Origin of the sequence: Prevotella sp. FD3004, assembly GCF_000746155.1 — a bacterium.
In the GTDB taxonomy this organism is placed as follows: Bacteria; Bacteroidota; Bacteroidia; order Bacteroidales; family Bacteroidaceae; genus Prevotella.
The window spans coordinates 230687-288357 of record NZ_JQKR01000008.1 but is presented as its reverse complement, the minus strand read 5'-3'; the positions used below and the strand labels follow the sequence as shown (position 1 = coordinate 288357).

Below are 57671 nucleotides of genomic sequence, written 5' to 3'. Positions count from 1 at the left end.
AAGGCCTCTCTCAGGTTGGCCGTCATAGAGATGCCGCCCCTCACGATGTAGGGCTCGAAGATGATGGGACGCTCCGTGTTGGCAGCGTCGTGCATCGTAAAGGAAAGTGAACTCTTTCCCAGGCGTATGGTCATCTTCCTGTTCTCCATTATTTTGCATTAATTACGCTGGCCACGCAAAGCACCAACAGTGCTATGGCGACTATGGCGAGGATGATATTCGTCAGTTTATTGTTCAATTGCATAATCGGTTGCAAAGATACGAAAAAAGACACAGATATCACAGATTCTCGCAGTTTTTTTTTATCTTTGTGCCCGTTATGATTCAAGACGAGCTGAAATACCGCATCCTGCAGACGTTCGGATTCGCGCCTACGGCAGAACAAGCCGAGGCCGTCGACGTGTTTACCCGGTTCATGACTGATCGCGACGAGCATGTGGTCATGATTCTGCGTGGCTCTGCCGGAACGGGTAAGACCACGCTGGCTGGTGCCATGGTCAGGGCCATGAAGAGTCTGAAGCAGAAGCTTATCCTGCTGGCACCTACGGGGCGTGCCGCCAAGGTATTCTCCCTGAATGCAGGTTCTGCGGCCTATACCATCCATCGTCGTATCTATCGGCAGAAGTCGGCGGGCGACCTCTCGGCTTTCAATCTCAACGACAACCTGAACCGCGACACCTTATTTATAATAGATGAGGCTTCGATGATTTCTAACCTTGGCTTGGGCGAGTCGGCCTTCGGCAGCGGCTGTCTGCTCGACGACCTGATGCGGTTTGTGTATAATCATCAGAACTGCCGTATGCTGCTCATAGGCGACAAGGCACAGCTGCCCCCTGTGGGCGAGGAGGAGAGTCCGGCCTTGATGGCGGGTATGCTGCGTGCTTATGGCATGAAGGTGTATGAGTGCGACCTCAATCAGGTGTTGCGCCAGAGTGAGGACTCGGGCATACTCTCCAATGCCACGATGATACGTCAGATGGTGACATACGACGAGATGACCCGGTTGCCGAGGATACGCTTCAAGGGTTTTGCCGATATCCAGGTTGTGCCAGGCGACGAACTGATAGAACAGCTGGCCAGCAGCTATAGTCGTGTAGGGCTCGACGATACTATCGTCATCACACGGAGCAATAAACGGGCTAACATCTATAACCAGGGCATCCGTAATACTGTGCTCGATCGTGAAGACGAACTCTGTCGGGGCGACCAGCTCATGATTGTGAAGAACAACTATTTCTGGACAGAAGGGTCCAAGGAGATTCCTTTCGTTGCCAATGGCGACCTGGTTGTGGTACAGCGGGTGAGGAACGTGCATGAGCTCTATGGCTTCCGTTTTGCCGAGGTCACCATGCAGTTTCCCGACTACGACGACTACGAACTCACGGCCACCGTCATCATGGACTCGTTGACTACAGAGGCGCCGGCCTTGACCCGTGACCAGCAGGAACAACTGTATAATGCCGTGATGGACGACTATGCCGACGTTTCCCTTAAGGCCGAGCGCATTAAGAAACTGAAGGGCGACCGTTATTACAATGCCCTTCAGATCAAATACGCCTATGCCGTCACCTGCCACAAGGCGCAGGGTGGCCAGTGGGCACATGTGTATATCGACCAGGGTTATATGACCGACGATATGCTGACCCCTGACTATATCCACTGGCTCTATACGGCCTTCACCCGAGCCACGGAAAAACTCTTCCTCGTAAACTGGCCTAAAACCCAGATGGAAGAGCCTCTGATGCCTTGAATCAGATATATTGTACACCGGAATTGCTAAAGATTGTACACCTAAGTGCCTGATATTACACCTTGTATTATATATAATTATTAACTTTGCGTCACAAATTCAACCATTATAAATAAATCAAAAAAACAACAATGAAAAGAAATCTATTCAGTATTATGTTAGGAGGGGTGCTTGTGCTTACCGCTCCCGCGTTGACAAGCTGTGATGACATCCTTGGTCTCTCAGACAATCCCGTAGAGTCGTCGGCCCTTGCCGAAGCTATCAAGGATGGTGCCGAAGTAACCATTGACATGAGTATGACCGGCAATGTGGAAGGGGAAAATTTCTCCTTAGACGCGCAGGTGACGTATGAGAAGAAGAACGGTCAGTATGTCTTTAAGACAGCTACTGCGGATGCGGGCCCAGACGTAGAGGTCGATGTGGACGAAGAAACTCTGGAATTGCTTGCTCAGCACTTCAGACTGAAGTATGAGAAGAGTAGCAATCAGATAAAATTCATAGGCAAGCTATTTATTGAGGGTGAAGAAATTGAAAGCTCTATGAGCATGCTCTCTTCTATCATTGTCTTCGATGTTGACAATGACACGTATCAGCAGTTTGGCTATCCCTGCCCTATGACCTTTACGTTTAAAGGCATCTCTGTAAATGGCGTTGACAAGACCAAACTGATTAAGAATTCGTATAAGGAGACGGTCAAGGCTGTTCGGTCTATGGTTATGTCAAGAGCTGTAGCCGGCACCAGATATGTCGATCCGGAGACTCAGTGGCTTTCTGTATATTATAACGACGGCGAGACCTGGGCCGACGTGAACGATAGGTATACCAAGATAGCAGGTGAGGCCTTGTTCAATGGCGGTGTTGACCCTGATCTTGATGAAGCTGTAGAAGGCTCTGTCGTGGTGAATGGTGAGCCTGCAATGAAGTTTAACTTGCGTTATAAAGATGATAACACTAATGTGAAATACGGTGATAAGGTAGGTTATAAAGACAAAGCCGAGCATCCCGTATATGAATTTAGGATTTTTAATCAAGGTACATGATAATATCCCAAGTCCCCTGACATAAGAGGGGGTGGAAAAGACAGAAGGCTCTCCTGCAATTAGGAGAGCCTTCTGTTATGTTGTTAGTGGCTTTGACTTGTCTGATACTCTGTCGGCGACAGACCTGTGCTTTTCTTGAATACGGTCTGGAAATAGTTGCGTGTGTTGAAACCGCACTGCTGGGCTATCGTCTCGTTGCTCCAGTCGGGGTGGCTTTTCAGCAGCTGTTTGGCCGCCTCAATGCGATGGAAGGTAATCCACCTGCTGAACTGCTCGTGGCTGGTGGTCTTCAGCCAGTTCGTCAGCTGGTAACGAGGTACGCCGATCTCCTGGGCCACCGTCTTGATGGTGATACCGCTGCGCAGATGGCCGCCTTGGGCGAGCCAGTGGTCGGCCGCTTTGGCGATGCGGTGTGTCGTGTCTTTGCTTGTCGCCTTTTTGTTTTCACGGGCGTCGTCCTCCACTTCCTGTTGCACTTCCTCTTCGTTCTCCTCGGCCTCACGCATCTGCATGGCGGCATTGGTGCGTATGTAGCCCACGAACTGCAGCCACATGTAGAAGATGCTTCCCACGAAGAGTAGTCCGTATGCAGACAGTATCAGTCCTGTATGATATATCAGTACGGGCACCAGCAGGGCCAGAACGGTGAGCACCATGATACTGTATTGCATCCATCTGAGCATGTTGCTCCGCTCGCGGTCGAAGTAGTTGGCTAGTGCTGCCCTCATGCGGTGGAGCTCTGTGAGCAGCAGGTAGGTATAACATACCTGCATTGTGATGTAGCATACGCTTGCCATCAGTGCCGCCTGACGCATCTCGGGCGTGTCCGACAGCAGGGGCTGGCCGTTCATCCCTGCCGCCGTCAGCATGATGGCGGCTGCGGCAGCCAGGGCTACGGGGCCAACAAACCATTCCCGCCAGCGTATTCGCCCCTGCCGTTGCAGGTTGAGCATGCTCAGCGAGATGAGCGTTGAGCAGGGAATAAAGAAAAGCAGGTTGATGATTACCGCCTGAGTGACGCCCATCGCCCGGAATCCATAATGGTATTGTAGCGAGAACTGCATGCCCAACAGTGCCAGTCCGCCAGCCATCAGCCAGCGTGAACGGTTCACCACACGGTCGTCGTTCAGCCACTTGGGCATCCAGAATGCCAATGCCATCGTCATCAGTGCCATCAGCATCACCCCTGTATATTGCATATCCTCAACCATAACCTGATTTCTTGAAGAAACGTCTACAAAGATACGAAAATTCTTTCAATATAATGCGTTTTGGTGTACAATTTCTTTGTTTTTATGGTAAATTATACACCAAACAGTTAAAGATTGCACACCAAATGACTTGTTTCTGTAACTTGTGTCGTGTATATTTCGTAACTTTGTGGCACAAATTCAACCATTACAAATAAATCAATAAACAAAAATGAAAAAGAATCTTTTTAACATCCTGTTGGGAGGGGTACTTGTGCTTACCACTCCCGTGCTGACGAGTTGTGATGACATCCTTGGTCTTTCAGACAATCCTGTAGAATCAAATTCCGTACTTGCAGAAGCTCTTGATGAGGGTGCAGTGGTAACCATCGACATGGCTTTTACTAGTTTTGCGTTGAAAGGTGACGCTGAAGATTTGCAGGTGAAGTTTAAGAGACAGAACGGAAAGTTTGTTCTTAAGTCTGTAGAATTAAGTGAGGGCTCAGATAAAGAGGAAGACATTGAAGAGGCCCTGGGTAAGACCAAACTGACGTATGATGCAAAAGACGATCAGATCAGACTTGTTGTTGACACAAAGATGGAATTCGGAGAAGATGGGTATCAGGAGCTGACCTCTTCGATCATTGTCTTCAACCTTGCCAACAACACGTATGAACAGTTCGGTTATCCCCATATGCTCATCCTCGATTTCAAAGGCATCGCCGTTAACGGTGTTGACAAAACCGACCAGATTGAAAACTTAAATAAAAAATCGGTTGAAGTTGTCTATCCTATTATGGTGAAGGATCTGGTAATTGATGTTGTTCCGGTAGGATCAAGAGGTGTGGATGCAGAGATATCTTCAGTTCGTAAAATTCCGATGATGCTGGCTCCTGTCCTTTGTGTGCAATATAACGCAGGTGAGACATGGGCTAAGGTGAACGAGAGATACATCAAGCATGCTGGCAAGGCCCTGTTCGAGAATGATCTTGACGATGATGCCGATGAGCCTGTAATTGGAACTTTGGCTGGAGTGACGTCGTTTGTCATGGTTTACTATAATAACAATGAAACGGTGAAGTATGGTGATAAGGTTATCAACGAGAGCAGTGACGGTTCACCCGTCTATGTGCTTGGCAAAAATAAAGCTAGCTTAAAAGATTAGCAAACTCCCCGGCTTAAGAGGCATTTACAGCGACAGAAGGCTCTTCCGCAATTGGAAGAGCCTTCTCTTTTGGCTGCCAGAGCATATCCGCAAAGGTGACAAAGACTATCTGCATGATTGCAATTTAGACTAAATTGCTCACCAATTTAATCTATTTTGCTCTGCAATTTAGTCTAAATTGTTTTGCAAAATAATCTAAATTACATCTATTGGGCATATATTTGTCATGTTTAGGGCTTGTATATGTCAGGAGAAATGATTATCTTTGCCAGCGAATCAGATACTAAATACAAACTGTTATGGCATTACATTTCACATTAAGACAAAGCAACATCAAAGGTAGTAGTGTATACAAGAAGTGGTTTGCCCACACCCTGAAGCAGGGAGAGCTGACGATGGACGAGATTGAACGACGTATCCAGAACCGCTGCTCAGTAACACGTGCCGACGTTCGAGCCGTCATCACGGCCCTTCAGGAGGAAGTGGAGAACGGGTTGAAAGACGGCATGGTGGTGAACCTCAACGAGCTGGGGAAGTTCTACCTCAGCATTCGCAGTGAGTGTGTAGACAGTCCTGAGGAGTTCAGTGTGCAGAAACACGTGAAGGACATCGTATGTAAGTACACACCTCAGGGCCACCGCATCAATGCCGGCGACCAGCGAATCGTGAGAGCCTTTACCAACGACTGCACGCTGGAGCAGGTTTCCGCATACGATGAAGACGGGCACGTAGCTAAGCGCGTGCGCCGAGGCGGACATATCCGCAAAATCTAAAAGGGGGAATCGGGTATCAGAGTTCCTTCAGATACCGTTCGAGCTTCGTGAGGTCGACAGTGGAGAAAACCACCTTGCCGTCGGGGGCGATGACCACCATCGAAGGGATCCATTTCACACCGTAGGCCTTGGCAATATCGGTCTCCTTGAACTTCTTGAGTTCGCTGACCTGCGGGTATTCGATGCCGAACTTCCCGATGGCGTTCTTCCAGGCCTCTACGTCGGTATCCATCGAGATGCCGAGGAAGGCTACGCCCTTCTGATGATAGGTCTGATAGAGGCGCACCACCTCGGGGGCGTCCTTACGGCAGTCGGGGCACCACGATGCCCAGAAGTCGAGCACCACGGTCTTGCCCTTGGCAAAAGCCGAGAACTGGAACTTCTCGCCGCTCGGGGTCACCATGTTGAAGTCGGGAGCCACGGTTCCCGGCTTGATCAGTTCGGTTGCATACTTACTGTCGAGGTCGTCGCCGGCCTCAGTCTGAGCGCTTACTCCTATCGCTGCTCCCATCAGGAGACAGAGGGCTATGGTTCTAAAAAACTTCATATTTCAACAAATTTTTGGCAAAGGTACGAATAATCTGAGAATAATTTATTATCTTTGCCAAAAATTTTAAAGCTATAAATCTTATGTACGACAAGGAAAGAGGGCTCTATATAGCCCACTGCGCCAACGGCGCGCTCAGCATTACAGGTAAGATGGCAAACCGTCATGGACTCATTGCGGGAGCCACAGGTACAGGAAAGACCGTTACCCTGCAGGTGATGGCAGAAACCTTCTGTCAGGCAGGCGTACCCTGTTTCATGGCCGACATGAAGGGCGACCTGAGCGGTATCTCACAGGTGGGCAAGTTGAGCGGATTCATAGAGAAACGCCTGCCCGAGTTCCAGATTGAGAATCCTGAGTTCCAGAGTTGTCCCGTAAGATTCTTTGATGTATTCGGTGAGCAGGGACATCCCATGCGTGCCACCATCTCGCAGATGGGGCCTCAGCTGCTGTCGAGACTGATGCAGCTGAACGAGACGCAGGACGGAGTGCTGAACATCGTGTTCCGCATAGCCGACGAGCGCGGTCTGCTGCTCATTGACCTGAAGGACCTTCGCTCGATGCTCGACTGGGTATCGCAGCATGCCAAGGAGTACACTACGAAGTATGGCAATATTTCGACTGCCACGGTAGGCGCTATCCAGCGCGCTCTGTTGCAGTTGGAGAGTCAGGGGGCCGATAAGTTCTTCGGCGAGCCCTCGTTCGACATCTACGATCTGATGCAGACCGAAGGGGGTAAGGGCGTGATGAGCGTGCTGGCTGCCGACAAGCTGATGATGCAGCCCAAGCTCTACTCAACGTTCCTGCTGTGGCTGCTCTCCGAGCTCTATTCAACGCTGCCCGAGGTGGGCGATATGGAGCTGCCCAAGCTGGTGTTCTTCTTCGACGAGGCGCACATGCTGTTCGATGGCACCTCGAAGGCGTTGCTTGACAAGATAGAGCAGGTGATACGACTGATTCGTTCGAAGGGTGTGGGCATCTATTTCATCACCCAGAGTCCGACGGACATTCCTGAGAATATACTCGGACAGTTGGGCAACCGTGTGCAGCATGCCCTGCGTGCCTATACGCCGAAAGACCAGAAGGCCGTGAAGACCGCCGCCGACACCTTCCGTGCCAATCCGGAGTTCAAGACCGACGAGGCTATTATGAACCTCGAGACGGGTGAGGCGCTGGTGAGCTTCCTCGACGAGAAGGGTGCCCCCAGCATCGTTGAGCGTGCTAAGATCCTGTTCCCGCTGTCGCAGATCGGTGCCGTGACCGAGGGACAGCGCCTTGACATCATCAAGCAGAGCCGCATCTATGGTAAATACGATACACCGGTGGATCGTGAGAGTGCCTTTGAGGTGCTCGTGGCCGAGGCCGACCGCCAGTTGGCAGAAGCCGAGCAGCAGGCGGCTGAGATAGACATCCCGAAGCCTGCAGAAGCAAAGGCCGAGAAAAAGAAGGCGGGCATGATGAGTAAGGTGTGGAAGGCTGTGCTGACAGCTATCACCTCGACGCTGGCCACTATACTTGGCACGTATGTGAGCGACAAGGTGACAGGTAAGAAGACGAAGTCGAGGACATCGGCCAAGGGCCGTGTGGTGAAGAATGCCACGAGTGCTGCCACACGTACCATCACCAAGGAGCTGACCCGTGATATCCTCGGGAATCTGGTGAAGTGATTATAAGAACTCGGATATAGTATAGATATACCGCTGTCGGTTGATGGTGGTATATTTATATTTAGTGGGGTCGATGACGGTCTTGAGGTCACTGCTGATGCCTGTGCCCAGAAGCTTTAGCGTGGCTTCCTTCATGGTCCAGAGGCTGATGAAGGAGGCATCGGGCTGCGCCGACTGTGTAATCTGTTCGGTCTCGTCATCGTTCATCGTATAGCGCATCAGCGACTCCTTGAACTCGCGGATGCTCTCCACGTCGATGCCGACGGGCTGATCACTGATAGCACAGACTGCCGCCTCTTTGCAGTGGCTCAGGTTGAAGAATATCTCAGGATGACCCACGATGGATGGCTTGCCATGTTCATTATATTCGAAGATGGGATTCTCCGTGATGCCGTATTCCTCTTTCAGTGCCTGTTTCAGCAGCTGGTAGGCGAGCACGCAGAGCCTCTGCCCTTGTTCGTATTTGAACTTCAGGGCCTGTTCCCGTCGCTGCTCAGAGATTTCCCTCAAAGCCGCCTCGAGATTAAAACTCCAAATATCTTCGCTGACTAAGATCTTCACTTTATATCTCTACTCTAGTCCGATTTCGGGCATGGGAATCTTGCGGTTGGCATTCTCCTTGGCACCGAGGTCAACAAGCTCGCGGCCTTTCTGAGCCACACTCTGGCGACCCGTGATGAGCTTGTTGTTTGCACTGTCGTAAGCCTCCTGCACCTTGTGGATTTTCTCGCCCAGCTCATTGTAGCGATGTACGAAGTCGCCCAGACGGTCGAGCAGTTGCTCGGCCAGTCCGAACACCTTCTGCTGGTTCTCGGCCTGCTGGTTCTGCACCCAGGCAATGTGTATCATGTGGAGGATGCCCAGCAGATTCTGCTCTCCTGTGACAAAGACCTTTTTCTCGAAAGCCTCGCGCCAGAGGGTAGGGTCATTGGCGAGGGCCAACTGTAACGACGACTCGAAGGGCACGAACATAATCACGAAGTCTACTGCGTCGCGCCCGTTCTTGATATACTTGGAATAGTCTTTACGCGCCAACTCGTTGACATGGCTGCGCACACTCTTGATATGATCCTGCAGGTAGCGCTCCTTCTCCTCTGGCGTCTCGGCATTGACATACTTCTCATAGGCAACGAGCGACACCTTTGAGTCGACAATGGCATCCTGGCCCTGAGGGTAATGCAGTATCACGTCGGGCTGCATCTCCTTGCCCGTCTCGTCGTGCTTCAAGGGACGGCCCATCTCGTCGCGCAAACGGGTCTGCACCTCATAGTGAATGCCCTCGGTAAGACCCTGACTCGACAGCAGGTCGCCAAGAATAATCTCGCCCATGTTGCCACTCACCTTATTGTCGCGGCGGAGCACGTTGGTGAGGCTCTCGGCACGCTCGCCAAGCTGCTGGGTCTGTTCCATCATCAGGCGTATCTGCTCGCGGAACGAAGCTGCCTGTGCCACGGTGCCCTTGCTGTTCTCGTCGATGGCTTTCTGCATGTTGGCAATGGCGTCTTTCAGCGGCTGGGTGATGCCTGTCATCGTCTCGGTATTCGACTCTTTCAGCTTCGAGGCACTGCGCTCCAGCACCTGCTGCGCCATGTTCATAAACTGGGCGTCGCGCTTCTCACTCTCCTCCTTGCGCTCTCCACGTTCTGCTTCAATCTGCTGGCGCACCAGCTGCAGCTCACGCCCCTGGGCCTCAGCCCTGGCGTGAAGATCCTTGTTCTCGGCTTCCAGATGGTGCAGACGACTGGTGGCCTCTTGCAACTGCTCACCCTTCATGGAGAGCTCTATGTCTTTCTTGCCGCCCTCAATGCGGAGCGCGTCCATCTTACGGTCCATGAGCAGGTAGAGCAACACGGCGCCTACCGCCACACCTATTATAATATATAAGGCTGTCATCATACTGTTAATTTTGTTGCAAAATTAAAAAAAAACTTCGTAATTCCGATTAATCTGTGAGTTTTTTTGTATATTTGCCCCGTACAAAAACCATTTATCATTAACTTAAAACTTTAAAGATTATGGATTACAAGATTATCGACATTGAAGGTGTAGGCGACGTTTACGCTGAGAAACTCGTAGCAGCTGGTATCAACAAGGTGAGCGAACTGCTTGAGAAATGCGCTGCTCCCAAGGGACGCAAGGAGCTGGCAGAGGCAACCGGCATCAGCGAGAAACTGATTCTGAAGTGGACAAACCATGCTGACCTGTTCCGTATCAATGGCGTAGGACCGCAGTTTGCCGAACTGCTCGAAGCCGCTGGCGTTGACACCGTGAAGGAGTTCCGTCATCGTCTGGCAGAGAACCTGCAGCCGAAGCTTGTTGAGGTGAACGATGCCAAGAACATCTGCAATCGTGTGCCTGCCGTCAGCGAAGTACAGAAAATGATTGACCAAGCCAAAGAGCTTGAGCCTAAAATGACATATTAATAAGAAAAATCCCCGATTAGTCGTCGGGGATTTTTTAACTTCAGTATCTTTGATGTCTTTCTGAATTTTAGACAGGTTTTTCTTTTTAATCGATAAGCCCCCACTGACCGCTTATACAGATGAACTGCGTTAATTGCATGTCTACTACCCGCATGGAGGGCTTTACATACTGGGTCTCAATTCTGGCTCGACGAGAGCTGTGTCCTGATATCTTTTCCATCGTCTGATTTTAATGAAGATTAAAGTAATATTGCGATTCATCAGAATCACGCTACAAAGATACGAAGATTCACGTAATCTGCCAAACTTTTAGACGGAAAAAATAAACACATATCCAAACAGTGATGTCTTTTCTGTTTAGTTTAATAAGAGAGTGCGGATGCGATGACGAAGAGGTTCTTGCTCCTTGCCGCCATATTCCCAGTACATACATCCTTTAAGGTTGTGGTCTATAACGTACTGACATTTGATGCTGACGGATCGCTCGTTCTCATATCCATAGACAAGTTGCCCGTCCTTGTCAGCCCAATAGGGAACCTCTGATTTCGAATGCCAGCATTCCGTCATGCTTCCGTCGTTCTCTGTTACGCCTCGTCCATATAAAGGAATACCCATGACTAACTTCTCCCGGGGAACTCCTGATGAGAGATGGGCTTCAACGGCTTGTGAGGTCGACATCCAGTCTGTAATCTCTGATGGGTATAGGGCAGAGTGATGATAAGGAGGGTCGCCCATGTCATATGACATCACATTGACCATGTCCAGGTATTGAATACATTCCTTAAAGTCGATATATTCCGCGCTGGCAATAGTAGCACACGAAAGAATGTGCTGTTCCCCCAAAGCAGAGCGAAGATCGTGCATGAGAAGCGTGAAATTCTTTGTGTCATCTGGCGATGATGATATCTGGGCTGTAGATTGAGTGGGATATTCCCAATCAATGTCTATACCGTCAAGACCAAGTTCCTTTACTATCTGACAGCAGGAGTCGGCAAAACGTTTACGGGTGACTGACGAAGAAGCCATCTCGCTGAAACGGCCACTCCTCCATCCCCCTACGGAAAGCACGACTTTCAACTTCGGGTTCTGCTTCTTAAGGGCAACGATCTGCTTGAGACGATTGACATTGTCTATAACGACACCATCAAAAGATGGGCTTACATGACCAAAGGCATAATTGATGTGAGTCATTTCCATAGGGTCTGGAATCGTTTCGGACCAGGAGGTCACATAAGCGGTAACGACCTTTTCACCAGAGAAATTGAGACTGTCGGCTGTGCTCTGCTCAATCTTTGGTACGTTCTGCCCATCTGTCTGAATGGTGGTTATGAGTAATGCTGCCAATAAGAATATCTTATTCATGCTTCGTGATTAGGTATTCTTTGACATCTGACCAGTGATAATAGGGGGCACAGTTTGTCTTAAGGGCAGGAACAGAAGTCTCGTTCTCGTTGAGTAGGAACTTGACAAGAATGTCATCGGAGCCCTTTTTACGGTAGAAGATCAACTGAATATTGGCTGCCATTGGGATAATTTTATCAATAGAGATATGCTTGTACAGATTCTCTATATCAGACGTACCTCCCATAGCCTCCTTTAAACCAAGCAAGAAGCTTAATGGCAGAACAGAACTGTCGTGACTGAACCGGAGTGTTATGCAAGGCTTGCCGGCTTGGATCACATGGTCGGCCGTGCTGACGATGCTGTCGAGCACTTCTTTTTGTTGCAGATAGTTGGGAGTAGAGCCGGGAATGAGACCTGCTGATAATAGCCAGCCGGCATTATAGCCAGTCCACATATTAAACAGCTCGTCCTTGGTGAAGATATCTATCAGCGAGATGTTCAGCTCGGGCACGTTCTGCAGATCTTCTGCCACATTGTAAAGAGCTTCCATCAGCATCCTGCCGTCGACGAACAGGCTTGCACGAGGTACGTCGGTGAACAACGATGCCATCAGACGGTCGGAGTTGTGGGCTCGTTCGAAAATGGCAGAACGCCGCTGCTCGTAGGTCTCACTCTGCGCTGTCGCTTTAGGTTTGATGCTGAGATCCTCAACGACGTACTTCATGTCGCGTTTACTGGCGTCCATAGCAATCTCCAAGTTGGGGTTCATGATCTGTAATTCCTGACAGAAGTTGAACATACTCAGCATACAACGACGTGATGTTGATGATTTCGCATCGATTTGCAGAGGCTGAGACAGCAACTCGTGGAAACGCTCATACATGCGATGAGCTATCTCGCGGTGCTGCCGTGCACCAAGCTTTGAGAGGTCGCCATCGCGGTTCCATGCGTCGGCATATCCAATCTGTAGTTTGGTAAGTACATCTTCACCTCTCGCTGAGAGAATGCCAAACTGGCGGGCGCTGTCAAGTTTGTTGATGGCCGTAACATAGTAGTCGTTATTCGACATGTAGCGTGAGCCGTGTCGCCCGTAGTGACTGATATAGAAGGGCTCGTAGCCTTTGGGCGCCATTGTCAGCTTCTGGGTCTTCGGCTTGGGATAGGCAAAGTAGTTTGAGCCTGTGCGATAGATGTCTTTATAGATTTCTTCCTTTGATGTCTGGGCCGTTGCCGTAACAGTCATTGCCAGAGATATAAACAGGGGAATGATACGGTAGTTCATAAGGTCGATGCTTTATTTCTTATAGGTAATATTAGCTTCTTTCAGCATGTTGCGGTAGTAGCTTTCCACATCTTTCCAGTGATAGAACGGGTAGCTGTCAGTCTGAATGGGAATAGAGGTCTCGTTTTCGTTCATCAGGAACTTGACAAGAATATCATCAGAGCCTTGTTTGCGGAAGAAGATGAGTTGAATGTTTGCGGCCATTGGAATCAGACGGTATAAAGCGAAATGGTTATGCAGGTTTTCCATATCGTCTGTTCCCTGCATGGCTTCTTTCAGCCCGAGGATATAGGCAAAGGGTAATACGGTACTGTCGTGGCCGAAACGCAGTCGTACACCACTCTTCCCTGAGCGAATCATAAGGTCTGCTTCGTCAAGGAAGTTGACCAGAAGCGGGAAGTGAGCGTACTGATTGGGCTGTGCTCCAGGCATCAGTCCCTCCCATAGACACCAACTGGCATTATATGAGCGGAAACCATCGATGAACTCATCGTCGGTAAACAAGTCGTTGAACGACAGGTTGAGTTCTGGCAGACAATACATGTCGGCGGCAATGTTCCACAGTGCGTCGGTAAACTTATAGTTGTCAATGAACTTTCCGGCAGCTTCTGGGTTAGTGAACAGCAGTTCAAACTGATGACGGCCGTTGAGCATCTTATGACGGAAGCTGTCGAGCTTTTCATACAATTCATCGTCCTTCTCCGATTTGGGGATGACAATGCTGTCGTTGGCAATCATGTAGTACATGTCGTGTTCACTGGCATCCATCGTGATGTCAAGATTGGGGTTCATGATTAACATCTCCTGACAGAAGTTTGCCATACTGAGCATGCAGCGCCTGACTGTAGAAGAGTTGGCCTTAACATGGAGTGGTTGCGACATTAACGACGGATAGTTCACCATCAGGCGATGGGCGATGGCGCGATGCTGGCGTGCGCCGAGCTGGGTCAGGTCGCCAGCCCTATGGTGAGCATTGGCAGCGGCAATATTCAGGCGCTGCAGCACTTCCTTGCCGTAAGCTGTCAGCAGACCAAGTGTCTGTGCTGTGTCCATTCTGCCGATAGTGTATTTATACTCTTTGTCGCCTGTCATATAGCGGGCTCCGTGACGGCCATAGTGAGTCACATAAAAGGGCTCATAGCCAGCAGGAGCCGGGGTGATATGTCCTGAGGGGGTGGGGTAATTACAATAATTTCCTGTGGCCAGATCCAGATGAGCACGCAGTTCTGTCATGGATGTCTGGGCATGGACGCCGAGGTAGAGTCCCGCCACCATGCAGAAAATAGTAATTCTGAGGTTGTTCATAAGTCTTTATTTATATAAATGTTTTATTATTAATAGTTCCATAGTCCTTTTCTTAGGGCTTGGCGTAGTGTTCCTTCATTATCATCATGATCGTATGACCAGACCATTGCACCGGCCAGTCCTTTTTTCTTGATGTATTTGCATTTGTCTGCAATAGAGGATGCATTTTCAAAAGAACAGATATTGGTAGAGTGACCTTTCCAGACAAGATAGGGGACGCATGCATCGTCATCCCACATTTGGGTGTATTTATCGTCTTTCTTTATCAGCTCCTTTACTGCACTATAAGAAATATCCTCCTTCAGTTCGCTGTTTTCGCCATTGGCATGACCGTAGAATGGAATTCCCATGACAAGCTGTGATTCGGGAACGCCGGCACTGATATAACTTAATATAGATGTATTACATGATGACTTGGTCATCGGTGATGAATGTAATGGCGAATTGTGATACGGAGGCTCGCCCATGTCATAGGTCATAACATTGACGTAGTTGACGTACTTGATGAGATTCTTCATGTCGTAATAATCGGGATGATTAGCACTGACATCAATAGACAGGATCTTCGGATGACTCTTATAATACTTATCGAAAGTCTCTCGGATAGTCTTCATCATTTTGGTGAGGTTCTCCTTGTCGTTGGAACTGTACCCGATTTTTTGCGAGGTCGCGTTTCCCGGATATTCCCAGTCAATGTCAATACCGTCTAAGTGTAAAGAATCAATTAAACGACTACAGCTACTGATGAACTTCTTCACTTTGTTGTTGTCTTTTGCTATCTGACTGAATCCGTCAACGCCCCAACCTCCGACCATCAGGATAACTTTTACGTCGCTATTGTTTTTCTTCTTCAGATCCATCAGCTGAGCCATCTTTAATGCGCCGCTTTTTAGTTTGAGAGTGCCATCGTAAGGAGTCTCAAATACTGCTTTCGAGACGATGACATGTGTCATATAGTCAAAATCAGGCATTACGTTCTCTTTTCTCCAGAAATATTCGATAATGGGTGTCTTGGATTCGCCACGTGTAGAAATGATTTCAGAAGAGTCCTCAGAGACACGATCAGTTAACTCGTCCTTATCGTATGAACAGCCTAAGCATAAGGCAGATATCATGATTATTGAAAGATACTTTTTCATATTTCCAATTATTTATATTTTTATATTTCTGTTAGTTGGTTTATTGGTACAACCCGTTTCACACTGCTTTCCGTAGTGTGTCTTTGTTGTTGTTGTGACTATGTAGTCGGTATCGGTTACGGCTTTTTCAGAATCACCAACCATAGGTCTGCGTCAGTGTGTAGCCGCGCTGACTATAGTCGTCAATCTGTTGCTGTCCGATGGGAGCCAGATAGTTACGATCGCTGAATGGCTCTCGGTTTGTGGCGTTACGAACAACATAGAAGCCTACCATTTCACTGGCATTGCTACCATCGTAGGTTACTCTGCTACCATCCTTTTTCTGGACTGTCAGCACGCCAACAAGTTTGTCGAGGTATTCATTGGTGTCATTATTTGGCATTACTATCTCTTTCGAGAAGTCTATCCACGGGCCGAGGTAATTGTCGGCATCTCGGTTGTAGTCCATATAATTGAGCTTATGCCAGCGGCGCAAGTCCTTAATGCGGTTACCCTCATTGAAAAGTTCCATACGGCGCTCACGACGGATTTCCCATAGTAGCGCAGGCACGTCGCTATCGCGTGCTGGATCCTCAGGAATAGCATTAATGTCAAGGGCTTTCGTCTGCTGTATGCCACGTGACTTCGCATCCTCGTCTAAAGGTCGTTTGCGGATGGCGTTGATGCTTCTGTCCAGATCTGCCTGTGTGACAGCCGTACCACCATAACTCAGTGCCAGTTCTTCCTTAGCTTCAAGCCAGTTGAGCACGATTTCGCCCAATCTCATCAGTGGGGCATCGTTCTCATTGAAGTCTGAGTACCATGTTGGCTTAATGACATTATGTGTTGCCTCATAATACTGGAGAGCCTCTTTTGAAGCATATTTATAATGGTATATCAATGACGAGGAATTGACATCTGGCTTGTTGTAGAAACAGGCATCAAAACGCGGATCCCTGGTTTTTGCCAGATTCTCCAGACTGAAGTCGTTGGCACCCTCGACCTCTGAGATGGTGTAGGGTTTACCATCACTACAGTTGAAAGCTTTGATAAAGGCCAGGTTCACACCCGTCTCACTTTCCGATCCTCCGTTGTAAGAGCCTATAGCGTGTGTGATGTTGAGTGCCGCATCATAATGGCGATAGAACAGAACCTCTTTGTTACTACTTAGATCGAACGATGCAAACAGACTCTTATAGTCGCTGTCAAAGCTCCATTTGCCACTATTAATCACCATGTCGCCCGCTTTTACCGCCAGCTCCAGATATTTCTTGGCTCGGTTGGCATCTCCGCCGCCACGTTCCGTTCCATGGTATTTCTGCCATGTGCCCTCGTTGAGCATGAAACGACTGATGTATCCTGCAGCTATATACTTGTTGAGGAACAGGGCTCCGTCATCGTCTCGCATATTGTCTAGTGCATAGTTGAAGAGCACGTATACACTATCCATGACAGCACCGCGTGCATCACGATCCTTATACATTGTGTCAGGATCATCGTCCTCGACAACATTGGCAAAGTATGGCACATCACCATAGACACTGACAAGGTCTGCATATTGGAATCCTTTCAGGAATTTAGCTACGCCCATCCAGTGACGGAAAGTCTCATCGTCGACATTGTTTCTGGCAACAGTGTTCAGACGGTCGATAAAAATGTTCAGCGAGCGGATTACTCCAAAACCCCATGTCGGTCCGTAATATTCTGTTGAACAACCGCGTGACTCGCTCTTCGATCCCAACGAGGTTGGTACTTTGTTAGTAAAGTATGATTGCGTCCCTTCGCTGACGAAGTCGTCGCAGAACCCTGTAGAATAGGAGTATGCCCAGTCACGATCCCATTCAAGGCCATATCCTGGGAAGAATATCTCATAGAAGTGGTTGGCGTAAGAACGCAAGTCACTCTCTGAACGCCAATAGTTGGTGTCCTCCATTGTAGTCAGCGATTCTCTGTCAAGCAGATCGCTACATCCGCATAATAGAGCTGCGGTAAGGAACAGAAAGGAATATATAATCTTTTTCATTGTTTTATGCTTTTAGAAGTTCAACTGTACACCGATAGAAACTGTTTTGAAAGTAGGAGTACCCACTCCCGTGCGTCCTTGAGGACTGCCGAAATATGTGTTGCCTGTTTCAACCTCTGGGTCGATGGGAAGGCCGCGGAGTTTGTCCCATGTCAGCAGATTCTCTGCAGTAAAGTAGAATCGTGCCTTGTCGATTCCGATTTTTCCTGAAAGGGTATGCGGTATCGTATAGCCGAATGTCAGGTTCTTCAGTCGCAGATAGGCCATATTCAGGATATAGCGGTCGTTGATCATGAAATTATAGTTGTCGTTGCTGGAACTCATGCCTGCAGCTGCTGGATAAAATGCATTAGTATTGGTCTCTGTCCAGTAATCATCGGCAATAGCTGCTGCCATGCAACCATCGGAGTACTTATAACCGGCAATACAAAGCGGTCCTTGTCCCCAGATCTTACGTTTACCGATACCTTGGAACATCAGGCTCAGGTCGAATCCTTTCCAGTCTGCACCGATACGGAAACTGTATTCGAATCTTGGAGTGGAGTTTCCTATTTTTACAAGGTCACCATGATCATTCACCGTTTGTGTACCTTTTGAGAGACATCCATCACCATCGGCATCCTTATATTTTACATCACCAGGACCAAAATGGAAACTGCTCCCCTCGAAATACGACTGATATACAGGTTTTGAACCATCGGCATTGGGCTTGAGTATGTATGACATCTTGCCTACACAGTTTGCATCATCTGTGTCAGCTTCTGTCAGTGCCCGGTAAATCAGGTTACCATTGCCATCTGTTTCAAAGTCATCCCACTGATACAAACGGTCTACTTGGAATCCCCATATTTCTCCGTATTCCTTACCGACATACCAGTCACTCAGATTCTTGGTGTCACCGAATTTCTTAACGACAGACTTGTTGTCGGCAATGCTAAATTGACCGTAGATGCCTAATCCATTGGCAAAACGGTGGTTGTAGTCGATTGTCAGTTCCCATCCTTTGGTGCGTAGCTGGCCATTATTAGCCTTTGGTGCGCTGGCACCATAGGTGACGGTATTTACACCATCGGTTGGTACAATCATGTTCTTCGTGTCACGCTGATACCAGTCAAAGGTAAGTCCTAACTCATTGTTAAACAGTCGAATGTCAACGCCTAAGTCGAGTGTCTCAATTTTCTGCCAACTGATGGATGCTGATACGGCAGAAGGTGTATCGACATAGAACACTTTTGTGCCGCTTCCGCCAATCCAGCTGCTGAAGCCTGTGCCCATCGTAGGAATATAGAGCGACGAACTGACAGTCTGGTCGCCAATTGATCCCCAAGAACCTCTTACTTTCATGGACGAAAGGAAAACTTTCGACCAGTTCATGAACTTCTCCTCGCTGATGCGCCATCCTGCAGAGAAAGAAGGGAACCATTTCCATCGAAGGTCTGTTGGGAATTTTGAGGTCCCGTCGTAGCGTAGGTTGGCCTCGAAGAGGTATTTATCGGCATAGGCATAATTCAGTCGGCCAAAATAGCCAAGTTGTGATGACCATGATGCTCCACCATCACCAGTCCACGTACCGGTTCCGAAGGCAAATTGTGGGTTTTCGAAATTGGTGAGTTCTGTAACCTGTGTGCTTTGGCTGGTAGCATCGTAGGTAGTCAGGTTTAATCCCACCATGAACTTAAAGTCGTGTACATCCATTACCCTCAGCGTGTAGTCTGTATAGGCGTTGAGCGTGTGGCTGTAAGAGTTCTCGTGGCTACGTTTGTAGAGGTTTGGCTTGTCAGCACCATTGTAGTTTGCCATATACGGCAGTTTGTAGGAGAGCATGGCTCCCTCGCTGTCTGCACTTACTACTTGTCCCTCGCTGTTGACATATATCTTGTTGCCATCTGCGTCTCTGCGGACAATAGGGGTGTCGCGGTAGGATGCAGCACTCAGCGTGGAACCAGGATAAGTGGCTATATACTCCTTATTATAATAGGTGTAGTCTGCCTTGATTTCCCAGTTCTTGAGAGGTGTGATGGTTACGCCCATATTTACACTCGAATAATTAGTCTTCTGACTTTGAGTGCCTGCCTGCATCGTTGCGCTCTGAGCCGAGCGGATAATTTCGCCGTCTTCATTGTAGCCCAGAGGCATTAGAGGTGACCATCGGTAGAGGTAGATCCAAGGACCGTCGCTGCCCGACTCGGTCAAGAACGGATATCTCTTATTGAACGACGAGAACATCATACCGCCTCGTACGGTTAGGAACTTGTTTACTTCAGTCTCGAGTTTGACAGAGGCATTATATTTCTTGAAATTGTCTGTACAAGTACTGAACATACCGTCTTGACTCAGATATCCTAGTCCGATATTGAAAGTTGTATTACCCTTTTTACCATTGACGGTAATATTATGCTTGGTAGAGGGTGCATTCTCTTTGATAATATAGTCGTAGATGTTGTATGGACGGATACCATAGATTCGACCACTTTCATAGTACCAGTCACGGCCATAGACCATTGGGTCGTCGGCTCCCATGCTTCCATATTTGCTAATCCATTCCTTGGTCTTCTGGATAGATTGTTCACTTGTTCGGAAGTAAGAACCTGTATAAAGTCCGTCGTAAGAATAGTGACCGGTATGCATGCTGTCTTTCTCACGAGCACGGCAGTCCAGCATGTACTGGAGACCGTTGACTCCTGCAACATCATAACTCTTTGAGAGATTCTCCCATGCTAGGTTTCCTGTATATGAGAAAGATATCTTATCCGTTTTTGCGCCCTTCTTTGAAGTGAGCAATACTACGCCGAAGGCTCCTTTTGATCCGTAGATAGAGGCTGAAGCTGCATCCTTCAAAACGGTAATCGATTCAATGTCATCAGGATTAACAACTTGAAGCGAAGGTATTTCTACGTTGTCAAGCAAAATCAGTGGTGAAGAACCTCCTTCATAAGAGCCGATGGCACCACGAATCTTCATCTTCGGGTTTGAACCCACCTCACCTTGAGGGTCGGTGATGGTAAGTCCTGCAACAGCTCCCTGCAGACCACGACCTACATCAGATATTACGCGGCCTTCAAACTGCTTACTGGCATCTACCGATGCTACGGCACCAGTCAGGTTGGCTTTCTTTTGTGTTGCATAGCCTACAACTACAGTCTCGTTAAGTACCTGTGAATCATCTTCAATGACTATTCTCAGATTATTCCCTGCTTTTACTTCCTTGGACTTATAGCCAACATAACTGACAATCAGTGTACTTCCTAAAGGGGCTTCTATGGAAAACTCACCATTTATATTTGTGATAACACCATTCTTTTTCCCTTTTTCTAATACTGTAGCACCAATCAGTGGTTCTCCGCTCATATCGAGCACGACACCAGTTACTCTCGGATGACTGCCGGGTGAACCTATATGATAGCTGTCTTTTGCAGGTTGCTTGGAAAGTACGATGTACTTGTTGGTGGTGAACTCATAAGAGATTTCCCTGTCCTTGACAAACTGATCCATGAAAATCTTCAATTTGCCAGAAGTCTGACCAAACGACACTTTCGATTTGACGTCCAAATCGACATCACTGTAAACGAGCAAAAAGTCTGTTTGCTTCTCGATTGCATTAAAGAACTGCGAAATGGTTACAGTCTTCGAAGGTAACTTTAGATTCTGGTTTTGAGCTTGTGATACCAGAACGAAGCACTGGACAAAGCAGATGGTTAGCAGAATCCTTGCCTTTTTTAGAATTAGGTTTGCTTTGGATTTCATCTTGATAGATTTTAATTTTATTAATATTTAGTTGGTTGAATTTCCAATTCTGTCTATATAACCCCAAGCATCGCCAAATCCATTAATGAAAATCTTACTTTTTTTAAAGAAATGTTATGTTTAACCTTTTTTACCTATAACTAATGGTAGAGTGTAATTTCATTCGTTTCATCATTCTTCTCAATCTTAAAGGGGTGAACCTTCTGAATGAGTCGCAGAATTTCCATAACACCATCACGCTGGCGGAATTTGCAGGATACCTCCAGATTCTCAATGGCAGCGTCTTTCACGGTTATGTGTACATCATAATAAAGTTCTAATTTTTTGATGATGGTTTTCATACGTTGCTTGGAGAATAAATAGATACCGTCTTTCCACATAATGGGATCTTCTTCGATAGCACTAATCACATAACGACCATCTTTCTCCGTTAATTGCTGATTAGGTAATAAGACAGCAAGGTTCTTTTCGTCCTTCAGTTCGGAAACTTCGACTTTTCCTCGTAAAAGTGAGACGGTAAGAGGTTCGTCAGGATATGCGAATACGTTGAAGCTGGTACCTAACACCTTAATATTCTGTTGCCCGTTAGTAGTTACAATAAATGGATGCCCTTCGTCTTTAACGACATCAAAATATGCCTCACCCGAAAGCTCTACTTTACGCTCCTTGTTAAATGAAGACAGATATCTTAGCTTCGAATGGGCGTTCACCCATACGGTACTGCCGTCTGGTAAGACTATATGTGCTCGCTGACCATCAGGTACGGTTAAAACTTGTGCTATTGAGCTTTCTGCAGAACTCTGCAGCTGACTATAAATAAACCATGTGCTGAATATACCGATGAGAAATACTGCGGCATAGCGTAATATTGTTAGACTGATAATGCTTGCCCTTTGCTTGCGGCGAATACTAAGGAAGTGCTGATAACCTTTATTTCCTGCATCAAAATCGGTTAGAGAAGCTTCCAAATCTGTAAGCGATAGGATGTTCTGGATATCCATCATGTCTTTTCTCAAATGAGAATCTGACTCGGCCTCACCGAGTAGCTTAATCTGCTCAGTATTGTTTAATTCCTTCTGATAGTATTTTATAACCCTCTCGTCCATTTCGCTTCCTTGTTCTTAATATGTATATAATCAGAGTGATTACAGAAACCACTAATTGTAGGATCTTATTGTTTGTTAATAAATCCAAAAAGGAAAAGAATGATAGGCAGATAGTCTTTAAGTTCTTCTCGTAGTTTCTTATAGGCTATACCCATTTGTACTTCTACGGTGTTAACGGATATCCCAAGTTCTTCGGCTATCTGTTTCTGTTTCTTCCCTTTCAATTTACTCATGACAAATATTTGCCTGCATCTTTCGGGCAGTTTATTTAGAGCGTCATAGAGCAAATCCTCAATACTTTTTTCGTCAGAGAAGGCAGTGTTGAGCGATTCAAGAGAGTCATATCGTAACCTTATTTCCATTGTATACTCTTTCTGGATTCTCTCCTTTGCTTTTTCGACAGTCAGTTTTTTGCGAAGTGTTTTTAGCGATTCATTCTTGATGGCTGTAAAAAAATAGCTTGTCAGATTAATATTCTCGTCAAATAGATTCCAGCGTTCATATACTTTTATGAATACATCTTGGACAATGTTTTCAGCCTCTACATCATCAAGGACATATTCCCGTGCAAAATTTTTAGCTCGGGAATACCAACTGATATAAAAATGCTCAAAACCATCTTTCATGATGCAAAGATAAGAAAAAATGAGTATAATACAAAATAAAATGTTTGTATTTTTGTTACTTGGTAAAAGTGATCTATAATATAGATAGTTGTCATATGCTAAAAATACCCCACACTTCTTACACTTCCCACACCTAACCGATCTTTGCTTTGGGTGAGGGAAGTGTAAGAAGTGTGAGGTGAAAAGTGAGTATTGCAACTACTCTGTTCTTTAGCGAGATGCTCGTTTTTTGTGAAAAACACGTCTTAATGACTGAATGGTACCTTTAATAACAAAAGTTCCTTGCTTTTTACTATAAAGAAAGCCTCGCTCATATCAGAGCGAGGCTTCTCATCGTTATGATGTTTTCACTTAATTGTATTTCAGAATCTGTCCTGGCATCAGGCGGATGTTCTTGCCGATGCGGTTAAGTTTACAGAGGGCGTCGACAGTGGTGTGACACTTGCGGGCGATAGACTGAAGCGTCTCACCTTTCTTGACCTTGTGGAGGTGAACCTCAGGTGCAAACGATGCTGAGGGGGCTGCAATAGCAAGTTCAGAATCGTCGTCGGCATCAGATGAAAAACGACTACTGTTCTTGCCTGCATTGGCACCGCGCAGACGAGTGGCCTGAGCTGATTCTGCCGCATACTTACTGCGACGGAAGGTGTAGAAGTCGCCCGTAACGTCCTGATTGCGGAAGTCGAACATCAGGGCAGGGTTCAGAGCTACGCCGCAGAGACGGGTCTCGAAGTGGAGGTGAGAGCCTGTGCTGCGTCCGGTGTTACCGCCAAGACCGATAGGGTCGCCAGCCTTTACTTCTTCATTTTCACGTACGAGCTGTTTCGACATGTGACCGTAATATGTTTCCAAACCATTGTGGTGGCGGATAACGACATACTTACCATAGCCACGGGGCTCATATTTTACGATGCGAACCTTACCACTGAATGCAGCGCGGATGGTATCGCCAATATACACTTTGATGTCAAGACCCTTATGCTGACGTCCCCAGCGGGCACCGAAGTTAGAGGTTACAACGCGGCTTTCTGTTGGCATACAGAAACCACGGAGGTCGATAGTAGCCTCGTCGGGGAGGGTAACGCCTGAATAATGGGTAAGGTTATTACTCCATTCGTCATAAAGATCACCTGAGGGGTTCTCAAACATTTCCTGCTCAATCAGTCTGTTGAGAACTATAGAGTCGACGGCTTTCATCTTGCGATCCACAGGAGCCTGACGGGCCAACAGATCCTGCCCCTGAGCAGGGGTAGATGTAAAGGCCATAAATGTCAATAATGCAGCCGACTTTAAAATTTTAATTGTTATCATTACGGATATGGTTTGTCTGTTAGAGCAAAATTATCGTTTGCAAAGATAGGTAATTTATTCCAAAAACATGCAGAAAGCTGTCTCCGTTAACAAAGTTTTTTATTGTTTTAACACTTTCGCTAGGAAATAGCAGCCCAATTGACATTGGTTTTTCGGAGCTGGCGCAACCGATTCCAAAGCATAAAATAACGGTCTGACTGGCACTCAGGATCATCGTCGATGACCTTCTGCGCTTCGTTGCGGGCCATTTGCACAATCTGTCCGTCACGGGCAATGTCGGCAATCTTCAAATCGAAGGCCATGCCGCTCTGCTGGGTGCCTTCTAAGTCGCCGGGACCGCGCAGTTTCAGGTCGGCCTCGGCAATGCGGAAACCATCGTTAGTGTCGCACATGATGTCAATGCGTTTACGGGTATCTTCGCTGAGTCTGGGAGGCGTGACGAGAATACAGAAACTTTGGTCGGCACCACGGCCTACACGTCCACGGAGTTGATGGAGTTGGGAGAGACCGAAGCGCTGGGCGTCGAGGATGACCATCACAGAGGCATTGGGCACATTGACACCAACCTCGATGACGGTGGTGGCTACGAGTATCTGGGTCTCGCCACTGACAAACCGCTGCATCTCTTCTTCCTTCTCCTTTGGCTTCATGCGGCCATGTACCTTGCTGAGACGGAATTCAGGGAAGGCCTGCCGCAACACTTCGAAGCCATCTTCAAGATTTTTCAAATCACTCTTCTCACTCTCTTCGATGAGCGGGAATACAATATACACCTGACGTCCCTCACGGATTTGTTGGCGGATGCCATCGTAGAGCGAGGTCATGCGGGAGTCGAAGACATGGGTTGTCCTTACTGGTTTGCGCCCTGGCGGCAACTCATCGATAACGCTTACGTCAAGGTCACCATAGAGTGTCATGGCAAGAGTGCGGGGGATAGGCGTGGCTGTCATCACAAGCACATGAGGTGGATTTTGACTCTTGCTCCATAGTTTGGCACGCTGTGCCACACCGAAGCGGTGTTGCTCGTCGACTACAACGAAGCCGAGGCGTGCGAATTGTACAGTATCCTCGATTATGGCATGTGTTCCAACGAGGATGTCGATGGTGCCGTCCATCAGTCCCTCAAGTACTTCGTCGCGACGTTTCCCTTTCACGATTCCTGTTAGCAGTGCCACGCGCAGGTCCATCCCTTTGAGAAACTGCATAATAGTCTGAAGGTGCTGTTCGGCAAGAATCTCGGTAGGTGCCATGATGCAGGTCTGGTAACCGTTGTCAATGGCGATGAGCATTGACATGAGGGCTACGAGGGTTTTGCCGGAGCCGACGTCGCCCTGAAGAAGACGATTCATCTGGCGTCCACTGCCGGTGTCGGTTCGTATCTCGCGGATTACACGCTTTTGGGCTTCTGTCAAGGGAAAAGGCAGGTAGTCGTGGAAGAAAGTGTTGAATTGCCGACCAACTTTCGAGAATACGTAGCCACGGTATTTGCGGCGTTGGTCACTGGCGTAGCGCAAAATGTTGAGTTGGATAAAGAATAGTTCTTCAAACTTGAGACGTACTCTGGCTCGGTCCAACTCCTTGAAGTCCATTGGGTTGTGGATAGTGCGTAGGGCTCTGTCACGCGACATCAGGAAGTGGGGCGCGGTGATGAAGTCGGGAATGGTCTCTGGAAGCGGAGGTAATTTCTCAAGTAACCCTCGTGTCAGTTTCTCAATAGTCTTTGAATTGAGCGCCCGTTTCTTCATTTTTTCCGTCGTGGAGTAATAAGGGCGCAGTCCGAAGTTTGTCTGCTCCTGACCATCGTCTCTAATCTCTTCGATGTCAGGATGGGTTACGTTAATGCGGTTGTTGAAGATGGTGGGTTTACCGAAGACGATATATTCTTTCCCTATTTTGTACGACTGTTTGGCGTATTTGCCGCCTTGGAACCAAACAAGGTCCATGATGCCTGTGCCATCGGTGAAGTGAGCCACCACACGCTCTTTGCGAGGCCCCATCGCGAAAGTCTCAAAACTGAGGATGTGACCAACAATCTGTACAAAGGGCATATCACCTGTCAACTCATGGATGCTGTAGAACTTGGAACGGTCAACATACTTATAAGGATAATTGTAGAGCAGATCGCCGTAAGTGTGGATGCCGAGTTCGTCGCCCAGAATCTTTTTACGGTTAGGTCCTACACCAGGGAGATATTGTATGTCTTGGTCTAGTATGTCCATTCAGATAAGGACCTCTGCGATTTTGAGATCGTAGGGGGTCGTGATTTTAATGTTCTCGCGGTTGCCCTCAACAAGGGTGATTTCTTGTCCGTAGCTTTCTACGACAGAGGCATCGTCGGTGAAACCATCATTGTAGGGCTGCTGATTGGCAGCCTTTAACAGTTGGATGTCGAATGTTTGCGGAGTCTGCACAAGACGGAACTCATCGCGAGGAACTGTTTTCGAACTATTGCAAGATAATTGGCGGACAGTCTCGACGACGGGAATCACGGGAATGACAGCTTTCTTTTTGCGGGCAGTCTCGTAGCATTTGCGGATAACGTCGATGTCGGGGAAAGGGCGCACGCCATCATGCACGCCTACCACGCCCTGTGCGTCGTTGGGTACTAAGGCTAGTCCGTTCTGTACGGAATGGAAACGTGTCTGTCCGCCATTAGCCAACAGATAATCCACGTTGAAGGCATATTTTTTGCAGAGTTCATGCCAGTAGTCTTGCTGAGCCTTTGGTAATACAAGGATGATGCACAAATCGGCTGAGTATGCACGGAATCGTTCTAGCGTACGCATTAGCACTGGTTTCCCGCCAACAGGTAGGAACTGCTTGGGAATGTCGCTTCCCATGCGCAACCCCTTTCCACCTGCCACTATGATTACATAATCCATATTATGCCATGAGGTGTTTGAAACGCATGCCTTCGGCTATCTGGTCGGAGGTTCCTTTGTTGACTAACTGGGTGAGGAGCTCATAGGCGTAAGGGAATGCTGCAGCAGGTCCTTCGGCGGTGATGATGTTGCCATCGACAGTAACGAGATCACCAGTATACTGTGCATTCTTTAGTTCTGACTCAAAGCCAGGGTAGCAGGTGGCCTTCCTGCCATCAAGGATGCCAAGTGGTGCCAGTACAACAGCGGGAGCAGCACAGATAGCTGAGATTTTCTTGCCTGCCTCGAAGTGAGCCTTCAGTGCCTGACGCACGCCCTCGTGGGCAAACAGGTTGCTGGCTCCTGGCATACCGCCTGGCAGCATCAGCAGATCGGCATCAGAATAGTCGCCTTGCTCGAACTGGATGTCTGCTTCGACGTTTACACCATGAGCCGACTCTACAAGCGGAAACTCGGTGGTACTCACCGTTATCACATCAACGCCGCCGCGACGCAATACGTCAACGGGAATTAAAGCTTCTACATCCTCGAAGCCGTCTGCTAGGAATACATAAACTTTTGCCATATTATTTTCTTTTTGAAGTTATCTGAGCGCAAAGATAATAAAAAAACTTTGAGAATCTGTTTATTCTGTGGCTTTTTTTGTATTTTTGCAACCAAAACAAGTAATTATGGAAAGTCGGAAACTCAGATTTGCCCTTTTTGGTAATATCTATCAGACCAAGAAGTCGGCCTCGATTCAGAAGGTGCTCTCGTGCTTGGCAGAGCATGACGCAGAGTTGTATGTTGACATGGAATATTATTACTTTCTGAAAGATAATCAGCGTATTAGTATCGATGCAGCCAAAATATTTACGGGAGACGACTTTGATGCCGACTTTGTCATTTCAATGGGGGGGGACGGAACTTTCTTGAAGGCTGCCAGTCGTGTGCGCCAGAAGATGATCCCTATTCTTGGCGTGAACATGGGTCGACTGGGATTCCTAGCCGATGTAAGTCCTTCGGATATTGAGAAGTGTATGGATGCACTCTATGCAGAGGAATATTCTATAGAGAACCGTGCACTGATACAGGTAGAACTGGATGGTGAGAAGTTGGAAGGCTTCGACTGCGCACTGAACGATGTGGCTATTCTGAAACGCGATACAGCCTCGATGATTTCTATCCGTGCAAATATTAACGGTGAGTATCTGACAACCTATCAGGCTGACGGTTTGGTGATAAGCACTCCTACGGGTTCTACGGCTTATTCGCTTTCGAATGGCGGCCCCATTATCGTGCCTGGCACTAAAGTCTTTTCCATGACGGCAGTTGCGCCTCATTCTATGAATATTCGCCCTATTGTATTGTCAGACTCTTCTGAAATCTCGCTTACCGTAGAGAGCCGTAGCCATAATTTCCTCATTGCTATAGATGGCCGCTCGGAGAAATGCAAGGAGGGAACGAGAATTACGCTTCGTCGTGCACCATTTGATGTGAAGGTAGTGAAGCGTTCTGGTCAGCGTTATTTCAATACGCTTCGTGAGAAAATGATGTGGGGTGTCGATGCCCGTTGATTTACTTCTACTTTAATTAATGTACACGCGAGAGTGAAAACTTAAAGTGTGTTAAAGGACTGAAGATTTCTTCCAAAAAGTTTGGAGGATATATCTATTAATCTTACTTTTGCAGTGTACTATTGAAGTGGTACACTATAACAGAAGTAATTATCAACAATATAATTAAGATCGTTATGATAGAAGTAAAAAACATTAGTTTTAAGTATGCCGGAGGTAAACATCTGGTATTTGATGATTTCAGTCTGGAGCTGAAACAAGATAATATTTACGGTTTGCTTGGTAAGAATGGTACGGGCAAATCAACTCTGCTGTATCTGATAAGTGGACTGCTGAGACCTAAGAAAGGAAGCGTAAGCTTAGATGGTATTGAAACGAAGAAGAGAAGGCCGGAAACACTTCAGGATATCTTCATTGTACCCGAGGAGTTTAATCTTCCTTCTATGACACTAAATGAGTATGTTAAGATAAACCGTCCTTTCTATCCTTTGTTCAGTACGACGGTGTTAGAGGGCTGTCTGAAGGATTTCGATCTTACGACTGATGTGAAGTTGAATGCTCTTTCGATGGGCCAGAAGAAGAAGGTTTTCATGGCTTTCGCTCTTGCTGCCAATACTAAGGTGCTGCTGATGGACGAACCGACTAACGGACTCGATATTCCTTCGAAGTCGCAGTTTCGAAAGGTCGTGACACAATATATGACGGGCGACCGTACACTGATTATCTCTACCCACCAGGTGCACGATGTAGAGGCTTTGCTCGACCATATTCTGATTCTCTCTCAGCAGAAACTGTTGCTTGATGCGCCAGTGGCTGAGATTCAGGAGAAGTACACCTTTGAGTATCGTACTCCAGACCAGATGGACGATGTGCTTTATTCGGAACCTTCACTTCAGGGTAATGCGGTGATTGCGCCTCGTAAAGAGGACAGTCCTGAGACTCAGGTGAATCTTGAATTGCTGTTTAATGCTGTAACCCAGGGTAGAATTTAAGGAGGTGAGCGTATGATACAGTTTAATATTCATAGATTTAGGAAACTGGCACAATGGTCGCTGACCTGTGACAAAAACTTCTATCTGAGGAAGTTCCTCCAGGTGTTTGTCTTGCTGACCTTGTTGTTCCTTGCGAATACAACAAACTTTTTTCAGTTCAACGTCAACGGGGCTAACCGTAACTATGCTATGTGTTCTGTGATAACGATAGCGGTATTATTGGTCAATTTTATCATAGGTCCGTCAACGATGTTCACGAGTATGAAAGGCAAGCACGATCTTCAGATGTTGCTGATGTTGCCTGCATCGAATTTTGAGAAATACCTGATGCGCTATTCTACGTGGATCATCCTGATGCCTATATATCTGGTCGCTTTTTTCTCTGCAGACCTGATTCAGTATGCGGTGAACACGCTGATGGGGAGTGAGAATGTCCTGTTCGTAACAACCGATATATATCAGAGATTGAGCTCTATTATGTTACCCGTGCAATATGTGCCTGCTGCAGCTATTTATACAGTTATTATCTTTTCGCTGTCTCTCCACTCTTGCTATGTACTTGGCGGCACATTTTTCAGATCGAACAAGTATGCCTGGATACTCACGACATTGGTTCTCATTGTGCTGTGTATGCTGCTTTTATTTCTGAGTCCAGAAAAGACTGTTGGCATTAGTAGTAAAGCTTCTACGCATGAGCTTGTGATTGAGGATGTCATCTATGTGCTATGGCTCTTTGTAAACTTCTGGCTGTCTTATAGGCTCTTCTGCAGGACACAAGCGGTTGGAAAGTTCGTGAATCTGTAAGAGATATAAAGTGAATAGTAATAACAAATTGATTATGAACAATTTCAATATATGTAGATTTGGTAAGACGTTCCATTGGTATCTGAGTGTAATCTTCTACCCGTGGCTGATGTGGACGATAGGATATGCGCTGGTAACGTTCTTTGGCGAGTGGTTGTTTTGGTATTTTCATAAAGGACAATCCTCTGAATATATCATAGACAGTATAGCAGGATTCTTTGCTGTATTTATCGTCATTGGCTTAGCTGTCGGTGTGAGCCAAATATTCTCTGATATAAATAAGAATGCGAGGCGTGAGGCCTTTCTCATGTTGCCGGCATCAAACATAGAGAAGTACCTTTCGGCGGTGATTTTTGTAACGGTTATATGGACTTTCTGTACTTTCCTGTCGTTTGCTGTCGGAGACACGGCCAGAATGATATTCCGTAGTTTGACATATGGCGAAGAATGGGTTTCGGGCATTCCAGAACTGTTGGATCACATGACGCCTAGATTTAATGATACATCCAGTTTCTCATATAACATGATGGAAAGGACGTTGCTTGCAGTCATCATCCTATGGGTCCACTCGGCCTATGTACTCGGAGGAACGCTGCTACGTAAGTATTCCTTCGTCCTGACGAGTATGGTAATCATCTTAGTCGTGGCTCTGTTTGGAAGAGTACTGATGTATTTCGAGATTTCAATATTTCAGACTAAGTGGGAAGATAATGTATGTATAGATGCATCGGTGGGTGCTATGGCTTATGTACTCGTTGTGGTACTGCCTCTTCTCGCCTGTTTTAACTACTGGGCGTCGTATCATATCTTTAAAGGTTTTCAGTTAATAACTAATAAGTGGACTAATTATGATTTTTTCAAACGATAAACCCATCTATATTCAAATGGCCGACCGCCTTTGTGATGAGATACTCTCTGGAGTATATCAAGACGACGACCGTATACCCAGCGTTCGTGAGTATGCCGTGCTACTGGAAGTGAACACCAATACTGCAGTGAAGGCTTATGAACAGTTGGCCCGTGAAGAGATTATCTACAATAAGCGCGGATTAGGTTATTTTGTGACCAAAGGTGCAAAGAAGCAGATCATGAAAGCCCGTAAGCAGGAGTTTATGAAAGAGCGCTTGCCAGAACTCTTCCGCCAAATGAACTTGCTCGATATTAGTATTGGGGATGTTGAAGAAGCTTATAGAAACTTACAAAATGTTAAAGAATGAGAGTTTTCTTCAATAATTTGAAACTTTTCGATGATAATGAGCGTCAAACGGACAAAAATAGTAATAACAAAAGGTAAATAGTAAAATAAGGTAAGAAGGTTGTTTTTATGATACACTTACAAGACATCAACAAAACCTACCAGGGAGCTCAGCCGCTTCATGTATTAAAGGGCATCTCGCTCGACATCGCTAAAGGTGAGTTCGTTTCTATTATGGGCGCTTCAGGCTCAGGAAAATCCACATTATTAAATATATTAGGTATATTGGATAATTATGATTCTGGTACCTATGAGTTAGCCGGAGTGCCTATCTGGGACCTCTCAGAGCGTAAAGCAGCTGAGTATCGTAACCACATGATAGGCTTTATATTCCAATCATTTAATCTCATCTCTTTCAAAACCGCCGTGGAAAACGTTGAGTTGCCATTATTCTATCAGGGGGTCGGTCGCAAGAAGCGTCACCAGATGGCTTTAGACTATTTGGACCGTCTGGGACTGCTTGATTGGGCTGACCATTACCCTAACGAACTGTCGGGAGGACAGAAACAACGTGTGGCAATAGCCAGAGCGCTCATCACCAAACCACAGATTATTCTGGCCGACGAGCCTACGGGCGCACTCGACTCGAAGACCTCTGTGGAGGTGATGCAGTTGCTCAAAAGGCTGAATCAGGAAGATGGTATGACTATTGTCGTAGTGACTCATGAGAGTGGTGTGGCGAATGAGACTAATAAAATTGTCCACATCAAAGACGGAATTATTGGTCAGATAGAGGAGAACCTCGATCACAACGCAAGTCCATTCGGTATCAACGGCATGATGAAGTAAATAGATTATGAGAGATATAGTAAGTGAAATATGGTCGACTGCCAGGCGCAACAAACTGCGTACTACGCTTACAGGCTTTGCTGTGGCATGGGGAATCTTTATGCTCATTGTGCTGCTGGGCTCGGGCAATGGCCTCATAAATGCCACTATTTTGCAAAACCAGCGTTTCTTGTCGTCTTCGATGATTGTCTATGGTGGCGAAACCTCAAAAGCATATCATGGTTTTAAGGAAGGCCGCTGGATCAATCTCCAGAAGCGTGACATCAATACTACGGAGACGGAATTTAAGGAGAATATTGATGAGGTGGGAGCGCAGTATCGTACTTCTGCAACCATTAGTTTGGGACAGCAGTATATCTCAACCTCTGTCTGTGGCGTCTACCCAAACCATACAAAGATTGAGAAAATGGAGATGCTTTACGGCCGTTTTATCAATGATGTTGATATAAATCAGAGTCGTAAAGTGCTTATCGTAAGCAATAAGCAGGCAAAAGAGCTTTGTCCGAAAGACTATAAAAAACTTTTGGGTACTTATGTTAAGGTGGGCAATTTTGCCTTTAAAGTGGTAGGCATCTATAAGGAGAGAGAAAACAGCCGAGCAGATGCTTATTCTTCATATTCAGCTATCAAACGCATCTATGGAGCCAAGGACGATGATGCAGGACGTATCGAGTTTACTTTCCACGGTCTGGAATCCGACGGAGAGAATTTAGAATTTGAGAAGGCCTATCGCAAGCGTCTGAATGAGAATCACCATGTTCATCCAGAAGATGAAAGTGCTATTTGGATTCGTAATAACTACAGACAGAGTCTTCAGATGGATCTGGCGGTAAAAGTTATCCATACGGCGCTTTGGGTGGTTGGACTTCTGACATTGCTCTCTGGTATCGTGGGTGTATCGAACATCATGCTTATCACGGTGAAAGAGAGAACTCACGAGTTCGGTATTCGTAAGGCCATTGGCGCTAAACCATGGAGCATCCTGAAACTGATTATTGTCGAAAGTGTAACCATTACCACCTTTTTTGGCTATATCGGTATGGTATTGGGTATAGCGGCTAATGAATATATGGATGCTACGGCTGGTCATCAAGTGGCAGACTTTGGAGCGGGTTCGATGGCGATGTTTATTGATCCGACGGTAGGACTGGATGTGTGTATCGAAGCAACGATGGTCATGGTGATCGCTGGAACGATAGCCGGTCTAATCCCTGCCTTTAAAGCAAGTAAAATCCGCCCCATCGAGGCATTAAGAGCAGATTAAGATTATGAAAATAGATATAGATTCATATAGAGAAATACTTGATACGCTGACTCGTAATAAGTTGCGTTCGTTCCTGACGGGATTTGGCGTGTTCTGGGGCGTATTCATGCTTATTGTACTTATTGGTGGAGGTTCAGGTATTAAGGAGCAGATTCAGAAGAATTTCCAGGGCTTTGCTACTAACTCTGCTATGATCTGGGCTCAGAATACTTCGAAACCATATAAGGGATTCCGCAAGGGCCGTTGGTGGAGTATGGACTATAAGGATGTAGCACGACTCAAACATCAGGTGCCCGAACTCGATGTAGTGACGCCTATCTTGTTTGGTAGCAGTAGTTTTGCCTATTATGGCGATAGGAAGGCGAGTATTAATGTATCAGGTGTAGAGCCTTCGTATTGTGCCATTCAGGAACCGTTGTTGCGCTATGGACGTTACATCAACGATATGGATATTAAGGAGCGCAGAAAGGTCTGCGTTATCCAGAAGAAGGTGTATCAGGAGTTGTTTAAGGATGGAGGCGATCCTTGTGGTAAATCTATCCGTATAGACTCTACCTATTATCAGATTGTGGGTGTAGACTTTGGCGCTGCAGAAGGTATAAGCTTTAATGGAGAGCCTGGAACGGGTATCTGTTTGCCTTTCTCTCAGATGCGGCAAGCCTATAATCTTGGTAATCGCGTACATTTGATTGGTGTTACCGCAAAGCCTGGTGTCGTGATGTCGAAAATATCAGACCGAATCCGAGAAACCATTGCAAGGGCTCACTATGTCGACCCAACAGATGAACAGGGAGCGATGTTGTTTAATACGGAAGTGGTATTCCAAATGCTTGACAGCCTGATGTCGGGTTTGAACTTACTTATTTGGCTCGTTGGTATTGGAACATTGTTGGCTGGCGCTATTGGCGTATCAAATATTATGATGGTGACAGTGCGCGAGCGAACTACAGAGATTGGTATTCGAAGAGCGATTGGAGCTACGCCAAAGATGGTTCTTAGTCAGATTATATCAGAGAGTATCGTTTTAACTCTTGTCGCGGGTATGAGTGGCATCCTGTTTGGAGTGTTGATACTCCAGATGTTGGAGATGGGAAGCATGGAAGACGGTATTATAACCACTCATTATCAGATAGGTTTCTGGAAAGCCATTTTCTGTGGCTTCGTGGTCAGCTCGTTAGGCGTGCTTGCAGGATTAGCCCCTGCGGCCAGGGCTATGAGCATCAAGCCTGTTGATGCAATGAGGGACGAGTAAAAACAATATAGAATAAAAAAAACAATAAATAATATAAGGTATGAAAAGGTATAGAAAACTTATTATCGCAGCGATTATCGCTTTGATTTTCATTGGAACATTCGTATTCCTCTGGAAGAAGGGTCAACCCAAGGAAGTTGTCTATAATGAGTATACTCCAAAGGTGGAGAACATTCAGAAGACAACGATCATCACTGGAAAGATTGAACCTCGTAACGAGGTGAATGTGAAGCCGCAGATTTCTGGTATTATCACAGAACTCTACAAGGAACCAGGCGACTATGTGAATGCAGGAGATGTGATAGCTAAGGTAAAGGTAATACCAGACATGGGACAGCTCTCAAGTGCTGAGGCACGTGTACGCCTGGCAGAGATTAATCTGCAGCAGGCTCAGGTGAACTTCAATCGTGAAGAGAATCTTTACAACCAGAAACTGGTTTCTGCTGATGACTATGATAAGGTGAAACAGAGCCTTCAGCAGGCAAAGGAAGAGAAGGCTGCTGCCATAGATGCGCTTCAAGTTGTTCGCGATGGTGTGTCGCAGTCGAATGCCAAGGCCTCGTCTACACTCATCCGTTCAACAATTAGTGGCGTTATCCTCGACGTTCCTGTAAAGGTGGGTAACTCAGTGATTCTGGCTAACACTTTTAACGATGGTACCACTATTGCTACTGTGGCCAATATGAACGATCTTATCTTCCGTGGCAATATTGATGAGACTGAAGTAGGTCAGCTGGTCAGTGGCATGCCTATGAAGATTACTATCGGCGCCTTGCAGGACCTGAGTTTCGATGCGGCTTTGGAATATATCTCTCCGAAGGCTGTTGAGAATAACGGTGCCAACCAGTTTGAGATTAAGGCTGCTGTGAAACTGACTGAAGGAGGCAAAATCCGTTCTGGTTATAGTGCTAATGCTGAAATTGTATTGGACAAGGCCGAGAAGGTGCTTAGCATTCCTGAGAGCGCTATCGAGTTCAGTGGCGATTCCACCTTTGTATATATCATAAAAGGTTCTGGAAAGCAGAAGTCATATGAGCGCAAGCTGGTTGAAACAGGCCTTTCTGATGGTGTGAACATTGAAATTAAGAAGGGCGTGACTACCAAGGATAAGGTTCGTGGACCAGAGATTATTGCCGAAGATAATAATGAATAAGTGTTATGAAAATGAAGAAAAAGAATCATTGTTTGATGAGGGTAATAGGGATTTCATTTATCATTTCCTATTTCTCATTCAGCCCAGCATGGGCACAGAAGCAGTGGGGGCTTCGTGAGTGCTGCGATTATGCCGTAGAACATAATATCAGTATCAAACAGCAGGCCAACCAGTGTCGTCAGCAGGAACTGCAACTGTCAACAGCTAAGAACTCGCGTCTGCCGGATGTTAGTGCCAGTGTTGGGCAGAACCTCAGTTTTGGTCGTGGCTTGACTTCCGATAATACTTATGCGAATACTAATACGACCAATACTTCAATGGGGATTAATACCAGTATGCCTCTCTTTACAGGCTTCCGTATCCCTAATGAAATCAAGATGAATCAACTGAATCTTGAAGCTTATACTGCGGATTTAGAAAAGGCTAAGAACGATATCCGTATGCAGGTGGCTCAGGCTTATGTGCAGATTCTCTATGATATGGAGATCTCTGATGTGGCTCATCGCCAGATTGCTATCGATTCAGCTCAGGTGGCTCGTCTTCAGGCTTTCGTAGAGAATGGTAAGGCTTCTGAGGCAGAACTCTCTCAGCAGAAGGCTGCACTGGCTAACAGCCATTTGACAGCTACTCAGGCTGATAATAACACACGTTTGGCTCTGCTTACACTGACTCAGTTGCTTGAGTTGCCTACGCCCGATGGTTTTGCTATCGTGCGTCCTAACCCTGACGAGTTGCCTACAGACATGGTTCTCATGACTACTCCTGATCAAGTCTATGCAGAAGCTTTAGGAGTAAAGCCGGAGATTGCTGCTCAGCAGCTGCGCTTGAAAGCCTACGAGCACAATATCAAGGTGGCTCAGGCTGGTCACTATCCTACACTTTCTTTGGGCGCTGGACTATCTACGAACTATTATACCGATTCTGGCCGCTCCAATGATAGCTTTGGAAAACAGCTTGAGGATCGTTTCTCGCAGAGCATCAGCCTGAATCTGAATGTGCCCATCTTTAATCGTTTCCAGACACGTAATAATGTACGCAATGCTCGGATTCAGTTTGAAACACAGCAGCTACAGGTCGACAACACTAAAAAGACATTATATAAGGAGATTCAGCAGGTATACTACAATGCTTTGAATGCTCAGACCAAGGAGAAATCTTCAAAAGAAGCTCTCCAGAGTTCAAAGGATGCCTTTGAGTTGATGCAGGCCAAGTACGAGAATGGCAAGGCTACAATCACTGAGTTTAATGAAGCCAAGAATGCCTACCTGAAAGCAGAGTCGGATTTGGTTCAGGCTCGCTATGAGGATCTCTACCAGCATGCGCTCCTCGAGTTCTATCGTGGTAAAGAACTGAATTTCTAAGGACATGAAGTTAGTCGTAATGAAACCCCTAGTTTCATTACGACTAACTCATAGTTTCATTACGACAAACTATTACTTTGTTACGTACTTCTTTTTATTGTTGATATAGACCCCCTTGACCTTAGGCGTTTCTGAGAGTTTGCGACCACATAAATCATACCAATTTGTGTCCTTGTAGCCATTGATTGATAATGGTTGTATGAAGGATGCGGAACTATCAGCAAACTTCTTCAGTTCGTATAGGGCTGGCAGGGCGCGGCCTGTCTCGTTGTCAAAGAGTGAGGCATCATACCATTTGTCGGTTACGCGCTTGGTGCTCCAGTCGAGCCCATACTCATTAGCTTCGAGGAACCACCAGAAGAGTCCGTTTACGTTAGGATGCTTGTTCAGCATTGTAATCAGGTCTGCTGTAAACTTCTGTTGTCCCTCGTAGGTGAGAGGATATCCTGTTTCCTTATCGCCCATCTTGTAGCGATAGCCGCATCCGGTCTCTACTACCATGATTTGTTTCGATGGAAAAGTCTGTTCGAACTTGGTAATAGTGGTGTTCAGTTGTGCGATGTCGCAATGAAAGTAAGGATAATAACTGGTGCCTATAATATCGTAGTCAACGCTGTTGTCGTCTAGCCGCTTGTAAAAGTCGGTTACGAGTGCCGTGTTGGCTGCTTGTTCCGTATGGATGATAATCTTGGCCTCAGGGCACACCTCACGGCATGCATTGCCTGCAGCTTTCAGACATTTGGTAAAGTTGTCCCAGTGTTTATCGGTATAACCAGTCCATTCGGAGTTCACTTCGAGATGACACCCCTGCTGCTCCCAGTCTTCGTATTGTCCATTGACCTCCATGCCCCAAAGCATACCGAAGCTGATTTCATTTCCTGTCTGGATGAAATCAGGTGTGGCTCCTGCTGCTACCAGTTCCTCTAAACAATCCTTGGTGTACTTATAGACGGATTGATCTATTCCCCAACTGTTAACGGACCATGAGAAAGGTATATCCTGTTGTCCAGGGTCGGCCCAGGTGTCGCTATAATGGAAATCGAGCATCAGCTTCATTCCAGCATCCTTAATCTTCTTACCCAGTTTCTTTACGTATGGAATATCCTGACATACACCTTCGCCCTGTTGCTTCTCTGAGGCACGGCTGGGGTCGACGAAAAGGCGGACTCTCATGGCGTTCATGCCCTGCTCTTTCAGAAAGGTCAACAGATCATTAATGGCAGCACCGTCTTTGTCCATATAATTGGCTCCGTGCTCTTCGTATTTTGTGAGTAGCGAAATATCACCACCAACATATTTCTGCGCCTTGATGAAGTTTGATGGGAGCAGTAAAACTATGATTAAAAGTATTTTTATTCGATTCATATCTCAGTAGTTATAGTATCTTTGGGCTGCAAAGGTAGTATTTTTTTGCGTTGTTTCAAAGCGATATCTTGTTTTTTTATTGCAAATATTTGTTAGTTTCGATGAAAGGTTGTACTTTTGCACTCGAATTATGGTACACCGTGAGAGATTATTGTTTTATTTAAGAGCAAACCTGTTAGTTTGGCTTCTTCTGTTTTTTCCTTCTGTAACGACCCATGCACAGGAGGAAGAGAAAATGCTGGAGATGTTCCGCGAGTTCCGCGAACTATATGAGGGGGATGCAGAGGAAGATTTTTATAAGAAGGCTCATGAGTATGAAGAAGTTCTTAAGAAGAATAATCGCCTTTCCGATTATTATAAGATTAAATGCAATGAGGGCTTCTACGATGTGCGCCATATGCACATCTACCAGGCAATGGAGACTGCCAAAGAACTCGACGAGGATGTACGCAAGAATGGCGACACCGAATATTATTATCTGGCTACGGGACTTTTTGGCGACGTCTATCGCGTGAGCTACGACACTCCCAAGGCCAAACGCTATTATCTTGAGGCATTGAAGCAGGTAGGTAATCGTGACCCGAAGTTCTCGATGACCACCTATCTGAATCTTGCTAACCTCTTGAATCTTGCCGACCCGGAGACAGCAATAGCTTATGCTGACAAGTCTATCGATCTGGCCAAGAAAATCGACAATATGGAGTTCTTGTCACTCTCGTTGGCTACAAAGGCATTTGTGACATTTCTTATAGACGACGATGGTAAGGACTTCGACTTAATATATGAACGCTATTCTTACCTGAAGAGTCGTAACGATCCAGGCTTTAATCATCGTTATGATGGTGTAATGGACGCAGCCCATGCTGCTTATAATCATCGGTATGATGAGGCAATCGGAATCATTAAGAATCAACATTTGAATGTAGATAGTGCCCTGAGTGTGATTCGAGTTTACACACTAGCGGGTGATGTTAAGAGTTGTTATGCTTCCATGCGCAGTCTCTACAATGATCTTGATTCGGCTTTCAGTGTTACCCAGAATGCCAATTTCGATATTATCTCTACAGAGCGCGATCTGATGCTGAGTCGTGAAGAAGCAGCTAGTAATCGTGAACTCATAAGAAGTATGAGTCATTGGATTATAGGTCTTTTCCTTACGTTCCTTATTATATATATATTAGGCCGTCGCCAGTTGCTTAGGAAGATAAGGAGACAGAATAAGGAACTGAAGAATGCTTTAGATAAGGTTGAAAAGGCAAACCATATGAAGTTGCATTTCATTACTGGAATGGGGCGCGAACTTCGAACACCGCTGAATGTCGTTGCAGGCTTTTCTCAGGTTCTGAGTAGTCCGGATTTTAGTCTTACAGAGCAGGAACGAAAGGAAATGCATGAACGCATCAGTGAGAACATTGACAAGTTGACAAATGCCATCAATAGGATGGAAGCTTTCTCAAAAGAAGAATAAAATAAAGAAGCCCCTCACTAAACGAAAATGGTGAGGGGCTTATCTTTTCTGCTTATTTCTTATGTCTGTTGGCACGCTGCTCGCGATACTTGGCTTTTTGCCTTGCACTGCCGCTTCCGTGCGCTCCAGTGATATACTGCTTTTTCTTGGCTTTGGTCTTCACCTTGCCATCATCTTTCGGCTTGTCACCTCCACGTCCGAAGTTGATACCGTTTTCGAGTATATTCTGAAAATCATCCATAATCAATCTGTTTTTAATATATGTGGCTTAATGATGGAACAGTCTGACGCCTGTAAATGCCATAGCGATATCGTATTTGTCACAGGTGTCAATTACATGGTCGTCGCGAACCGAACCACCTGCCTGTGCGATAAACTCAACACCACTCTTATGAGCGCGCTCAATGTTGTCGCCAAACGGGAAGAATGCATCAGAACCAAGGGCTACCTTTGTATTCTTTGCAATCCATTCCTTCTTCTCCTCCATAGTCAGTACCTCTGGCTTTTCTTTGAAGAATTGCTGCCAGGTTCCTTCACGTAGTACGTCATCATGATCCTCTGAGATATACACGTCGATAGTATTGTCACGATCAGCACGACGGATGTTGTCGATGAAAGGCAGGTTCATCACTTTAGGATGCTGGCGCAACCACCAGATGTCTGCCTTGTTTCCTGCCAAACGAGTGCAGTGAATACGGCTCTGCTGACCAGCACCGATACCAATGGCCTGACCGTCTTTTACGTAACATACTGAGTTTGACTGGGTGTATTTCAGTGTGATGAGAGCGATAATCAGGTCGCGCTTGGCCTCAGGAGTGAATGTCTTGTTTTTGGTGGGCATGTTTTCAAACAGTGCCTCGTCATCGAGCTTAATCTCGTTGCGGCCCTGCTCAAAGGTGATGCCAAACACCTGTTTGCGCTCAATAGGTTCGGGTTGGTAGTTGGGGTCAATCTTAATCACGTTGTACGTACCCTTGCGCTTGTCCTTTAGGATTTCAATAGCCTCAGGAGTAAAATCGGGAGCAATTACACCATCGCTAACTTCACGTTTCAGCAATTTGGCTGTGGTTGCATCGCAGGTATCACTCAAAGCTACGAAGTCTCCATAGCTCGACATGCGGTCTGCGCCGCGTGCTCTTGCATAGGCACATGCAATAGGACTTTCGTCCAGATCTTTTACGTCATCAACGAAGTAGATTTTCTTCAGCGTGTCTGAGAGAGGCAGGCCTACGGCAGCACCTGCAGGACTCACGTGTTTAAATGAGGCTGCGGCAGGCATGCCTGTAGCTGCTTTTAGCTCTTTTACAAGCTGCCATGCATTAAAGGCGTCGAGGAAATTAATGTATCCAGGGCGACCGTTAATCACTTCGATGGGTAACTCGCCCTCAGCTATGAAAATACGCGAGGGCTTCTGGTTGGGATTGCATCCGTACTTGAGTGCTAGTTCTTTCATTGTTATCGCAGTTTTATTTTTTATTTTGTGTGCAAAATTAGTGTAAAAATAATGAAATGCCAAATTTTATTTGTAATTTTGCAGCAAACTTATATTATATTCTTACTATGCAAAAGAAACGCGTTGCGCTCCGCAAATTGCTGGAGGCTGTTGAGAAAGAGATTCTGAGGAAGCCTGATCGTAAGACCCTCGATCGTTTGTCATTGTTAGCTGGCTTTCAGAACTGGGAATCTTTTCAGGAGGCACTTCATGGTGAAACCAGTGCCGATGAGAATTACAAATAAAAAAAGGGGCTCCGCAATGGAACCTCTCTTTTTTTGCTTTTCTTATTCAGCAGTAATGGCACGACGCTTCTCCTTAATACGGGCAGCCTTACCAGTGAGCTTGCGCAGATAGTAAAGCTTAGCGCGACGAACCTTACCTACCTTGTTGATCTCGATGCTCTCAATGTTCGGAGACTCGATTGGGAAGATACGCTCTACGCCAACAGTACCTGACATCTTACGAACAGTGAAGCGCTTCTTGTCACCGTGACCTGCAATCTTGATGACTACACCACGATAGAGCTGGATACGCTCCTTAGAACCCTCGATAATTTTGTAAGCGACAGTGATAGTGTCACCAGCCTTGAACTCTGGGAACTTCTTGCCGGTTGCAAATGCTTCTTCAGCAACTTTAATTAAATCCATCTTATTCTTTAAATAATTAAATTTGTTGTATCGTTCCAACGCAACATAACAGGCCTCTCGATACTTCCTGCCAGCGATTACGCCGAAAAGCGGGTGCAAAGGTACGAATAAGTGAGCAAAATACCAAATATTTATAAATTAAAATGCATTTATTTCTATTTTTTTTGTATCTTTGCCCCATTAAAACTACTTAGTATGTTTAAGAAACAAGTTTTTTTTAGTGCTTTTGCCATGCTGACAATTGCTTCTTGTGCCCCCAAGCATTATCAGCTTACCGGCGTTGACCGCACTCGTATCATTGTTGACAGCCGTTACGATCAGAATCCGGATGCCTCGGCTACTGCATTCTTGGCGCCCTATAAGCGGATTAACGATAGTATCATGGGGCCCGTTGTGGGCATTGTAGCACACAATATGCACGCCACTCGTCCTGAGAGTGACCTCTCTAACCTGTTGGCTGATATCTTGGTGTGGGCGGCTAAGGATTATGGTGAATCGCCTGTATTGGGTGTCTATAATATGGGAGGTATCCGCGCTGATCTTACCAAGGGGGAAGTTACCTATGGTAATGTGCTTGATGTTGCCCCTTTTGAAAACCGCATCTGTTTTACCACACTTTCTGGCGAGAAGATGCTTGAACTGTTCCGCCAGATTGCCTATAGGGGAGGCGAGGGCGTGAGTCATGGAGTAGAACTTGAGATCGAAATGGCTCCTGATGATACAGGACGACTGCTCTCTGCTCGTCTATATGGTCAGGAGATTGATCCTCAAGGAGAGTATCGCGTTGCAACCATCAACTATCTGATTGAAGGTAACGATGGCATGCCAGCTCTCAGAGAGGGCACCAATGTCGTTGCACCTGCCAATCCCAGCAACAACACACGCTATCTTATTATGAATTATTTCCGTGACCATCAGGCTCGTGGCGTGGTTGTCGATTCTCAAGTTGAAGGACGTATAAAAGTGAAATAATTATGAAACGTTTACACCTTATTATAATAGTAGCACTGTTGTCAGTGTTCGCAGTGAGTGCCAAGAAACAAAAGCAACTCGTCATTCTCCATACTAATGATACCCATTCCACCATCATGCCTCTTAGTTCGAATCTTGATAATAAGGATCTTGCTGGTCGTGCGGGTTTCCTCCGTCGTGTTAATATGATTAAGGAACAGCGTGCCCAGAACCCAGACCTCCTGCTCTTCGACTCTGGCGACTTCAGCCAAGGCTCGGGCTATTATACGCTTTTCAAAGGTGAAGTGGAGGTTGGTCTCATGAATGAAATGGGTTATGACTGCGCAACTATCGGCAACCACGAGTTCGACTTTGGTATGGACAATATGGCTCGTCTTTTCCGCATGGCAAACTTTCCTATTGTGTGTTCTAACTACGACTGTACAGGTACGGTGCTCGAAGGTCTCGTCAAACCCTATATCATACTGAAGCGTAGTGGTGTGAAGATTGGTGTCTTTGCTCTTTCGCCAAAGATGAAAGGACTTGTCTTCGATGGCAATTGCGAGGGTATCGCCTTCCTCGATCCTGCGGAAACAGCACAGAAGTATATCGATATTCTCCGTAAGCAGGAAAAGTGCGATCTGGTAATCTGTGTTTCTCACCTTGGATGGAACATTGAAGGCGATTGTGATGAGAAGTTCCTGAGTCAGACGGAAGGTTGTGACCTTGTGCTGGGAGGACATACTCATACTTATATGCCTACACTCGAATATGCCCCCGATAAGAATGGTAAGCTAATTCCCGTTGATCAAAACGGAAAGCATGGCGCTTTCGTGGGTAAACTTATTCTGAATCTTGAAAAATAATCATTCGAAGTAAAACGTCAGAACAATCATTTTGCTGTGGCCGCTGGTCACAGCATTTGTATATATTCGTTTGTTTGCATCCTTTAGTTCTTCCGCATGCTTGTGATCTATAGCATCGCTCAGACTGTAGCAGAACTTCAGCTCGGGGATGAGCTTAAAGAATGGCAGATAGAAGTCACATCCCAATCCAACTTCCAGGAACAGGTCGCTCCGTTTTAGTTGAACAAAGTCTTGACTCTTGCCTGTCAGATTGATCATCGGGTTGATACCAGCAGTCATGTAGGGACGGTAGTTGTTCCACCGCTCAGCACAGAACTTCAAGTCTAGGGGGAATGCCACGTAGGTGTTCTTCATGTCCTGTCTTTCCTCATGTGGCAGTTCTTCCTGCTGACCCATATCTGTCAGATTGTAGAAGGTCAGGTGTTTGGCACCGAAGTGCATGGTGGGCGAGAAACGCAGGTTCAGATATTCGTTCAGGCGTAAGTTGGCCAGTACGCCTACTGAGAATCCGGTATTCCACCGGTCGGCATCGCATACGATAGTCTGCTGTTGTGTGGTTCCGTCTTCCAGAGTTATAGTCTGAGGGCCAATGTTCTCGAATTCAACATCCTGTAGGTTCATACCTACGAGGATGCCAAAATGCATGGGGCGCAAGTCGATATACGGCTTGTGCTGGATAGTGCGTTTTTGCGAGAAACATGTTGTCGCAAGAAGCAGAGTTATAATGGTAATAATCTTCCTATGCATAGTTAAAATAATAACGAAAAAAAAGACGGGATATTATGTGTTTTGTTATTTCGACAATGTATAAATAATAAAAAAAGTCTACCTAATATTTGGTATTATCTAGGAAATGTTGTACTTTTGCATCGCAAAAAGTGAGTATAATATAGTATTAATAACTTTAATTTTATAAATTATGGCATACGTAATTGGCGAAGACTGCATTTCATGTGGAACATGTGCAGGTGAGTGCCCAGTAGAGGCTATTTCTGAAGGCGCAGAGCGCTATGTAATTGATGCTGATGCTTGCACAGAGTGCGGCACATGCGCTAGTGTTTGTCCTTCTGAGGCTATCAGCCTTCCCTAAATTAGAACTAGGACATATCAAAAAAACAGTTTTAGAGTGCTCTCAGTAATGAGGGCACTCCTTTTTATTATCCAGATGATGGTGTAGTTCTTTGTAAGTGTAAGATAATCCATATAAATTCGTTGTATTTTCTATATAGTAGAAGCGAAAACTATTGTACCTTTGCACCCAGCAAACAATCAATGAAGGAATATGCGGAGTTATAGTAAGGGATATCTCTATTTTATCTGTGCCGTTTCGGCAATGGGCGGATTGCTCTTCGGCTACGACTGGGTAGTTATCGGTGGTGCCAAACCATTCTACGAGTTGTTCTTTGGTATCAATGATTCTCCTTTGGTACAAGGTGTGGCGATGTCAACAGCTCTGATAGGTTGCCTGGTTGGTGCTATGGTAGCAGGGAGTGCTGCCGATAGATACGGGCGTAAGCCTTTGTTGGTTCTTTCTGCCGTATTGTTTACAGTGTCGGCTGTTGCTACGGGTCTTTTTAGTAATCTGTCCTTATTTAATATAGCTCGCTTTATAGGAGGTGTTGGTATAGGTATAGCTTCTACTCTGGCTCCAATGTATATTGCGGAAGTTAGTCCGGCAGATATTAGAGGACGTATGGTGAGTCTTAACCAGATGACTATTGTTTTGGGTATTTTAGGTGCTCAGGTCGTGAATTGGCTGCTGGCCAAGGATACAACGGTAGCAGCAGCTCAGGTATGGAATGTGGAATGGGGCTGGCGCTGGATGTTCTGGGCGGAGACGTTGCCAGCCGCATTGTTCCTTTTGATGAGTTTGTTTATTCCAGAGAGTCCTGTATATCTGAGGATGAAGTCAGAGCCACAAGCGTTTAGTAAGAAAAAGGAAGCAGGCATGAATGAGCTGTTACAAAATAAATACAGACACGTGTTGCTGTTGGGACTTGTAATTGCTGTATTCCAGCAGTGGTGTGGTACCAACGTTATCTTCAACTATGCACAAGAGATATTTGTTGGCGCCGGCTTTGATGTTGACGATATGTTTATCAACATTGTCATTATAGGTATAGCAAATGTTGTATTTACTGTTGTAGCCCTTTATACTATTGAGAAATGGGGACGTCGTATGTTGGTTCTGTTAGGCGCTGGCGGCTTGGGGATGATTTATCTTATTTTGGGTTCTTGTTATTTTATGGGTATGACAGGCATATTGATGGTTGCGCTTGTTGTTGCTGCAATATCGGTCTATGCCATGACGCTAGCCCCAGTTACCTGGACTCTTTTGGCTGAGATATTCCCTAATCGTGTGAGAGGAATAGCGATGGCTACCTGTACTTTTGCTCTCTGGGTAGGCTGCTGTACTCTGACATTCTCGTTCCCCTCGATGAATGCTGCTCTTGGAAGCAGCGGTACCTTCTGGATTTATAGTGGTATCTGTATCTGTGCCTTTATATTCTTGTTTCGTTGTTGTCCAGAGACCAAAGGAAAGAGTTTGGAGGAACTTGAAAATGAATTAGTCATATAAGAAATTATATAACGATGGTAAAAGCTTGGCGAGAGATGGTGACAATTCCGACCTATGAGGTTGGTAAACCAGAAAAGAACCCCATATTCCTTGAAAAACGTGTCTATCAGGGCAGTAGCGGTGTGGTTTATCCTTATCCTGTTATCGAGACGATGAGCAATGAGAAGGTGGATAAGGACTATCAGGCTATCTGGATAGAAAACGAATATATTAAAGTGATGATATTGCCGGAACTGGGTGGTCGTGTACAGATGGCCTATGACAAAATAGCCAAACGTCATTTTGTGTACTATAATCATGTCATCAAACCGGCACTTGTCGGACTTACTGGTCCTTGGATTAGTGGCGGTATTGAGTTCAACTGGCCGCAGCACCATCGTCCAACAACATTTATGCCTGTCGACACTTGTATCGAAGAGAATGCTGATGGCAGTATTTGTGTTTGGGTGAATGAGATGGAGAAAATGTCTCATCAAAAGGGTATGGCGGGCTTTACATTGCACCCGGGTCGTGCTTATCTTGAGATTAAGGGCCGCTTGTATAATCGAACAGATGTGCCGCAGACTTTCCTTTGGTGGGCCAACCCAGCTGTAGAGGTGAACGATGCCTATCAGAGCGTATTCCCGCCTGATATCAACGCTGTGTTTGATCATGGAAAGCGTGCTGTTTCGTCGTTCCCCATCGCCACGGGTACCTATTATAAGATGGACTATTCAGCAGGTGTTGATATCTCGAACTATAGGAATATCTATGTACCGACGAGTTACATGGGTATAAATTCTCGCTTTAACTTTGAGGGTGGTTACGAAAACGACACTCAGGCAGGTATGCTACATGTAGCTAGTCATCACTTCTCGCCAGGCAAGAAACAATGGACATGGGGCAACGGTGATTTCGGTCGTGCGTGGGATCGCAACCTGACAGATGAGGCAACACCTGAGGAAATGAAACGATGGGGTATCGAGCGTAAGGGCTTTCGTCCTTATATAGAGTTGATGGCTGGTGTCTATACCGAGAATCAGCCAGACTTCACGTGGCTGATGCCCTACGAGGAAAAGATGTTTACTCAATATTTCATGCCCTATCGGGAGTTGGGTGTGGTGAAGCAGGCTACCAAGGATCTGATATTCAATATTAATGAGGTAGGCGATGGCAAGGTTGAGTTCAAACTCTTTGCAACAAACAAACAGCATGTTTCTATTATTCTTCGCAACGACAAAGGGGAGATGTACTACCAAAGGGAACTAACAGTATCGCCAGAGAATGTACTTACGGAAACTGTTGATACTAAAGATGCCAAGATGGACGAACTTAGCTTTGAGATTGTGAAAAGCTTTGTATATGGCCAGCGTATTGTGCTTTCCTGGCATGCTGAGGCTGATGTTATTCGTCCTGTCCCTGATAGTGCCGAGCCTGCCTTGTTGCCAAACCAGGTGAAAACTAACGAACAACTCTATCTGACGGGTCTGCATCTGGAACAGTATCGTCATGCCACATGGAATGCTACCGACTATTATGAGGAGGCTCTTCGTCGCGATCCTTATGACATCCGCTGCCTGAATGCTATGGGATTGTGGTATATCCGCAAGGGATGTTTCCAGAAAGCAGAGGATTATCTGCGCAGGGCAGTCAAATTATCGCAAAAGCGCAATCCCAATCCATACGACAGCGAACCTATCTATAATTTGGCTCTTGCTTTGAAATATCAAGGGCAAATCGATGAAGCTTATGACTGTTTTTGGAAAGCTACATGGAGTAAGGCTTGGGCAGATGCCGGTTATTTTGAGGCTGCTAAAATCAGTACAATGCAGGGGCGCTATGAGGATGCTCTTGATGAAATAGACCGTTGCTTGAATAACAACTGGCATAACCACAAAGCCCGTGTCTTGAAAGTGGCCGTTCTGCGCAAGTTGGAATGCAAAGATAAGGCCTTATCACTCATCAGAGAATCGTTAGATATCGATCTTTTCAATTATGGTTGTCGTTATGAACAATATCTGATAACCCATGATCAGACAATGCTCAATGAGATAAAGACTATGTTGCGACATAGCAGCCAGAATTATGATGAATTAGCACTTGATTACCTGGCCGCAGGACTTACTGAAGAGGCTGAGGCTATTTGGGAGATGGCCATCAGTGAGGAGGCAACTAGTCCTATGACCTATTATTATATGGGTAGATATGACGAGGCTGAGAATGCTGATAGCAGTTATTGCTTCCCTAACCGTTTAGAGGATATTCTTGCGCTTGAAAATGCCAAGGAGAAAAATCCGGTAGGAGCTAAGGCTCCTTATTATCTTGGATGCCTCTACTACGCAGCCCGTCAGTACGAACTTGCTATCGAGAATTGGGAACGTTCCGCTCGTCTCAATCCAACATTCCCTACAGTATGGCGCAATCTTGCTTTGGGACGTTTTAATAAGCAGAATCGTCAGGAGGAAGCTCTCGAATATATGGAGAGAGCTTTCCATCTTGATGAAAACGATGAACGTGTACTGATGGAATTGGATCAGCTCTATAAACGACTACATCGTCCTCACAGCGAACGACTTGCTTTTTTACAGCGTTATCCTCAGCTCATTCAGCGTCGCGATGATCTTGTATTAGAAGAGATTACCTTGCTTAACGAGATTGGTCGCTATGAAGAGGCCATGCAAAAACTTGACAATCACTTTTTCCATCCATGGGAAGGAGGCGAGGGTAAAGTTTCGACTCAGTATCAGATATGCCGCGTGGAACTGGCTAAGCAAGCTCTTTGCGACAAGAATTACAAAAAATCCATCCGTTTGCTCAGTGAGTGCCTGGATTATCCTCATCACCTTGGTGAAGGAAAATTGTATGGTGCGCAGGAGAGCGATTTCTACTATCTGCTAGGAATCGCCTATGATTCTCTTGGGCAGAAAGAAAAAGCTGTCTGGTGTTGGGAAGAAGCTACGAAAGGACCACAAGAGCCAGTTGCCGCTATGTATTATAACGACGCAAAACCTGATAAGATCTTCTATCAGGGACTGGCCCTCTACAAGTTGGGGCGTATTGATGAAGCCCATGGACGTTTTTTCAAACTGATTAACTATGGTAAGCAGCATATTTTTGAAAAGCAGATTATGGACTATTTCGCGGTATCGTTGCCCGACTTGCTCATCTGGGAGGACTCTCTTGATATGAAGAATCTTATTCATTGTAAGTATATGCTTGCGCTCGGTTACACAGGTATGGGCAATACCGAAAAAGCACAGAAGTATTTAGCAGAGGTTGAGGCTCTAGACAATAATCATCAAGGCATTCAGCAACTTCGAACAACATTGGAGGATAATCTTGCTTGATGGCTTTACAATCTCAATCGATGATTAAAATATGTAAAATTATTCGGCTTTGCGATAGCATTGCCGGATAATTTTCGTAATTTTGCATGCACAAAAAGCAACTAACGTATAATAGGTATATTACTAAACAATTTAATCAACAACTAATTTATTAAAAGATGAACAACGTATTTCTATGGTCATCAAAGCGTGCCCTATTGGCATCAGCTTTGACAACGTTGCTCCTTACAGTCCCGGCAAATCAAGCCAAGGCTTTAGGAGGAGTAAATGAAATCCATCAGTCGGCAATCGTAAATGGTATTATTGTCGACTCAGCGGGAGAACCCATCATTGGAGCAACTATTAAGGTAAAAGGCGGTCAGGCCGGCTCTATCAGTGATTTTAATGGTAACTTTGCGATTGATGCTAATCGTGGTCAGGATCTTGAGGTAAGTTACATTGGTTACAAGACGCAGGTTGTCAAAGTGAATGGACAGAATCTGAAGATTATTCTTCTTGAGGATTCAAAGGCACTTCAGGAGGTAGTAGTAGTAGGTTTCGGTACCCAGAAGAAGGTTAACCTTACGGGTGCCGTTTCTGTTGTTGATGGCGACGAGCTGGCTCAGCGTCCCGTTGCTAATGCCGCTCAGGCTTTGCAGGGTGTCGTTCCAGGATTGCAGATCGCATCAACCAGTGGTTCGCTCGATGCTTCACCCAGCATTAACGTTCGTGGTACCGCCACTATCGGTGAGGGTTCAAGCGGTTCGCCTTTGATTCTGATCGATGGTATGGAGGGTGACCTGAACACCATCAACCCACAGGATATCCAGAGCATCTCTGTACTGAAGGATGCTGCTGCATCATCAATCTATGGTAGCCGCGCACCTTTCGGCGTTATCCTGATTACCACCAAGAATGGTGCCAAGGATAGTAAGGTAAAGGTTAACTATAATAACAGTTTCCGTTTCAGCAACCTGATTCGTGGTAAGCACATGATGAACTCGGTTGATTACGCTTCGTGGTTGAACGATGCAAAAACCAATCAAGGTCAGTCGGTATTCTTCGATGCTGATCGTATGGCAGCCATCAAGGAGTATCATGAGGCGACACCCGTAGGTCCTGGCACACGCCGTACTGCCGATGGTAAGCTGGTTTACGCTATCGGTTCGCAGAATGGTGTAACTTGGGACGATGGTTACGGCTATGGTATCGACGATGTTGATTGGTATGATGTGGTTTATCGTAACTCAGCCTTCTCGCAGGAACACAACGCCAGCGTAAACGGCGGTTCGGATAAACTTAACTTCTATGCATCAATCGGCTACCTGGATCAGGGTGGTTTCATGAACATGGGTAGCGATGGTTACAAACGTTACAATGGTACAGCCAAGATGAACATCGAGCTGGCCAAGTGGATTCGCATGAACTACAACATGCGTTTTGCTCGCACAAACTATCATCGTCCTGCTGCGCTTACAAGCAGTCTGTATAACGATATGGCCCGTCAGGGTTGGCCTATGCTGCCTCTGTACGATCGCAACGGTTATCTGTACTCCTCACCATCGCCAGCTCTAGCTCTGGCTACAGGTGGTACCGACCGTAAGGAGCGCGACGTACTTAACCATCAGCTTGGTTTCGTTATCGAACCTGTTAAGAACTGGATTACACATATCGATTTCAACTACAAAATAGATAACGCTATCCGCCACTGGGATAGTCAGCGCACCTACAACCACAACGTGGCTGGCGAGGCTATCATCTATAACCAGGGCTCGAACGTTCACGAGGACGAGTTTAAGGATAACTACCTGAACTTCCAGGCTTATACCGAGTACACATGGAGCCTAGCCGAGAAACATAACTTCCATGTAATGGGTGGCTTCCAGACCGAGCAGCTTAAGCGCACCGAATTTGGTTTACAGCGTAACGGTATTCTGGATCCTTCAAAGTCTGAGGTTGACCTAACCAACGGTCTGAGCTACTCAGGTGAGGCTATCGTACCCGATGTAAATGGTGCTCGTAACCAGTGGCAGACAGCTGGCTTCTTTGGACGTGTAAACTATAACTACGCCGAGAAGTACCTGTTCGAGGCTAACCTGCGTTACGATGGTACATCACGTTTTCGTAGTGATAAGATGTGGAAGCTGTTCCCGTCAGTATCACTGGGTTGGAACATCGCCCGCGAGAAGTTCTGGGAGAACCTGGCCGGCACTGTTAATACCCTGAAGTTGCGTGCTTCGTACGGTTCGCTGGGTAACCAGAATATTAACAACTGGTATCAGACTTACCAGACTATCGCTTACAACTCTGTAGCCGGTACATGGTTGCAGAATGGTGCTAAGCCTAACACCACCAGTGCTCCTGGACTGGTTTCGGCTCTGCTTACATGGGAGAAGGTGGAGAGTTACGACCTCGGTCTCGACTTCGGTGCTTTCAACAATCGCTTGACTGGTACTTTCGATTACTATATCCGTAACACTAAGGATATGGTGGGTAATGCTCCTGAACTTCCTGCTATTCTTGGAACCAATGTTCCTGTAACTAACAACACCGACTTGCGTACTACGGGATGGGAGTTACAGATTAGCTGGCGTGATGTGTTGAAGAATGGTCTTTCGTATGGTGTTACCTTTAACATCTCTGATGCACGTACAAAGATTACCCGTTATCCTAATAACCCCACAAGCTCTATCAATAGCTATATTGAGGGACGTTATATCAATGAAATCTGGGGCTTTGAGACCATTGGCATCGCTAAGAGCGACGAGGAGATGAACGCTCACCTGGCTACAGCCGATCAGAGTTCACTGGGTAGCAACTGGGCTGCAGGTGATATCATGTACCGCGACCTGAACAACGATGGTAAGATTTCACGTGGCGCACAGACACTGGCCGACCACGGCGACCTGAAGGTGATTGGTAACTCAACACCTCGTTACCTGGTAGGTTTGAACCTGAATGCAGCTTATAAGGGCTTCGATATCAGTGCATTCTTCCAAGGCGTGATGAAGCGCGACTGGTGGATTGGTGGCTCATGGGGCGGCGGTCTTGAGTACCTGTTCGGTACCACTAACTCTTGGGAGTGGTGGAGCGTAGGTATCACCGACGTTCAGGATTACTATCGTGATGCCAACACATGGTCGGTACAGAACGGTTATCAGCAGGAAAATAAGGATGCCTGGTTACCTCGCGTACAGTTCAGTGATAAGAATGAGCAGGCTCAAACCCGCTACCTGATGAATGGTGCGTATGTTCGCCTGAAGAATATTCAGCTTGGCTATACCATTCCACGCCAGATTACCCAGCAATGGGGCATCAGCAACCTTCGTGTGTTTGTATCAGCTGAGAATCTTTTCACTATCACCGAGATGCCTCATCAGTTTGATCCGGAGTTGATGTCAAATTCGGTTGATCAGAACAATGGCTATCCTTTGCAGAAGACATTCGCATTCGGTCTTAACGTATCATTCTAATGGTAAATATTCACGTATTAAATAATAGGAAATTATGAAACTCTATAAATTATCATTCATAGCATTGGCTCTTACTGCAACTGCATGTACCGACTACCTGGAGCAGGAGCCACCATCATCGCTCACCCCTGAGAACTTCTACACCAGCGAGGATCAGGTGCAGGCTGTAGCAAACCGTTTTTATCAGGATATCATGCCTGGTCATGGAGGTTGGGATTATGGTACATATACAACAGACAATAATACCGATGTCCAGGCCTCGCGCACTCCAAGTGCAAAATTTTCAAGTAACCTTTGGCGTACTAGTCAGACAGAAGATGACTGGTCATGGGGTAATATCCGTAATGTAAACTATCAGCTTGGTCAGCTTAAAGCTAAATTGGCCGAGAACGCCATTAGCGGAAACGAAACAAACATCCGTCAGTATATAGGCGAGGTTTATTTCTTCCGTGCTTATGCTTATTTCGAGTTACTGAAGAAATATGGCGACCTGCCTATTTTGACTGAGGCATTGCCCGATGATGAGAGTGTACTTGTTGCTGCCAGCAATCGTCAACCATGTAATGAGGTTGCTCGTTTCATCGTAAATAATCTTGATACGGCCATCATTTACATGAAGGAGGATTTCGAGAACCGACATACACGTATTTCTGTCGATGCCGCCAAACTGTTCAAGAGCCGTGTAGCTCTCTATATGGGATCGTGGCTTACCAACTTTGCTGGCACTCCATTCGTGCCCAATGGTGCAGGTTGGCCAGGTGCTGCCAAGAATCCTAACTACCAGTACCCCACAGGCTCAATAGAGAACGAAGCTAAGTACTTCTTCGAGACAGCAGCCGCTGCAGCCGAGCAGGTAGCCGATAAGTATAAGAACAGTCTGACTGTTAACAACGGTGTGGTTCCTCAGACTGAGGGTCAGAGCAATCCTTACCTTGAGTTGTGGGGCACTACTAACTGCACCGGTAAGAATGAGATTCTGTTGTGGCGCGAGTATAGCAAGTCACTCGGTATTCAGAACGATATAGAGGTGGCTGTCGAGAAGGGAAATATCGGTACTGGTGTTACCCGTTCGCTCGTAGAGCGTTATCTGATGGCCGATGGTAAGCCTATTTATGCGTCTGCCTTTACCTATGATGACTCTGAGATCGCCAAGGTCGTGGAGAATCGCGACCCACGTTTACAGGTTATGCTCAAGGTCCCTGGACAGGTTAACTGCTTTAAGAATGTTACTGACGATGCTGGTACACATTGGACTGAGACCGAGCCTACACCTAATATCACCAACGCTAATGCCGAGGATGGTTACATTACCGGCTACGCTATCCGTAAGGGTATGACATTCGATCGTGCACTTACTGCCAATGGCGGTAGCTATAACGCTTGTGTGATTTTCCGTGCTACCGAGGCTCTGCTCAACTATATCGAAGCCGAGTACATGCTCACTAAGGATATCTCATCTGGTAAAATTCTTGAGTATTGGAAGAAGGTCCGCCAAACTGCTGGCTTTACAGGTGCCGCTGTTGATCCTCAGGTAACCATCGCTGCTACCGATATGACCAAGGAGACACTCGACTGGGGTGCTTACACCGCTGGCGAGCTGCTCACCGATGCAACACTTTACAACATCCGTCGTGAGCGTAGCTGTGAGCTCCTGGCCGAGGGCCTGCGTGATATGGACCTGAAGCGTTGGCGCTCATACGAGCAACTTATCAAGAATCCCGTATATGCCGAGGGTATCCACCTGTGGAATACGCCTATGGAGAAGTGGTATAACGATCTGGTTGCCGATGGTTCAAGCAGCTCGAACGTATCACAAAAGAGCATTAGCGAGTACCACTGTCCACACGTGGTTAACATGACTAACAATAGCTATGCTAAGGGTCTTACATGGCGTATGGCCTACTATCTGCAGCCACTGCCTCTGCGTCAGTTCCTGCTCACAGCAGCCGACCACGCCAGCATCGATCAGAGTCCGATGTACCAGAACCCATACTGGCCCACCGAGACCGATGCCCCTGCACAGCAGTAATATCCTATCAGTTCAATCCCCCATTCGTAACGGAATGGGGGATTATTGTTACTTTAAGTTCTTTATGCTTTCTGGCTGTTCCTGTATTTGGTAGGAGACATACCCATGGTCTTAGAAAAGAGACGCGAGAAGTAGAGAGGATCCTTGATACCGACTTTATAGCAGATCATATTGATTTTCATGTCCGTCGTTCGTAACAAACGGCAGGCGTGTTCTATCTTCAAACGATTGAAATAAACCCAAGGGCTTTGGCCGGTCTTTTTTTTGAAACTAGTCATGAAGTGACTTTGTGAATAGCCCACATACGTCAGCACATCTTTTATCATGATGTGGCTCTCGATGTTTTCCCGCATATAGTGTATGGCCTGTTTAATAAGATCTTTCTCTGTCTCGGCTTTAGCTCTGCGGAATTGTCCTAGATACCTCATCGAAGCAAGGAAGTGATGTAGCAGACTGCTGGCATAGCGCATGTCTTCTAGTTCTTTGCCATGTTGAAGTGTTGTCATTATTTCCTCGAATATATTGATGCGATCGCCAATACGAGAGTTTATCGTAATGTTGATGTCCTGAGGTGTTGCGGCTCCTTTAGCATATACATGGGCAGACGTTCCGCCAAAGTGAACCCAGTAGATGGTCCAGTAATGATTGGTACCATACTCATGCGGTTCTCCTTTAGGTAGTATGAAATATTGGTTTCGCTTTACCTCATAAGTCTGGCCTTCGACGCGATACCATCCGCAACCTTCTACACAATAGATAAGCACATACTGATCGATTCCTTTTTCACGGATCCGATGGTGATATTCAGCTTTTGGGTAATAGCCGATGTCGGTGATATATAGACTTTGACAGAGTTCGTCTTGCTTCTCTATCTCAATCTGTGCTGGTGGAAGAACTGTCATCCGTTCTCCTTGAAAACCTTCCTTCTTTCTGATCATGAGTATGTCCCCTTTATTCTGAATGATGTTTAGTGCTTATTTTTTGCAAAGGTACATATTCTTATTGATATAACAAAATAAAGCGGTGTTTCCACATAGGAAACACCGCTTTATCTTATTGGTGTGTTATAGTTTTTATTTCAGATTCTTGATTTCAAGAGCGGGCTTGTACTCAGGGTCGATTGCGAGAATCTTTCCTGCATAGTCCTTAGCACCTGCTACGTTTTTGTTGATGTATGAGTTGAACATCATATAGTGATAAGCAGTCTTCAGCATGATATCCTCACCCTTGGTGCGATCAGCCTTGCTGCCGAGAAGCTCAATTACCTTCAGATAGTCAGGCTTAGCCAGACTGTTCTTCATATTGTCGTCAAGCTTGTTCACATTGCTGGCTGCCATATATGTTGCGTATACCTGCTGAACGGGGAACTTCTCACCTGCTGCACGGAACAGGTCAACGGCTTTCTGGATGTACTCTGCCTTCTTGGTAGGATCAGCTTCACCATACTTTGAGTAGATAATTGCCAGACCTTCCTCGTCGTCGAAATTTACGTCGGGCTTGCAAGCTAGGTATTCATTATAGTACTTAATGGCGTTGTCGAATTCCTTGTCCTTTAGATAAGAGTCCGATACGCTCTTAAGGATGGACCAGCGCTTGATCATAGATGAGTCATTAACCAGCTCGAGTGCCTTATCATACTCAGCGTACATGTTGACCTTGTCCTCGAGTGCCTGATAGATTAGAGCTGTATAGAAGTGGTCATACTCAGAGAACTTGGCGCTGTCGGTTTCGTTGAAGTATTTATTGATATAAACTTTAGCTGCCTCGTAATT

At 46.2% G+C, this 57671-nt stretch carries 50 protein-coding genes (2 of these 50 running past the window's edge); 25 read left to right on the top strand and 25 right to left on the bottom strand.

The window, feature by feature from the left end; genetic code table 11:
* Positions 1–149, bottom strand: partial view of a DUF3822 family protein gene (locus tag T325_RS01400; RefSeq protein WP_036909734.1) — the 5' end (the start) only. 649 nt of this gene lie to the left of the window's left edge; 149 of the gene's 798 nt are visible here — the first part of the coding sequence; its start codon is at positions 147–149; its stop codon lies beyond the left edge, outside the window.
* Positions 150–319: 170 nt separating this feature from the next.
* On the opposite strand from T325_RS01400, the gene T325_RS01395 reads away from it, so the two are divergent.
* Positions 320–1750, top strand: coding sequence for an ATP-dependent DNA helicase (locus tag T325_RS01395; protein ID WP_036909733.1), 1431 nt, complete (start codon positions 320–322; stop codon positions 1748–1750).
* Between the two features lie 131 nt (positions 1751–1881).
* Entirely contained in the window at positions 1882–2790 is a 909-nt protein-coding gene (locus T325_RS01390) for a hypothetical protein (protein WP_156097618.1), read from the top strand.
* A gap of 83 nt (positions 2791–2873) precedes the next feature.
* On the opposite strand, the gene T325_RS01385 is transcribed toward T325_RS01390, so the two are convergent.
* Positions 2874–4001 (bottom strand): helix-turn-helix transcriptional regulator, encoded by a 1128-nt coding sequence (locus tag T325_RS01385; protein ID WP_036909729.1) that lies wholly within the window; start codon positions 3999–4001, stop codon positions 2874–2876.
* A gap of 211 nt (positions 4002–4212) precedes the next feature.
* On the opposite strand from T325_RS01385, the gene T325_RS01380 reads away from it, so the two are divergent.
* Both T325_RS01380 and T325_RS01375 read left to right on the top strand, forming a co-directional pair.
* Entirely contained in the window at positions 4213–5145 is a 933-nt protein-coding gene (locus tag T325_RS01380; RefSeq protein ID WP_036909728.1) for a hypothetical protein, read from the top strand.
* A 299-nt stretch (positions 5146–5444) separates the two neighbouring features.
* Positions 5445–5918 (top strand): HU family DNA-binding protein, encoded by a 474-nt coding sequence (locus tag T325_RS01375; RefSeq protein WP_036909727.1) that lies wholly within the window; start codon positions 5445–5447, stop codon positions 5916–5918.
* Between the two features lie 16 nt (positions 5919–5934).
* Here the strand turns inward: T325_RS01375 and T325_RS01370 are convergent, their stop codons facing one another.
* On the bottom strand, positions 5935–6465 hold the full coding sequence (locus T325_RS01370; protein ID WP_036909726.1) for a peroxiredoxin family protein: 531 nt from the start codon (positions 6463–6465) through the stop codon (positions 5935–5937).
* Positions 6466–6548: 83 nt separating this feature from the next.
* Here T325_RS01370 and T325_RS01365 point away from each other — a divergent pair, with 83 nt between their 5' ends.
* A complete protein-coding gene (locus T325_RS01365) occupies positions 6549–8132 on the top strand; it encodes a helicase HerA-like domain-containing protein (protein WP_051949641.1) in 1584 nt (527 codons plus the stop codon).
* Here the strand turns inward: T325_RS01365 and T325_RS12295 are convergent, their stop codons facing one another.
* Both T325_RS12295 and rmuC read right to left on the bottom strand, forming a co-directional pair.
* Positions 8133–8693 carry a 4'-phosphopantetheinyl transferase family protein gene (locus T325_RS12295; RefSeq protein ID WP_051949640.1) on the bottom strand — a complete coding sequence of 187 codons (561 nt, stop codon included), beginning with the start codon at positions 8691–8693 and terminating at the stop codon, positions 8133–8135.
* Between the two features lie 9 nt (positions 8694–8702).
* Positions 8703–10028, bottom strand: a complete 1326-nt coding sequence (gene rmuC / locus T325_RS01355; protein ID WP_231622169.1) for a DNA recombination protein RmuC — start codon at positions 10026–10028, stop codon at positions 8703–8705.
* Between the two features lie 119 nt (positions 10029–10147).
* On the opposite strand from rmuC, the gene T325_RS01350 reads away from it, so the two are divergent.
* Positions 10148–10555 carry a DUF4332 domain-containing protein gene (locus tag T325_RS01350; RefSeq protein WP_036909725.1) on the top strand — a complete coding sequence of 136 codons (408 nt, stop codon included), beginning with the start codon at positions 10148–10150 and terminating at the stop codon, positions 10553–10555.
* 85 nt (positions 10556–10640) lie between these two features.
* Here T325_RS01350 and T325_RS12970 read toward each other — a convergent pair whose 3' ends face one another.
* The 13 genes from T325_RS12970 to T325_RS01290 form a co-directional block, all read right to left on the bottom strand.
* On the bottom strand, positions 10641–10775 hold the full coding sequence (locus tag T325_RS12970) for a hypothetical protein (RefSeq protein ID WP_255327761.1): 135 nt from the start codon (positions 10773–10775) through the stop codon (positions 10641–10643).
* Positions 10776–10912: 137 nt separating this feature from the next.
* Positions 10913–11917, bottom strand: a complete 1005-nt coding sequence (locus T325_RS01345; RefSeq protein ID WP_081910999.1) for a glycoside hydrolase family 18 protein — start codon at positions 11915–11917, stop codon at positions 10913–10915.
* Positions 11910–13181: a histidine phosphatase family protein gene (locus T325_RS01340; protein ID WP_036909723.1), complete on the bottom strand. Its 1272-nt coding sequence runs from the start codon at positions 13179–13181 to the stop codon at positions 11910–11912. Before T325_RS01340 ends, T325_RS01345 begins: the two co-directional genes overlap by 8 nt.
* A gap of 12 nt (positions 13182–13193) precedes the next feature.
* The gene (locus T325_RS01335) at positions 13194–14486 is read right to left on the bottom strand and encodes a histidine phosphatase family protein (RefSeq protein WP_143058367.1); all 1293 of its coding nucleotides are present in this window, start codon (positions 14484–14486) and stop codon (positions 13194–13196) included.
* 29 nt (positions 14487–14515) lie between these two features.
* A complete protein-coding gene (locus T325_RS01330; RefSeq protein WP_081910998.1) occupies positions 14516–15625 on the bottom strand; it encodes a glycoside hydrolase family 18 protein in 1110 nt (369 codons plus the stop codon).
* 133 nt (positions 15626–15758) lie between these two features.
* Complete coding sequence (locus tag T325_RS01325; protein WP_036909719.1) at positions 15759–17627, bottom strand: RagB/SusD family nutrient uptake outer membrane protein; 1869 nt, start codon at positions 17625–17627, stop codon at positions 15759–15761.
* A 12-nt stretch (positions 17628–17639) separates the two neighbouring features.
* Positions 17640–21371, bottom strand: a complete 3732-nt coding sequence (locus tag T325_RS01320; protein WP_231622168.1) for a SusC/RagA family TonB-linked outer membrane protein — start codon at positions 21369–21371, stop codon at positions 17640–17642.
* A 140-nt stretch (positions 21372–21511) separates the two neighbouring features.
* Complete coding sequence (locus T325_RS01315; RefSeq protein WP_036909718.1) at positions 21512–22477, bottom strand: FecR family protein; 966 nt, start codon at positions 22475–22477, stop codon at positions 21512–21514.
* A 65-nt stretch (positions 22478–22542) separates the two neighbouring features.
* Positions 22543–23103: an RNA polymerase sigma-70 factor gene (locus T325_RS01310; RefSeq protein WP_036909717.1), complete on the bottom strand. Its 561-nt coding sequence runs from the start codon at positions 23101–23103 to the stop codon at positions 22543–22545.
* Positions 23104–23454: 351 nt separating this feature from the next.
* The gene (locus T325_RS01305; RefSeq protein WP_036909716.1) at positions 23455–24414 is read right to left on the bottom strand and encodes a M23 family metallopeptidase; all 960 of its coding nucleotides are present in this window, start codon (positions 24412–24414) and stop codon (positions 23455–23457) included.
* A gap of 119 nt (positions 24415–24533) precedes the next feature.
* Positions 24534–26633: an ATP-dependent DNA helicase RecG gene (gene recG, locus T325_RS01300; RefSeq protein ID WP_036909715.1), complete on the bottom strand. Its 2100-nt coding sequence runs from the start codon at positions 26631–26633 to the stop codon at positions 24534–24536.
* The gene (locus tag T325_RS01295; protein WP_036909714.1) at positions 26634–27296 is read right to left on the bottom strand and encodes a 2-C-methyl-D-erythritol 4-phosphate cytidylyltransferase; all 663 of its coding nucleotides are present in this window, start codon (positions 27294–27296) and stop codon (positions 26634–26636) included.
* Between the two features lies 1 nt (position 27297).
* Entirely contained in the window at positions 27298–27861 is a 564-nt protein-coding gene (locus tag T325_RS01290) for a DJ-1 family glyoxalase III (RefSeq protein WP_036909713.1), read from the bottom strand.
* 106 nt (positions 27862–27967) lie between these two features.
* Here T325_RS01290 and T325_RS01285 point away from each other — a divergent pair, with 106 nt between their 5' ends.
* The 10 genes from T325_RS01285 (at position 27968) to T325_RS01240 (ending at position 37722) form a co-directional block, all read left to right on the top strand.
* A complete protein-coding gene (locus T325_RS01285; protein ID WP_036909712.1) occupies positions 27968–28852 on the top strand; it encodes an NAD kinase in 885 nt (294 codons plus the stop codon).
* Between the two features lie 176 nt (positions 28853–29028).
* Positions 29029–29844 (top strand): ABC transporter ATP-binding protein, encoded by an 816-nt coding sequence (locus tag T325_RS01280; RefSeq protein WP_036910107.1) that lies wholly within the window; start codon positions 29029–29031, stop codon positions 29842–29844.
* Between the two features lie 12 nt (positions 29845–29856).
* Positions 29857–30648 (top strand): hypothetical protein, encoded by a 792-nt coding sequence (locus T325_RS01275; RefSeq protein ID WP_036909711.1) that lies wholly within the window; start codon positions 29857–29859, stop codon positions 30646–30648.
* Positions 30649–30682: 34 nt separating this feature from the next.
* A complete protein-coding gene (locus T325_RS01270; RefSeq protein ID WP_156097617.1) occupies positions 30683–31516 on the top strand; it encodes a hypothetical protein in 834 nt (277 codons plus the stop codon).
* Positions 31497–31865 carry a GntR family transcriptional regulator gene (locus tag T325_RS01265; protein ID WP_036909709.1) on the top strand — a complete coding sequence of 123 codons (369 nt, stop codon included), beginning with the start codon at positions 31497–31499 and terminating at the stop codon, positions 31863–31865. Before T325_RS01270 ends, T325_RS01265 begins: the two co-directional genes overlap by 20 nt.
* A 107-nt stretch (positions 31866–31972) precedes the next feature.
* Positions 31973–32692 (top strand): ABC transporter ATP-binding protein, encoded by a 720-nt coding sequence (locus T325_RS01260; protein ID WP_036909707.1) that lies wholly within the window; start codon positions 31973–31975, stop codon positions 32690–32692.
* A 7-nt stretch (positions 32693–32699) separates the two neighbouring features.
* Positions 32700–33956, top strand: coding sequence for an ABC transporter permease (locus tag T325_RS01255; protein ID WP_036909706.1), 1257 nt, complete (start codon positions 32700–32702; stop codon positions 33954–33956).
* A gap of 4 nt (positions 33957–33960) precedes the next feature.
* On the top strand, positions 33961–35208 hold the full coding sequence (locus tag T325_RS01250; protein WP_036909704.1) for an ABC transporter permease: 1248 nt from the start codon (positions 33961–33963) through the stop codon (positions 35206–35208).
* Positions 35209–35248: 40 nt separating this feature from the next.
* Entirely contained in the window at positions 35249–36361 is a 1113-nt protein-coding gene (locus T325_RS01245; RefSeq protein WP_036909703.1) for an efflux RND transporter periplasmic adaptor subunit, read from the top strand.
* 11 nt (positions 36362–36372) lie between these two features.
* Positions 36373–37722: a TolC family protein gene (locus T325_RS01240; protein ID WP_231622167.1), complete on the top strand. Its 1350-nt coding sequence runs from the start codon at positions 36373–36375 to the stop codon at positions 37720–37722.
* Positions 37723–37794: 72 nt separating this feature from the next.
* Here the strand turns inward: T325_RS01240 and T325_RS01235 are convergent, their stop codons facing one another.
* Positions 37795–39087 carry a glycosyl hydrolase 53 family protein gene (locus tag T325_RS01235; RefSeq protein WP_036909700.1) on the bottom strand — a complete coding sequence of 431 codons (1293 nt, stop codon included), beginning with the start codon at positions 39085–39087 and terminating at the stop codon, positions 37795–37797.
* 235 nt (positions 39088–39322) lie between these two features.
* Between T325_RS01235 and T325_RS01230 the strand changes: the two genes are divergently transcribed.
* The gene (locus T325_RS01230; protein ID WP_177172096.1) at positions 39323–40555 is read left to right on the top strand and encodes a HAMP domain-containing histidine kinase; all 1233 of its coding nucleotides are present in this window, start codon (positions 39323–39325) and stop codon (positions 40553–40555) included.
* A 52-nt stretch (positions 40556–40607) separates the two neighbouring features.
* Here T325_RS01230 and T325_RS01225 read toward each other — a convergent pair whose 3' ends face one another.
* Entirely contained in the window at positions 40608–40796 is a 189-nt protein-coding gene (locus T325_RS01225) for a hypothetical protein (protein ID WP_036909697.1), read from the bottom strand.
* Between the two features lie 27 nt (positions 40797–40823).
* Entirely contained in the window at positions 40824–42032 is a 1209-nt protein-coding gene (locus T325_RS01220) for a phosphoribosylaminoimidazolecarboxamide formyltransferase (RefSeq protein WP_317039608.1), read from the bottom strand.
* A gap of 83 nt (positions 42033–42115) precedes the next feature.
* Between T325_RS01220 and T325_RS12655 the strand changes: the two genes are divergently transcribed.
* The gene (locus T325_RS12655) at positions 42116–42292 is read left to right on the top strand and encodes a hypothetical protein (RefSeq protein ID WP_156097616.1); all 177 of its coding nucleotides are present in this window, start codon (positions 42116–42118) and stop codon (positions 42290–42292) included.
* 42 nt (positions 42293–42334) lie between these two features.
* On the opposite strand, the gene rplS is transcribed toward T325_RS12655, so the two are convergent.
* On the bottom strand, positions 42335–42697 hold the full coding sequence (gene rplS / locus T325_RS01210) for a 50S ribosomal protein L19 (protein WP_036909694.1): 363 nt from the start codon (positions 42695–42697) through the stop codon (positions 42335–42337).
* A 195-nt stretch (positions 42698–42892) separates the two neighbouring features.
* Here rplS and T325_RS01205 point away from each other — a divergent pair, with 195 nt between their 5' ends.
* Positions 42893–43669 (top strand): 5'-nucleotidase C-terminal domain-containing protein, encoded by a 777-nt coding sequence (locus T325_RS01205; protein WP_036909692.1) that lies wholly within the window; start codon positions 42893–42895, stop codon positions 43667–43669.
* A gap of 2 nt (positions 43670–43671) precedes the next feature.
* On the top strand, positions 43672–44514 hold the full coding sequence (locus T325_RS01200) for a bifunctional metallophosphatase/5'-nucleotidase (RefSeq protein ID WP_036909691.1): 843 nt from the start codon (positions 43672–43674) through the stop codon (positions 44512–44514).
* On the opposite strand, the gene T325_RS01195 is transcribed toward T325_RS01200, so the two are convergent.
* A complete protein-coding gene (locus T325_RS01195; RefSeq protein ID WP_036909688.1) occupies positions 44515–45261 on the bottom strand; it encodes a type IX secretion/gliding motility protein PorT/SprT in 747 nt (248 codons plus the stop codon).
* Positions 45262–45433: 172 nt separating this feature from the next.
* Here T325_RS01195 and T325_RS12505 point away from each other — a divergent pair, with 172 nt between their 5' ends.
* From T325_RS12505 to T325_RS01175, 5 genes are all read left to right on the top strand, one after another.
* Positions 45434–45604: a DUF362 domain-containing protein gene (locus tag T325_RS12505; RefSeq protein ID WP_081910997.1), complete on the top strand. Its 171-nt coding sequence runs from the start codon at positions 45434–45436 to the stop codon at positions 45602–45604.
* 192 nt (positions 45605–45796) lie between these two features.
* Positions 45797–47092 carry a sugar porter family MFS transporter gene (locus T325_RS01190; RefSeq protein WP_036909686.1) on the top strand — a complete coding sequence of 432 codons (1296 nt, stop codon included), beginning with the start codon at positions 45797–45799 and terminating at the stop codon, positions 47090–47092.
* A gap of 14 nt (positions 47093–47106) precedes the next feature.
* Entirely contained in the window at positions 47107–50418 is a 3312-nt protein-coding gene (locus T325_RS01185) for a tetratricopeptide repeat protein (RefSeq protein WP_036909685.1), read from the top strand.
* A gap of 158 nt (positions 50419–50576) precedes the next feature.
* A complete protein-coding gene (locus tag T325_RS01180; protein WP_036909683.1) occupies positions 50577–53870 on the top strand; it encodes a SusC/RagA family TonB-linked outer membrane protein in 3294 nt (1097 codons plus the stop codon).
* A 34-nt stretch (positions 53871–53904) separates the two neighbouring features.
* Positions 53905–55899, top strand: a complete 1995-nt coding sequence (locus tag T325_RS01175) for a RagB/SusD family nutrient uptake outer membrane protein (RefSeq protein ID WP_036909681.1) — start codon at positions 53905–53907, stop codon at positions 55897–55899.
* Between the two features lie 62 nt (positions 55900–55961).
* Here the strand turns inward: T325_RS01175 and T325_RS01170 are convergent, their stop codons facing one another.
* Positions 55962–56837 carry an AraC family transcriptional regulator gene (locus tag T325_RS01170; protein ID WP_036909680.1) on the bottom strand — a complete coding sequence of 292 codons (876 nt, stop codon included), beginning with the start codon at positions 56835–56837 and terminating at the stop codon, positions 55962–55964.
* A gap of 135 nt (positions 56838–56972) precedes the next feature.
* Positions 56973–57671, bottom strand: the end of a protein-coding gene (locus T325_RS01165) for a tetratricopeptide repeat protein (RefSeq protein WP_156097615.1). Its footprint extends 723 nt past the window's final position; only the last 699 of its 1422 coding nucleotides appear in the window; its start codon lies beyond the right edge, outside the window — the gene reads right to left on this strand; its stop codon occupies positions 56973–56975.

Excerpts from the sequence above, each read along its gene's own strand:
- T325_RS01395 (WP_036909733.1), top strand. The coding sequence starts at position 320 with ATGATTCAAGACGAGCTGAAATACCGCATCCTGCAGACGTTCGGATTC.
- T325_RS01390 (WP_156097618.1), top strand. The coding sequence starts at position 1,882 with ATGAAAAGAAATCTATTCAGTATTATGTTAGGAGGGGTGCTTGTGCTT.
- T325_RS01385 (WP_036909729.1), bottom strand. The coding sequence starts at position 4,001 with ATGGTTGAGGATATGCAATATACAGGGGTGATGCTGATGGCACTGATG.
- T325_RS01380 (WP_036909728.1), top strand. The coding sequence starts at position 4,213 with ATGAAAAAGAATCTTTTTAACATCCTGTTGGGAGGGGTACTTGTGCTT.
- T325_RS01375 (WP_036909727.1), top strand. The coding sequence starts at position 5,445 with ATGGCATTACATTTCACATTAAGACAAAGCAACATCAAAGGTAGTAGT.
- T325_RS01370 (WP_036909726.1), bottom strand. The coding sequence starts at position 6,465 with ATGAAGTTTTTTAGAACCATAGCCCTCTGTCTCCTGATGGGAGCAGCG.
- T325_RS01365 (WP_051949641.1), top strand. The coding sequence starts at position 6,549 with ATGTACGACAAGGAAAGAGGGCTCTATATAGCCCACTGCGCCAACGGC.
- rmuC (WP_231622169.1), bottom strand. The coding sequence starts at position 10,028 with ATGATGACAGCCTTATATATTATAATAGGTGTGGCGGTAGGCGCCGTG.
- T325_RS01350 (WP_036909725.1), top strand. The coding sequence starts at position 10,148 with ATGGATTACAAGATTATCGACATTGAAGGTGTAGGCGACGTTTACGCT.
- T325_RS12970 (WP_255327761.1), bottom strand. The coding sequence starts at position 10,775 with ATGGAAAAGATATCAGGACACAGCTCTCGTCGAGCCAGAATTGAGACC.
- T325_RS01345 (WP_081910999.1), bottom strand. The coding sequence starts at position 11,917 with ATGAATAAGATATTCTTATTGGCAGCATTACTCATAACCACCATTCAG.
- T325_RS01340 (WP_036909723.1), bottom strand. The coding sequence starts at position 13,181 with ATGAACTACCGTATCATTCCCCTGTTTATATCTCTGGCAATGACTGTT.
- T325_RS01335 (WP_143058367.1), bottom strand. The coding sequence starts at position 14,486 with ATGAACAACCTCAGAATTACTATTTTCTGCATGGTGGCGGGACTCTAC.
- T325_RS01330 (WP_081910998.1), bottom strand. The coding sequence starts at position 15,625 with ATGAAAAAGTATCTTTCAATAATCATGATATCTGCCTTATGCTTAGGC.
- T325_RS01325 (WP_036909719.1), bottom strand. The coding sequence starts at position 17,627 with ATGAAAAAGATTATATATTCCTTTCTGTTCCTTACCGCAGCTCTATTA.
- T325_RS01320 (WP_231622168.1), bottom strand. The coding sequence starts at position 21,371 with ATGAAATCCAAAGCAAACCTAATTCTAAAAAAGGCAAGGATTCTGCTA.
- T325_RS01315 (WP_036909718.1), bottom strand. The coding sequence starts at position 22,477 with ATGGACGAGAGGGTTATAAAATACTATCAGAAGGAATTAAACAATACT.
- T325_RS01310 (WP_036909717.1), bottom strand. The coding sequence starts at position 23,103 with ATGAAAGATGGTTTTGAGCATTTTTATATCAGTTGGTATTCCCGAGCT.
- T325_RS01305 (WP_036909716.1), bottom strand. The coding sequence starts at position 24,414 with ATGATAACAATTAAAATTTTAAAGTCGGCTGCATTATTGACATTTATG.
- recG (WP_036909715.1), bottom strand. The coding sequence starts at position 26,633 with ATGGACATACTAGACCAAGACATACAATATCTCCCTGGTGTAGGACCT.
- T325_RS01295 (WP_036909714.1), bottom strand. The coding sequence starts at position 27,296 with ATGGATTATGTAATCATAGTGGCAGGTGGAAAGGGGTTGCGCATGGGA.
- T325_RS01290 (WP_036909713.1), bottom strand. The coding sequence starts at position 27,861 with ATGGCAAAAGTTTATGTATTCCTAGCAGACGGCTTCGAGGATGTAGAA.
- T325_RS01285 (WP_036909712.1), top strand. The coding sequence starts at position 27,968 with ATGGAAAGTCGGAAACTCAGATTTGCCCTTTTTGGTAATATCTATCAG.
- T325_RS01280 (WP_036910107.1), top strand. The coding sequence starts at position 29,029 with ATGATAGAAGTAAAAAACATTAGTTTTAAGTATGCCGGAGGTAAACAT.
- T325_RS01275 (WP_036909711.1), top strand. The coding sequence starts at position 29,857 with ATGATACAGTTTAATATTCATAGATTTAGGAAACTGGCACAATGGTCG.
- T325_RS01270 (WP_156097617.1), top strand. The coding sequence starts at position 30,683 with ATGAACAATTTCAATATATGTAGATTTGGTAAGACGTTCCATTGGTAT.
- T325_RS01265 (WP_036909709.1), top strand. The coding sequence starts at position 31,497 with ATGATTTTTTCAAACGATAAACCCATCTATATTCAAATGGCCGACCGC.
- T325_RS01260 (WP_036909707.1), top strand. The coding sequence starts at position 31,973 with ATGATACACTTACAAGACATCAACAAAACCTACCAGGGAGCTCAGCCG.
- T325_RS01255 (WP_036909706.1), top strand. The coding sequence starts at position 32,700 with ATGAGAGATATAGTAAGTGAAATATGGTCGACTGCCAGGCGCAACAAA.
- T325_RS01250 (WP_036909704.1), top strand. The coding sequence starts at position 33,961 with ATGAAAATAGATATAGATTCATATAGAGAAATACTTGATACGCTGACT.
- T325_RS01245 (WP_036909703.1), top strand. The coding sequence starts at position 35,249 with ATGAAAAGGTATAGAAAACTTATTATCGCAGCGATTATCGCTTTGATT.
- T325_RS01240 (WP_231622167.1), top strand. The coding sequence starts at position 36,373 with ATGAAGAAAAAGAATCATTGTTTGATGAGGGTAATAGGGATTTCATTT.
- T325_RS01235 (WP_036909700.1), bottom strand. The coding sequence starts at position 39,087 with ATGAATCGAATAAAAATACTTTTAATCATAGTTTTACTGCTCCCATCA.
- T325_RS01230 (WP_177172096.1), top strand. The coding sequence starts at position 39,323 with ATGCTGGAGATGTTCCGCGAGTTCCGCGAACTATATGAGGGGGATGCA.
- T325_RS01225 (WP_036909697.1), bottom strand. The coding sequence starts at position 40,796 with ATGGATGATTTTCAGAATATACTCGAAAACGGTATCAACTTCGGACGT.
- T325_RS12655 (WP_156097616.1), top strand. The coding sequence starts at position 42,116 with ATGCAAAAGAAACGCGTTGCGCTCCGCAAATTGCTGGAGGCTGTTGAG.
- rplS (WP_036909694.1), bottom strand. The coding sequence starts at position 42,697 with ATGGATTTAATTAAAGTTGCTGAAGAAGCATTTGCAACCGGCAAGAAG.
- T325_RS01205 (WP_036909692.1), top strand. The coding sequence starts at position 42,893 with ATGTTTAAGAAACAAGTTTTTTTTAGTGCTTTTGCCATGCTGACAATT.
- T325_RS01200 (WP_036909691.1), top strand. The coding sequence starts at position 43,672 with ATGAAACGTTTACACCTTATTATAATAGTAGCACTGTTGTCAGTGTTC.
- T325_RS01195 (WP_036909688.1), bottom strand. The coding sequence starts at position 45,261 with ATGCATAGGAAGATTATTACCATTATAACTCTGCTTCTTGCGACAACA.
- T325_RS12505 (WP_081910997.1), top strand. The coding sequence starts at position 45,434 with ATGGCATACGTAATTGGCGAAGACTGCATTTCATGTGGAACATGTGCA.
- T325_RS01190 (WP_036909686.1), top strand. The coding sequence starts at position 45,797 with ATGCGGAGTTATAGTAAGGGATATCTCTATTTTATCTGTGCCGTTTCG.
- T325_RS01185 (WP_036909685.1), top strand. The coding sequence starts at position 47,107 with ATGGTAAAAGCTTGGCGAGAGATGGTGACAATTCCGACCTATGAGGTT.
- T325_RS01180 (WP_036909683.1), top strand. The coding sequence starts at position 50,577 with ATGAACAACGTATTTCTATGGTCATCAAAGCGTGCCCTATTGGCATCA.
- T325_RS01175 (WP_036909681.1), top strand. The coding sequence starts at position 53,905 with ATGAAACTCTATAAATTATCATTCATAGCATTGGCTCTTACTGCAACT.
- T325_RS01170 (WP_036909680.1), bottom strand. The coding sequence starts at position 56,837 with ATGATCAGAAAGAAGGAAGGTTTTCAAGGAGAACGGATGACAGTTCTT.